Source organism: Streptomyces sp. NBC_01445, assembly GCF_035918235.1.
In the GTDB taxonomy this organism is placed as follows: domain Bacteria; phylum Actinomycetota; class Actinomycetes; order Streptomycetales; family Streptomycetaceae; genus Streptomyces.
The window spans coordinates 6,135,001-6,192,671 of record NZ_CP109485.1; the positions used below are offsets into that span (position 1 = coordinate 6,135,001).

Genomic DNA, 57,671 nt, shown 5'->3' on the forward strand with positions numbered 1-57,671 from the left:
CAGACTTGTAGTAGGTGAGTGATGGGGTGACGCAGGAAGGTAGTCCAGCCCGGGCGGTGGTTGTCCCGGGGTAAGGGTGTAGGCCGTGTGATAGGTAAATCCGTCACACATTAAGGCTGAGACCTGATGCCGAGCCGATTGTGGTGAAGTGGATGATCCTATGCTGTCGAGAAAAGCCTCTAGCGAGTTTCATGGCGGCCCGTACCCTAAACCGACTCAGGTGGTCAGGTAGAGAATACCGAGGCGTTCGGGTGAACTATGGTTAAGGAACTCGGCAAAATGCCCCCGTAACTTCGGGAGAAGGGGGCCATCACTGGTGAGGAGACTTGCTCTCCGAGCTGGGGGTGGCCGCAGAGACCAGCGAGAAGCGACTGTTTACTAAAAACACAGGTCCGTGCGAAGCCGTAAGGCGATGTATACGGACTGACGCCTGCCCGGTGCTGGAACGTTAAGGGGACCGGTTAGTGCACTTTCGGGTGTGCGAAGCTGAGAACTTAAGCGCCAGTAAACGGCGGTGGTAACTATAACCATCCTAAGGTAGCGAAATTCCTTGTCGGGTAAGTTCCGACCTGCACGAATGGCGTAACGACTTCTCGACTGTCTCAACCATAGGCCCGGTGAAATTGCACTACGAGTAAAGATGCTCGTTTCGCGCAGCAGGACGGAAAGACCCCGGGACCTTTACTACAGTTTGATATTGGTGTTCGGTTCGGCTTGTGTAGGATAGGTGGGAGACTTTGAAGCGGCCACGCCAGTGGTTGTGGAGTCGTCGTTGAAATACCACTCTGGTCGTGCTGGATGTCTAACCTGGGTCCGTGATCCGGATCAGGGACAGTGTCTGATGGGTAGTTTAACTGGGGCGGTTGCCTCCTAAAGAGTAACGGAGGCGCCCAAAGGTTCCCTCAGCCTGGTTGGTAATCAGGTGTTGAGTGTAAGTGCACAAGGGAGCTTGACTGTGAGACCGACGGGTCGAGCAGGGACGAAAGTCGGGACTAGTGATCCGGCGGTGGCTTGTGGAAGCGCCGTCGCTCAACGGATAAAAGGTACCCCGGGGATAACAGGCTGATCTTCCCCAAGAGTCCATATCGACGGGATGGTTTGGCACCTCGATGTCGGCTCGTCGCATCCTGGGGCTGGAGTCGGTCCCAAGGGTTGGGCTGTTCGCCCATTAAAGCGGTACGCGAGCTGGGTTTAGAACGTCGTGAGACAGTTCGGTCCCTATCCGCTGTGCGCGTAGGAATATTGAGAAGGGCTGTCCCTAGTACGAGAGGACCGGGACGGACGAACCTCTGGTGTGCCAGTTGTCCTGCCAAGGGCATGGCTGGTTGGCTACGTTCGGAAAGGATAACCGCTGAAAGCATCTAAGCGGGAAGCCTGCTTCGAGATGAGTATTCCCACCCCCTTGAGGGGTTAAGGCTCCCAGTAGACGACTGGGTTGATAGGCCAGATCTGGAAGCCCGGTAACGGGTGGAGGTGACTGGTACTAATAGGCCGAGGGCTTGTCCTCAGTTGCTCGCGTCCACTGTGTTGGTTCTGAAACCACGAACAACCCCACGTTTGTCACAGAGCGTGGTGCGGTTGACAGTTTCATAGTGTTTCGGTGGTCATAGCGTGAGGGAAACGCCCGGTTACATTCCGAACCCGGAAGCTAAGCCTCACAGCGCCGATGGTACTGCAGGGGGGACCCTGTGGGAGAGTAGGACGCCGCCGAACTATTTTTGAAGAAAACCCCCGTAACGGATGAGAATCCTGTTACGGGGGTTTTCTGCGTTGTGTGCGAGTCCCAGGCCGGCCCCTTTTCAGGGACCGGCCCTTTTTCTTGTATTCAGAGCCGGCCCGCTGCCTTCAAAGCGAGGTAGGCGTCCGCCAGTGCCGGTGCGAGGTCATTCGGGGTGGCGTCGACGACCGTGACTCCTCGGCGGATGAGCAATTCCGCCGTGCGGCGGCGTTCCGCTTGGGCCTGGGCCGCGGCGGCGGCGTCGTAGACCGCTTCGGTGTTTCCGCGGGAGCCGGCCATTTCCGCGATCGTCGGGTCCGCCACCGAAGCCACCAATACGGTGTGGCGATTCGTGAGGCGGGCGAGGACCGGGAGGAGGCCCTCCTCCACCGGAGCCGCGTCAAGGCTTGTGAGGAGGACGACGAGTGAGCGGCGGGGAGCTGTGTGCAGGACCGCTGCCGTCAGCCCGCGGGCGTCCGTTTCGACGAGTTCCGGCTCCAGTGGAGCCATGGCGTTGACCAGGGCGGGCAGGAGTTCGCCTGCCGCCCGGCCCTGGACCAGCGTGCGGATGCGGCGGTCGTAGGCGAGCAGGTCGACCCGGTCGCCGGCCCTGGACGCCAGTGCGCCGAGGAGGAGCGCGGCGTCCATCGAGGCGTCGAGGCGGGGTGAGTCGCCGACGCGGCCGGCGGAGGTGCGGCCCGTGTCGAGGACCAGAAGGATGTGGCGGTCGCGTTCCGGGCGCCAGGTGCGGACCGCGAGTGTGGACTGGCGGGCGGTGGCGCGCCAGTCGATGGAGCGGGTGTCGTCCCCGGGAACGTACTCGCGCAAGCTGTCGAATTCGGTGCCCTCGCCGCGCGTCAGGACGCTGGTGCGGCCGTCGAGTTCGCGCAGGCGGGCCAGTTTCGAGGGCAGATGCTTGCGGCTGTGGAACGAGGGGAGCACACGGACCGTCCAGGGGACGTCGTGGCCGCCCTGGCGGGTGAAGAGGCCCAGCGGGCCGTACGAGCGGATGGTGACCCGGTCGGCTTTTCGGTCGCCCCTGCGGGTGGGGAGCAGGCGGGTGGTGATGCGGCGGCGCTCGCCCGGGGGGATCGTCACGCGGTGGCGGGACGCCTCGACCTCGGTGCCTGGGAGCCAGCTGCTGGGTGGCCAGGCGTCGCGGAGCTGGGCGCGCAGGGGGCGGCGCGAGGGGTTGGTGACGGTGAGAGTGACGTCGGCCGGATCGCCCAGGCGTACTGCGGTGTCACCCGAACGGGTAAGGCTCAGGCGTCGTACCGGGGCGGCCAGGACGAAGTCGCAGGCGCAGGCCAGGGCCAGGGGGGTGTTCACGGCCAGGATGCCGGTCCAGCTGGGCTCCCAGATGCCTACGGGGAGGGAGCCCAGGGCGGCGAGCAGGGCGGTGCGTCCGGTGAGGGCCATGGGGTGCGGAGCCTTGCGTCAGCGGGGAACGGGGACGTGGGCCAGGATCGCGTTGATGACCGAGTCGGGCGTGACGCCCTCCATCTCGGCCTCGGGGCGGAGCTGGATCCGGTGGCGGAGCGTGGGCAGGGCGAGTGCCTTCACGTCGTCGGGGATGACGTAGTCGCGGCCCGTCAGCCAGGCCCAGGCGCGGGCCGTCGACAGGAGCGCCGTCGCGCCGCGCGGGGAGACGCCCAGGGTGAGGGACGGGGATTCGCGGGTGGCGCGGCAGATGTCGACGACGTAAGCCGTGATCTCGGGGGAGATCGAGGTCTTCGCCACGGCTGCCCGGGCGGCTTCCAGGTCGGCGGCGGTGGCTACGGGGCGTACGCCCGCGGAGCGCAGGTCGCGCGGGTTGAAGCCCTGGGCGTGTCGGGTCAGGACGTCGATCTCGTCCTGGCGGGAGGGGAGGGGGACCGTGAGCTTGAGGAGGAAACGGTCCAGCTGAGCCTCGGGGAGGGGGTACGTGCCCTCGTACTCGACGGGGTTCTGCGTCGCCGCGACCAGAAAGGGATCGGGGAGCGGGCGGGGGGTGCCGTCGACCGTGACCTGGCGTTCCTCCATGGCTTCGAGGAGGGAGGACTGGGTCTTGGGCGGGGTGCGGTTGATCTCGTCCGCGAGGAGGAGGTTGGTGAAGACGGGGCCGGGCTGGAACGAGAACTCGGCGGTGCGGGCGTCGTAGACGAGGGAGCCCGTGACGTCGCTCGGCATCAGGTCGGGGGTGAACTGGACGCGCTTCGTGTCGAGTTCGAGGGACGCGGCGAGGGCGCGTACGAGGAGGGTCTTGGCGACTCCGGGGACGCCTTCGAGGAGGACGTGGCCGCGGCAGAGGAGCGCCACGACGAGGCCCGTGACCGCGGGGTCCTGGCCGACGACGGCCTTGGCGATCTCCGCGCGCAGGGCCTCCAGAGACGCCCGTGAGCTGCGGGGATCTCCGGTGGGCCCGGCGTTGTCAGTGGTCGGGGCCATCATGAGTGGCGTACCTCTCTTTCGAGGGCGTCGAGTTGGTCGGCGAGGGCTATCAGGGCCGCGTCGTTGGCGGGCGGCGGGCCGAAGAGGAGGGGGCGCGGGTCCTGGCCGGGGGCGTGGAGTGCGGCGATCAGGGCGGGGAGCAGGGTCTCGGGCGTGTGGGCCTGGGACGGGGGGACGCCGATGAGGGGGGCGAGGCGGGTGCGGGTGGCGGTGCGCAGAGCGGAGGCGGCGCGGTCGCGGGCGTTGGCCTTGCGGTAGAGGCGGGCGCGGCCTTCGACGGCTTCGGAGGCGCGGATCGCCACGGGGAGGCGTTCGGGGACCAGCCGGCCGAGGCGGCGGCCGCGCCAGAACGCGGCGAGGGCGGCTGCGATGAAGAGTTGCAGGGTGCCCCAGAGCCAGCCCGAGGGGAGCAGGTCGAAGAAGCTGCGGCGCTCGGAGTCGGTGGCCGCGGCGTCGTCGGAGAGGGAGGGGAGGTACCAGACCAAGTGGGGGCGGGAACCGAGGAGTTGCAGGGCGAGCGAGGCGTTGCCGTGCTTGTCGAGACGTTCGTTGAGGAAGAGGTCGGGGGCGCCGATGAGGACGGTGTCGCCGCCCTTGGCCTCCGGCAGGCGCAGGAGGGTGGGGAGGCTTTCGCTGCGGTAGCAGGTGTCGGCGTCCGTGGGGTACGTGGCGTAGCGGCGGCCGCCGGTCTCGGCGTCGCCGGCGCGGCGGGCGTCGGACAGGGAGCAGCCGGGGCGCGCGAGTGCGTCGAGGCTGGGGGCGGGGTCCGCGGTGACGTCGGGGGCGAGCGTGTCGAGCGAGGGGGCGCCGGGGGCGATCAGGACGGTGCGGCCGCCGGAGTCGGTGGTGGCGGCGTGCAGTTGGGCCCGCTGGCGGTCGGTGAGCAGGTCAGGGGACGCGACGAGGAGGGTGGTGTCGGGGCCTGCCGCGTCGCGGGCCTCGGCGGTGGTGGTGACCACGCGCGTGGAGACGCCCCGGTCGGCCAGGAGTTGGGCGACGGCGCGGCTGCCGGCCGGGTCGGCGGAGCGCGGGTCGAGGCGGCCGTGGGCGGCGCCCGAGCGGACGAGCGCGATGACGACGGCGGCGATCACCAGGATCACGGCGGCGATGAGCAGGCCGCGCGTGCGGGTCCAGAGCTGGCGTGGGGTGCGGGCCGTGGAGGTGGCCGGGGGCTGCTCGCCGGGCTTCGCGGGTGGTGCGGAGTCTTGTGCGTTCGGCGGGGTGGCGGCGGGGGCCGTCGGGTGCTGGGTGGTCACTCGGCGGCTCCTCGGGGGGAACTGCCGGTGAGCGTGGGGCTGGTGCGGTCCAGCTCGGTGTCGAGCGTGGTGAGGCGCTCGTACGTCTGCGGGATGGCGGTGCGGCCGCCGTATGTGACGTCGTCGAAGTCGCGGGCGGCGGTGCGCAACCGGTCCGTGTGGGCGGGCAGGGTGCGGCCTGCTTCGGTGGCGGCCTCGTCGGCGGTGCGGCCGGGACGCGGGTCGAGGAGCGCACGCTCCTCCAGGGAGCGGACGATGGCGCGCATCCGTTCCTGCACGGCCTGGGTCCAGTGGCCCTGGGCGGCGTGTGCCTCGGCGGCCGCGCGGTGTTCGGCGGCGCTGCGGGGGCGGTCGTCGAAGAGGGCGGCGGTGGAGTGGGGGGAGCGGTGCGGGGTGCCCAGGCGCCACCACAGGGCGACGGCGAGGGCCACGACCGCGAGCACGATGACGAGCAGGCCGAATCCGCCGCCGGGCGTCGCCCCGGCGGCGGCGGAGAACAGCTTGTCGAGCCATTCCCAGAAGCGGTTGAGGCCCCGCTGGAGGAGGCTCGGGTCGTCCTGGTGGTATGCGGGCTCGGACAGTTCACGCCGGGCCGCTTCCCGCGCGGGGGCGCGCGGGATGGTCACCGGTGGTTCGTCGCCGCCGGTGCGCGAGCGCAGCGCGGCAGCCCAGAGCACTCCCCCCGCCGGGCTCACCGCATCAGCTCCCCGGGGTGGGGCCGGTGGTGTCGCCGTAGCTCTGGAGGCCTGCCGCGCGGCCGAGTTCGAGGTCGAGGGCCTCGCGGCGGATGCGCTGGTCGATGTAGAGGAGCACAGTGACGCCCGCCGTGATCGGGAAGGTGAGCATGGAGCCGATCACGGAGCCGACGCCGGTGACGATGAGGAACGTCCAGCCGAGGTCGCCGGTGCCGCCGTCGAGGAATCCGCTGACGCTTTCGCCGCTCATGGCGCCGGCGAGGAAGGTGAACGGGATGACGATGATCGACGAGACGAGTCCGGCGATGATCCCGGCGAGCAGCTGGATGCCGAAGACCCGCCACCAGGAGCCGCGGACCAGCTTGGCGGAGCGGCTCATGGACTTCAGGATGCCCTGCTTCTCCAGCATCAGGGCGGGCGAGGCGAGCGAGAAGCGGATCATCAGCCAGATCGCCAGGACGGCGCCGCCGAGGGCGCCGAGGGCGATGAGCGGGGCGCCGGCGTCCGAGGAGCCTATGACGGCGACGAGGATGCCCGGCAGCATGCAGACGAGCAGGACAGCGGCGGCGATGAGCGGCAGGAGGAGCGTCAGGCCGGCCAGCTTGAGGAGCTGGGGCTTGGCGTCCTTCCAGGCCTCCTTGGTCGTCACGGACTTGCCGAGTACGGCCCGGCTGGTCACGGTCGTGAGCAGGGCCGTGGCGACGATGGTGCCGAGCAGGTAGACGATCTGGACGACGCCCGAGCTGACCAGGGTGTCGCCGACGGCGCGCGTCAGTTCGCTCGCCGTGGCGCTCGGGTCGTCGAGGGCGTCCGTGTTCGTCGAGTTGTTCAGGACGAGACCCTGGAGGAGGACGGTCACGATCTCGATGAGCACGGCGACGGAGAGCGAGATCCCGAGGACGGTGCGCCAGTGCGCGCGCATCGTCGACACGGCGCCGTCCAGGATCTCGCCGACGCCGAGCGGGCGCAGCGGGATGACCCCGGGCTTTGCGGCCGCGGGCCTGCCCTGCCAGGAGCCCCATCCGGCGCCGTAGCCACCGCCCGGGCCGCCGTAGCCGCCACCACCGCCGGGGCCCGCGGGGCCTCCGGGCGGTCCGCCGCCCCAACTCTGGGCGGGAGGCGGCGGAGGGGGCGGGGCCTGGCCCTGGCCGGACGGGGCGGACCACTGCGCGGGCGGCGGCTGCTCCTTGGACCACTTCGGGTCGGGAGCCGCGTCCTTGCCGTCCTGGGCAGGCTGGTCGTCCTGGCCGTCGGAGGGGGCGGATCCGGGCGAGGCCCAGCCCGGAGTGTCGTTCATCGTCGCTCCTTCACGGTGCCCGGCCGCGGTCGCGGCGGCAGCTTGGCGCCCATCGTGCCACGGTGTGGCTCCGAGTTGACCGGGTGCCGTATGGGCTGCACACCTTCAATTGTCCGCCGGGTACGGGGCAGACTGGGCGGATGGCTGATCAGTACGCGCAAACCGGCGACGACAAGCGGCCCACCGACATACCCGTACTCCGATGGGAGGAGCCGGCCGAGGGGCCCGCGCTCGTCCTGCTCGACCAGACCAGGCTGCCCGTGGAGGAGGTCGAGCTGGTCTGCACCGACGCTCAGGGGCTCGTCCAGGCGATCAGGACGCTCGCCGTGCGGGGAGCGCCAGTCCTTGGCATCGCGGGGGCGTACGGCGTCGCCCTGGCCGCTGCACGGGGGTTCGACGTGGACGAGGCGGCGGTCGCGCTGGCCGGCGCGCGCCCCACAGCGGTTAATCTCGCGAAGGGGGTGCGCCGGGCCCATGCGGCGTATCGGGCCGGGCTCGGGGCCGAGGGGGACCGGGAGCGGGCCGCCCGGGACGCGCTCGCCGCCGCGCGGGCGCTGCACCGGGAGGACGCCGAGGCCAGCGCCGCCATGGCCCGGCACGGCCTCGCGCTGCTCGACGAGCTGATGCCGGGCGGACAGCACCGGATCCTCACGCACTGCAACACGGGGGCGCTGGTCTCCGGGGGCGAGGGCACCGCGTTCGCGGTGGCGCTCGCCGCGCACCGGGTGGGGCGGCTGACGCGGCTGTGGGTGGACGAGACGCGGCCGCTGCTCCAGGGTTCGCGGCTGACCGCGTACGAGGCGGCGCGGGCGGGGATGGCGTACACGCTGCTCACGGATAATGCGGCAGGGTCGCTGTTCGCGGCCGGTGAGGTGGACGCGGTGCTGGTCGGGGCCGACCGGATCGTGGCGGACGGTTCCGTCGCGAACAAGGTGGGGACCTATCCGCTCGCGGTTCTTGCCAAGTACCACCATGTGCCGTTCATCGTGGTGGCGCCGGCTACGACCGTGGACCCGGACACCCCCGACGGAGCGTCCGTCGAGGTGGAGCAGCGGGCCGGACATGAAGTGACGGAGGTCACGGCACCCCAGGTGCCGATGGCCGGGGTTGAGGCGGGAGGTGTGTTTCCGGTGGCTCCGCTGGGGACGCAGGCGTACAACCCCGCATTCGATGTGACGCCGCCCGAGTTGGTGACGGCGATCGTCACAGAGTGGGGAGTGGTTTCCCCTGTGACAGCTGAAGGACTGGGCGAGCTGTGTGCCAGGTCACGCCAGGTAACGATTAAGTAATGGGATGATGTGGCCTATGAAGGGACGAGTCCTTGTCGTCGACGACGACACCGCACTGGCCGAGATGCTCGGCATTGTGCTGCGTGGTGAAGGTTTTGAGCCGTCGTTCGTAGCTGACGGCGACAAGGCGCTGGCCGCATTCCGTGAGTCCAAGCCGGATCTGGTCCTTCTGGACCTGATGCTTCCCGGCCGGGACGGCATCGAGGTGTGCCGCCTGATCAGGGCGGAGTCCGGGGTGCCGATCGTGATGCTGACCGCGAAGAGCGACACGGTGGACGTCGTGGTGGGCCTCGAGTCGGGCGCCGACGACTACATCGTGAAGCCGTTCAAGCCGAAGGAGCTCGTGGCCCGTATCCGGGCGCGGCTGCGGAGGTCCGAGGAGCCCGCGCCCGAGCAGCTCGCCATCGGCGACCTGGTCATCGACGTGGCGGGGCACTCCGTGAAGCGGGAGGGGCAGTCGATCGCGCTGACACCTCTGGAGTTCGACCTTCTGGTGGCGCTCGCCCGCAAGCCGTGGCAGGTGTTCACGCGTGAGGTCCTCCTCGAGCAGGTGTGGGGCTATCGGCACGCGGCCGACACCCGCCTGGTGAACGTGCATGTGCAGCGGCTGCGCTCGAAGGTCGAGAAGGACCCCGAGCGTCCGGAGATCGTGGTGACCGTCCGTGGTGTCGGTTACAAGGCCGGACCGAGCTGACGTGTCCCGTGACAGTGCCGCTCCGGCACCCGGGGGGCCGGGAATCCGCTCGGGGCGGCCTGTGGGACCGAAGGCCGGGCGTGGCTCCGTGCTGCGCCGGGTCCTCGACGGCGGTCTGCTGCTCCAGGGCGGGATGAAGGGCAGCCCCGTGCTGCGCCTGTTCACGCGCTGGGTGCGGCGGCCGCTGCTGCCCGCCAGGCGCCTGTGGCGGCGCAACATCCAGCTCAAGATCGTCGTCACGACACTGCTGATGTCGCTCGGTGTCGTGCTGCTGCTCGGCATCGTCGTCATCGGCTCCGTGCGCAACGGCCTGCTCGACGCCAAGGTGAAGGCGTCGCAGAGCCAGGCCGAGGGCGGTTTCCGGGCCGCCAAGGACAAGGCCGACACGGCCGCGGCCGGGGCGCGCGACGGGGCGACGACGGACAGTCGCGCCCCCCTGACCCCGAACAACTGGATGAGCGAGCTGGTCACCCAGCTCTCCTCCGGCGGCCAGAGCGCCTTCGACGTCGTGACGCTCAGCCCGCCCGGGGCCGACAGCGGCGACAGCGTGCGCGGACCGCGGGCCTCCGGCGGCGTCCTCGACCCCAGCGTCCCCGACGACCTGCGCGAGCGGGTCGAGAAGATGACAGGCGCGTCCCAGGAGTACACGCGCATCGTCTACGAGGACGGCAAGGACTCGCAGCCCGGCCTCGTCATCGGCAAGCAGATGACAGACCCGAAGGGCCACGCCTACCAGCTGTACTACCTCTTCCCGCTCACCCAGGAAGAGAAGTCGCTCGGCCTGGTCAAGGGCACGCTCGCCACGGCCGGACTGTTCGTCGTGGTGCTGCTCGGCGCCATCGCCTGGCTCGTCGTACGGCAGGTCGTCACGCCCGTACGGATGGCAGCCGGCGTCGCCGAAAGGCTCTCCGCGGGACGTCTCCAGGAACGTATGAAGGTCACCGGCGAGGACGACATCGCGCGGCTCGGTGAGGCCTTCAACAAGATGGCGCAGAACCTGCATACGAAGATCCAGCAGCTGGAGGATCTGTCGCGGATGCAGCGGCGCTTCGTGTCCGACGTGTCGCACGAGCTGCGGACACCGCTCACGACGGTGCGCATGGCCGCCGACGTGATCCATGACGCGCGCGTGGACTTCGACCCGGTCACCGCGCGGTCGGCGGAACTGCTCGCCGATCAACTGGACCGGTTCGAGTCACTCCTGTCGGACCTCCTCGAGATCAGCCGCTTCGACGCGGGAGCGGCCGCCCTGGAGGCGGAGCCGATAGACCTGCGGGAAGTCGTACGGCGTGTGGTGGGCGGCGCCGAGCCGCTCGCCGAGCACAAGGGCACGCACGTGCGGATCGTCGGGGACCAGCAGCCCGTGGTCGCCGAGGCGGACGCCCGGCGCGTGGAGCGCGTCCTGCGCAATCTCGTCGTCAACGCCGTGGAGCACGGCGAAGGCAAGGATGTGGTGGTGCGGCTCGCCGCGGCCGGCGGCGCGGTCGCCGTCGCCGTACGCGACTACGGCGTGGGCCTGAAACCCGGCGAGGCCACCCGCGTCTTCAGCCGTTTCTGGCGCGCCGACCCGGCACGCGCGCGTACCACCGGCGGCACGGGCCTCGGCCTGTCCATCGCCCTCGAGGACGCCCGGCTGCACGGCGGCTGGCTCCAGGCGTGGGGCGAGCCCGGCGGCGGATCGCAGTTCCGGCTGACACTGCCGCGGACGGCGGACGAACCCCTGCGCGGGTCCCCGATACCGCTGGAGCCGGAGGACTCGCGGCGCAACCGCGGCCTGAGCGAGGCAGGGCTTCCGCTCGGCGGGGGCGCCGGCAAGCTGGCGACGGTCCCGGCGCAGGCAGCGGGCGCGCCCCGCATGCCGTCGCCCGTACCGGCGAAGGAACCGGCCGCGCCCCGGTACGCGGTCGACCCCGCGGCGCTGCCCGGGAACGGCTCGCGGGTCGTGGCCCGCGGCGATGCGGCCGCACCGGCGGCACGCAGACAGGACACCGGGGGTCCGGAGAGACCCTGGGACGAGCAGGCCGGACCGGCCGAGGGGACCGGCGGCAGCGGCGAGGGAAGTGGGGGCGGGCGTGCGCGGTGAGCGGGGGCGGCCACAGTTGGCCGGACGGCGGCGCAGGCTGCGTACAGGTGTGCTGCTCGGCTGCGGCGCACTGGTGCTCAGCGGCTGCGCGTCCATGCCGGACAACGGCGGACTCCAGGCCGTGGAGGCGTCACAGCGGCCCGACTCGCAGGTGCGCGTCTTCGCGATGCCGCCCCGCGAGAACGCCGGGCCCGTCAGTATCGTCGAGGGCTTCCTCGAAGCGCTGACCAGCGACGATCCGCAGTACACGATGGCGCGCAAGTACCTCACGGAGAAGGCCGCCAAGGGCTGGCACCCGGAGGAGCGCACCACCGTCCTCACGGACGGACCGAGCACGGGACAGGCGAGCAGGCCGAGCGCCGGTGACGAGGGCCGTACGTTCAGACTGAGTGGCCATCAGGTCGCTTTCGTGGACCAGCAGCAGGCCTACCGGCCCGAAGGCACCTCGTACAGCAAGACGCTGCACCTCGTGCAGGAGGACAGCCCCAAGGGCAAGCAGTGGCGCATCGACGGGCTGCCGCAGGGCGTCGTCCTCGGGCAGTCCGACTTCCAGCGCATCTACCAGTCCGTCAACAAGTACTACTACGCGCTGGACGAGTCCCCCCGCGGCGCGGAGAGCGGAGGGGGATCGGGCTCGGGTTCGACCAGCCGTCAGAAGAGGCTGGTCGCCGACCCCGTGTACGTACGTCAGTGGATAGACCCCCTCACGCAGACGGTGCGCGCCCTGCTTTCGGGGCCCACGCACTGGCTGAACCCGGTCGTGACCACGACGTTCCCCTCCGACACGCGGCTGCGTAAGGGCGTGAAGTCGCTCGCGCCCGACGACGAGAACAACCTGAAGGTCCCGCTGAACGCAAAGGCCGACCACGTCGGGCAGGCCCGCTGCAAGGAGATGGCAGCCCAACTCCTGTTCTCCCTACGGGATGTGACGTCGGCGAACGTGTCACAGATCGAGCTCGAACGGTCGAACGGGTCGCAGTTGTGCGTCCTGGGCGAGAGCGATGCCGAGGCCCTCGTGGAACCCCGCACCTCCGGGTCCGCCGACGACCAGTACTTCCTGGACGACAAGGGCAGGCTCGTGCAGATGTCGGGCGCATCCCGCACCACGAAGGACCCGGAGCGGGTGCCGGGGCCGCTCGGCGACGGCGAGCAGCGGATGCGCTCGGTCGCCGTCTCGCGCGACGAGACGCAGGCCGCGGCCGTGTCGAACAACGGGAGCGCCCTGTTCGTCGGGTCGTTCGTATCGGGTGCTTCGCTCGGCGACGCGGTCGTACGCAGCAACGCCAAATCCGAGAAGGACCGGCTCACGACGCCCAGTTGGGACGGGCTCGGCGACCTGTGGGTGGCCGACCGCGACCCGAAGAAGCCGCGGCTGCTGATGTTCGGCCGGGGCATGGCGGACGAGAACCACGAAGTCGACGTCTCCGGGCTCGACGGCGGGCGGATCGAGGCCGTGAAGGTGTCGGCCGACGGGGTGCGGATCGCGCTGCTCGTGGCCGAGGAGGGCAAGACCACGCTGCGGATCGGACGGGTCGAACGAGACTCCGGACCGGACGGCAAGCTGTCGGTCTCCGTCGACGAACTACGCGCCGCGGCACCTCAGATGGAGGAGGTCACGGCCATGTCGTGGGCCGGCGGAAGCCGACTCGTCGTGGTCGGACGCGAGTCCGGGGGTGTGCAGCAGCTGAGTTACGTCCAGTGCGACGGCTCGGCGCCGACGGGGCAGGCGCTGCCCGGCCTGACGGGCGTGAAGGAGATCGCGGCGTCCGAGGACGACCGCCTGCCACTCGTCGCCCACTCGGACGACGGGATCGTCCGGCTGCCGCCGGGTCTGCCGTGGCAGACGGTGCTCAAGGACGGGACAGCGCCGGTTTATCCGGGGTAGGGGCTGGGGGTGCGGCGGCCTTGAGGCGCGCCCTACTCTCCTCTCGCCGGACGGAGTTGAGTCCTCCGATTGCAACGGAGTGTGCACGTCCGGGTAGTTGTCCACAGGCACTTATCCACAGGGGTGGTAGCAGGGCGCCCCTGTTGGCACAGTGGTGGACATGCGGGGGTGGTTGCAGGACCTCGGAGATCTTGTTCTGCCGGCCGAGTGTGGAGGCTGCGGTCGGCCGCGTACGACGCTCTGCGCGCGGTGCGGGGACGCCCTGTGCGGCGGCGCGCCGCGCCGGGTGCGGCCGAACCCTGAGCCGCCCGGGCTGCCGGTGGTGCACGCGGCCGCTCCGTATCAGGACGCGGTGCGGGCCGTACTGCTCGCGCACAAGGAGCGGGGGGCGCTGGGGCTCGCGGAGCCCCTGGGCGCGGCCCTCGCGGGGGCGGTGCGGGCGGGACTTGGCGAAGCGGGGGATGGGGGAGGGGGCGGGGGTGGGGGCCCCGTAGACAGGCGTACACGGGCAGCTGGGCGCCCACAGGCAGATGCGCATACGCCGCGAGACATGCGTACACAGACGGGTGGCGTCCGCACCCCAGTAAGCGCGCGTACCCAAGCAGGCGTGCGCAATCAACCCGGCGCTCGCCCCCAATCGACCGCCCGCGATCAACCCGGTGCCCGCGCCCAACCAACCGCCCGCAATCAACCCGGCGCTCGCGCCCAACCAACCGCCCGCAATCAACCCGGCGCTCGCGCCCAACCAACCGCCCGCAATCAACCCGGCGCTCGCGCCCAACCAACCGCCCGCCCCGAACCAACCCCGCCACCCGCTCCCCCAACCCCCCTCCTCCTGATCCCCGTCCCCTCCGCTCGGAAGGCTGTTCGGGCGCGGGGGCATGATCCCTCGCGGCGGATTGCGTATGCCGCGGCGGCTGAGCTGCGTCGGGTGGGGGTTCCCGCGAGGGTGTGTGCCGCGTTGCGTCAGCGGCGGGTCGTTGCCGATCAGGCCGGGCTCAACTCGCGGAGGCGTCTGGCCAATCTCTCCGAGGCTCTGGAGGTGCCCGCGGGAGCGCGTGCGCTCCTCGCCGCGGGTGGCCGGATCGTGCTGGTCGACGACGTCATGACCACGGGTGCCTCATTGGCGGAGGCGGCCCGCGCAATACGTGCCGCAGTGGCCGGGACAGCAGAGGGCGAGAGCGACGGGATCACGCCGCGATGGGTGGAAACTGCACGGGAATTGCCCGCGCGCAACTCGATCAGTGCGGCAGTGGTTGCAGCCTCTCCGAGTTCTTTCGAAATAAACCGGAACTGAGCGTAAACCTGCATCGTTGCAGGTGGCGAGGGGGGCATTTCACCTGAATGGAGGTACGCGTCAGTAGAGGGTGACGGCATCCGTCCGGGCGAGATATGTTCGGTTGTGAGGAATGGCGGACGCCATCCTCAGCAATCAGGAATGCCAGTGTCGTGGGCGCCGCAGGTTTTTTCGGCAATCACCCGCGATGATGGGGTGTAGATCTTGTCCATGGGGGAGGAGGAGGTGGAAGTCGCCGAGTCAGAGACTCCGGAAGTGGCCGGAGTCTGGTGCAACAGGGAGATGCTCCGCCGATGGAGCGGGGCGATCCGGGAACGGAGTTCTGCGTGGACATCGTCGTCAAGGGCCGCAAGACCGAGGTGCCCGAGCGGTTCCGCAAGCACGTGGCCGAGAAGCTGAAGCTGGACAAGATCCAGAAGTTCGACGGCAAGGTGATCAGCCTCGACGTGGAGGTGTCCAAGGAGCCGAACCCCCGACAGGCCGACCGCTGCGACCGCGTAGAGATCACACTCCGCACGCGCGGCCCGGTCATCAGGGCGGAGGCGGCGGCCAGCGACCCGTATGCGGCGCTCGACCTGGCAACGGACAAGCTCGAGGCGCGCCTGCGCAAGGAACACAGCAAGCGGTCCACCCGCCGCGGGAGCGGCAGGCTCACGGCCGCGGAAGTCCCCGATGTCGTCGCCACGGCGACTCTGAACGGGGACGGCTCGGTGGTCAACAACGAGGAGCCCGGCGGAGTACCGACCACGAGGATCGGCTCCCTCGAGGTCCAGGGCGAAGGCCCGCTCATCGTTCGCGAGAAGACGCACGTCGCTGCGCCCATGTCACTCGACCAGGCGCTCTACGAGATGGAGCTGGTCGGGCACGACTTCTACCTCTTCGTCGACTCCGAGACCAAGGAGCCCAGCGTCGTCTACCGGCGCCACGCCTACGACTACGGCGTGATCCACCTCAACACCGACCCGATGGTCACCCGGGCGCAGTCGTCCGCAGCGGGCGGGGCGCTCGGCGGCTGAGGCCGGCGGAACCACGCCGCTGAGCCCGCGGGAGACAGCCGTGAAGGGTGCCCCTGGGAGCGCGTGCGCCCCCAGGGGCACCCTCGTGCGACCCCTCTGCGCACCGCTCGGTCACCGCACCGGCGCCAAGGCATGAAATCATGGCCGGGCCGGGTCAACCGGTGTGCCGCTGCCCCGGGTTGGCGTGGCACAGGAAGACGGGCCATGGCCTTCAGGGGGAGGAACGATGGCGGACAGCTTCGGACCGATGCGGGACGAGGGCGCCGGTACGGCCGGTGACGGTGTCCAGGGCATGGGCCCGGACGAGAGCGCGCCGCGCAAGGAGCCGATCAGGGTCCTCGTGGTGGACGACCACGCGCTGTTCCGGCGCGGGCTCGAGATCGTTCTCGCGGCCGAGGAGGACATCCAGGTCGTCGGCGAGGCGGGTGACGGCGCCGAGGCCGTGGACAAAGCGGCCGACCTGCTGCCCGACATCATCCTGATGGATGTGCGGATGCCCAAGCGTGGCGGGATCGAGGCATGCACCTCCATCAAGGAGGTCGCCCCCAGCGCCAAGATCATCATGCTGACCATCAGTGACGAGGAAGCGGATCTCTACGACGCGATCAAGGCGGGCGCGACGGGCTATCTGCTCAAGGAGATCTCCACGGACGAGGTGGCCACGGCCATTCGCGCCGTCGCCGACGGGCAGTCGCAGATCAGCCCCTCGATGGCCTCGAAGCTCCTCACCGAATTCAAGTCGATGATCCAGCGCACGGACGAGCGGCGTCTCGTTCCGGCGCCGCGGCTGACCGACCGCGAGCTGGAAGTCCTGAAGCTGGTCGCCACGGGCATGAACAACCGCGATATCGCGAAGGAACTGTTCATCTCCGAGAACACCGTGAAGAACCATGTGCGCAACATCCTGGAGAAGCTCCAGCTGCACTCCAGGATGGAGGCCGTGGTGTACGCGATGCGGGAGAAGATCCTCGAGATCCGGTGACGGCCTTCGGGTGACAGCGGTCAGGTGACAGCGGTCAGCCGAGGGCGGTGACCAGGGCCGGCTTGAGGTCCGGGGCGTCGACGCGCTCGATCCGGACCGCGTCGCAGCCCACCCACTCCGCCGCCTCCCGCAGCGCCTGCGCCACGGCCGGGACCGCCTTCGGGCCGTCCAGGGAGACCTGCCTGGCGACCAGCGTGCCCCCGTCGCGCGCGGGGTCGACGCGGCCCACCAGGTGCCCGCCCGCGAGGACCGGCATCGCGAAGTAGCCGTGCACCCGCTTCGGCTTGGGGACGTACGCCTCCAGGCGGTGCGTGAAGCCGAAGATCCGCTCCGTGCGGGGCCGCTCCCAGATCAGGGAGTCGAAGGGCGAGAGCAGCGTCGTACGGTGGCGGCCGCGGGGGGCGGTGTCGAGCGCATCCGGGTCCGCCCACGCCGGCTTTCCCCAGCCCTGCACAGTCACGGGAACCAGGCCCGCGTCCTCGACCACCGCGTCGAACTGCTCGTGCTTCAGGCGGTGGTAGTCCGCGATGTCGGAACGCGTGCCGATGCCGAGGGACTGTCCGGCGAGGCGGACCAGGCGGCGCAGGCACTCCCGGTCGTCCAGGTCGTCGTGGAGCAGCTCGGCCGGGACGGCGCGCTCTGCGAGGTCGTACACCCGCTTCCAGCTGCGGCGCTGCGTGCACACCACCTCGCCGTACATCAGGGCGCGCTCCACGGCGACCTTCGCCTCGGACCAGTCCCACCACTCGCCCTTGTTCTTCGCGCCGCCCAACTCCGTGGCCGTGAGCGGGCCTTCGGTGCGCAGCTGCTTGATGACCTGCTCGTACGCGCCGTCGGGCAGGTCGTGGTGCCAGTGCGGGCGGGTGCGGTAGGCGCGGCGGCGGAAGGCGAAGTGCGGCCACTCCTCGATGGGCAGGATGCACGCGGCGTGCGACCAGTACTCGAAGGCGTGCGGCGCGCCGGCCGTGCCCGGGGTCCAGTACGCGTCCTCGACCGTTCTGCGGCCGACCGCGCCCAGGCGCGCGTACGGGATGAGTTCGTGCGAGCGGGCCAGCACGGAGATGGTGTCGAGCTGGACCGCTCCGAGGTGACGGAGCACGCCGCGGACCCCGCCCTTGCGGTCCGGCGCGCCGAGGAACCCTTGGGCCCGCAGCGCGATGCGGCGGGCCTCGTCGGCGGAGAGTTCGGCGGCGGGGCGCGGCGTGGTCGTCATGCCCCGAACGATAGGGCGCGGCACTGACAGTCGGGCCTGGCCGGCGGGCGGGGGCCGGCGCCGGAGTGCGTCATGCCGGCGCCGGGAGATAGGGCAGCACTGCCGGGATGCCGAGGTCCGAGGGGAGGAGCGAGGCGACCCAGCAGTCGCGCAGTACGCCCTTGTTGGGCAGGCCCGCCCGCATGACGCCCTCCACGGTGAAGCCGGCCTTCTCGGCGACGGTGCGCGAGCCGACGTTGCCGACCTCGGCGCGCCACTCCAGTCGCGTACAGGCCAGGTCGGTGAAGGCCCAGCGGGCCAGGGCGAGGACCGTCTCGGTCATGTAGCCGTGGCCGCGGTAGTCCTTGCCGGTCCAGAAGCCGACCTCCCAGGCACCCGCGCGCGGGTGGTGCAGGCTCGCGGCGGCGATCACGGGGCCGTCGTCCTGGAGCCGTACGGCGAAGGTGTACTCCGTGTCGGCCCGCCAGCCGTCCGGGACCATGCGGGTGACGAAGTGTTCGGCGTCCACGCGCGCGTAGGGCGACGGGATCGTGGTCCAGCGCTGGATGTCGGGGTCCTGGGCCGCGAGATACACCTCGTCGGTGTCCTCGGCGGTGAACGTGCGCAGCCGCAGGCGGTCGGTGGTGAGTGCGACGGGTTCCATCGGCCGATTCTGCTCGGAGGCCGACAATGGCGCCAGCAGATATCGCGGGGTGAGCGCGCTGTTACCTTTCGCAGTCGGGGTGCACAGCTTCGTGCGGCACCTTGAGCGGTCCTCGTGCGTTGTCCTTGTGGCTGTGGTTACGGCAGACCTCCCGACGCGCCGGGGTCCTCGCATACGATGGCCGTTGCTCTATACCGTCACACCCGACCGTGCCAGGCCCGACCGGCAAGGAGACCAACCCCCGTGTCCGTCCTCTCGAAGATCATGCGTGCAGGCGAAGGCAAGATCCTGCGCAAGCTGCACCGCATCGCGGACCAGGTCAACTCCCTCGAAGAGGATTTCGTCAGCCTCTCCGACGCCGAGCTGCGGGCCCTCACCGACGAGTACAAGGAGCGGTTCGCCGACGGCGAGAGCCTCGACGACCTGCTCCCCGAGGCCTTCGCCACCGTCCGCGAGGCGGCCAGGCGCGTGCTCGGCCAGCGTCCCTACGATGTGCAGCTGATGGGCGGCGCCGCCCTCCACCTCGGCTACGTGGCCGAGATGAAGACCGGTGAGGGCAAGACCCTCGTCGGCACGCTCCCGACGTACTTGAACGCGCTGTCCGGCAAGGGCGTCCACCTGATCACGGTGAACGACTACCTGGCCGAGCGCGACTCCGAAATGATGGGCCGCGTCCACAAGTTCCTCGGCCTCAGCGTGGGCTGCATCCTGGCGAACATGACGCCGGCGCAGCGCCGCGAGCAGTACAACTGCGACATCACGTACGGCACGAACAACGAGTTCGGTTTCGACTACCTCCGCGACAACATGGCGTGGTCCCAGGACGAGCTCGTCCAGCGCGGCCACAACTTCGCGGTGGTCGACGAGGTCGACTCGATCCTCGTCGACGAGGCCCGTACGCCGCTGATCATCTCCGGCCCCGCCGACCAGGCCACCAAGTGGTACGGCGACTTCGCGAAGCTGGTCACGCGCCTGAAGAAGGGCGAGGCCGGTAATCCGCTGAAGGGCATCGAGGAGACCGGCGACTACGAGGTCGACGAGAAGAAGCGCACCGTCGCCATCCACGAGCCCGGCGTCGCCAAGGTCGAGGACTGGTTGGGCATCGACAACCTCTACGAGTCGGTGAACACGCCGCTCGTCGGTTACCTGAACAACGCCATCAAGGCGAAGGAACTGTTCAAGAAGGACAAGGACTACGTCGTCATCGACGGCGAAGTCATGATCGTCGACGAGCACACCGGCCGTATCCTCGCCGGCCGCCGCTACAACGAGGGCATGCACCAGGCGATCGAGGCGAAGGAAGGGGTGGACATCAAGGACGAGAACCAGACGCTCGCCACGATCACCCTGCAGAACTTCTTCCGTCTCTACGACAAGCTCTCCGGCATGACCGGTACGGCCATGACCGAGGCCGCCGAGTTCCACCAGATCTACAAGCTGGGCGTCGTCCCGATCCCGACGAACAAGCCGATGGTCCGCAAGGACCAGGCCGACCTGATCTACCGCACCGAGGTCGCGAAGTTCGACGCGGTCGTCGACGACATCGCCGAGAAGCACGAGCAGGGCCAGCCGATCCTCGTCGGTACGACGTCCGTCGAGAAGTCCGAGTACCTCTCGCAGCAGCTGTCCAAGCGCGGTGTGCAGCACGAGGTGCTGAACGCGAAGCAGCACGACCGTGAGGCGACGATCGTCGCCCAGGCCGGCCGCAAGGGCGCCGTCACCGTCGCCACGAACATGGCCGGCCGAGGCACCGACATCAAGCTTGGCGGCAACCCGGACGACCTCGCCGAGGCGGAGCTGCGCCAGCGCGGCCTCGACCCGGTCGAGCACGTCGAGGAGTGGGCGGCCGCGCTGCCGGGCGCTCTGGAGCGGGCCGAGCAGGCGGTGAAGGCCGAGTTCGAGGAGGTCAAGGACCTCGGCGGGCTCTACGTCCTCGGCACGGAGCGGCACGAGTCGCGCCGTATCGACAACCAGCTGCGCGGCCGCTCCGGCCGTCAGGGAGACCCGGGCGAGTCCCGCTTCTACCTGTCGCTCGGTGACGACCTGATGCGTCTGTTCAAGGCCCAGATGGTCGAGCGCGTCATGTCGATGGCGAACGTCCCGGACGACGTGCCGATCGAGAACAAGATGGTCACGCGTGCCATCGCGTCGGCCCAGTCGCAGGTCGAGCAGCAGAACTTCGAGACCCGGAAGAACGTCCTCAAGTACGACGAGGTCCTCAACCGGCAGCGTGAGGTCATCTACGGCGAGCGGCGCCGTGTCCTGGAGGGCGAGGACCTGCACGAGCAGATTCAGCACTTCATGGACGACACGATCGACGAGTACATCGGCGCGGAGACCGCCGAGGGCTTCGCCGAGGAGTGGGACCTGGACCGGCTGTGGGGCGCCTTCAAGCAGCTCTACCCGGTGAAGGTCACCGTGGACGAGCTGGAGGAGGCCGCGGGTGACCGCGCGGGTCTGACGGCCGAGTTCATCGGCGAGTCCGTCAAGGATGACATCCACGCGCAGTACGCGGCGCGTGAGGAGCAGCTCGGCTCCGAGATCATGCGTGAGCTGGAGCGCCGCGTGGTCCTGTCGGTCCTGGACCGCAAGTGGCGTGAGCACCTCTACGAGATGGACTACCTCCAGGAGGGCATCGGCCTGCGCGCCATGGCGCAGAAGGACCCGCTGGTCGAGTACCAGCGCGAGGGCTTCGACATGTTCACCGCCATGATGGAGGGCATCAAGGAGGAGTCCGTCGGCTATCTGTTCAACCTGGAGGTCCAGGTCGAGCAGCAGGTCGAGGAGGTCGAGGTGCAGGACGTGGCGCCGTCCCTGGACAAGCAGGACGCGGTGCCGGCCGGTGTCGGCCGTCCCGAGATCCGCGCCAAGGGTCTCGACGCCCCGCAGCGTCCGGACCGCCTGCACTTCCAGGCGCCGAACGCCGAGGGCGGCGTGGACGAGATGGACTACGTCACCGAGGACGGCCCGACGCGCTCCGAGGCCGACGGCCTCACGCGCGCGGAGCGCCGCAAGCAGCAGAAGGGCGGGCGTCGCCGCAAGAAGTAGTGCGCGGCGCGCTCTGACCGAGCGTGGGTGAAGGGGCCGGGCACGGGATGCCCGGCCCCTTCCGTCGGTGTCGGGGCGGGACAGCACGGGCGGCCGGAGCGCCGGCAGTCGGAACACCGGGGGCCCATGGGCATGCGGGGATGACGGGCGTGGCGACGCCGGACCGGGCCGAGGGCCGCGGGTGCGGTGACGGTGGCGGTGACGTTGCGGAGCACGCGGCGGCCAGGCGCCTCGCCGGGCGGGTTCTGCCACGGGTGCCGGAGCTGGCCTGGGAGCTGGTCGACCGGGAGTTCTGGGCGGCGACGCCTTTCGGCGATCTCCCTGACGACGTACGGGAAGTGGATCGCGCGCACCGCCCGCCTCGCGTTGCAGGGCTTCCTCGCCCGGGCCGCGGACGGCGGGCCCGCCTTTCCCGTCGACTGCGCGCCGTTCACGGAGCAGGCCGCGCAGCGGGCCGAGGAGGGCGTGCCGCTGGATGCCTCGTGCGGACGTATTCGGGATCTGCGCCCGGCCCAGCCACTGGGCGCAGATCCTCGACCTGGCCGGCATCGGAGACCCGCAGGCCACTGCCAACCCGTACATCGCTCTGCTCGTTCCGGGCATGGCAGCGGCCGAGCCGGACGTGAAGTCGGCCGACCACCTCACGCCGCAGGGCGTGAAGGTCCCCGGGGTGGCCCGCGACGGCGGTTGCCTCGCCTAGGTGTTCAAGGCCGGCGAGGGGCTGAAGAACGCCGACTTCGTGTACGGGACGCCGCGCAACGGAGCGCCCGAACTCGCCGCGCTGCCGGCCCGCCACGGCGAGCCGCTCGTCACCCGCTGCCGCGAGCCGGTGCCGCCCTGACGCCCCGCCACTGCGAGCCGCTCGTCACCCGCTGCCGCCCTGACGGCCCGCCACTGCGAGCCGCGCGTCACCCGCCACCCCGAGCCGGTGCTGATCGTGCAGGGCACCGCGGACACGACGGTGCCGGCCGTGATCTCAAAGGAGACCGCGGCGGCACTGGCACGGGCCGGGACCCGGGTGACGTACACGCCGTACGAGGGCGTCGACCACCCCTCGCCGCCGGTGACCGCGCTGGTCGAGGTCGAGGCCTGGCTCGGCGCGTGGCCGGCGCGCTGACAGCGGTGAGGCTCGCGCCTCGTTGTCGGGCGGGCGTCCGTCGTACGAGGCCTCGACCACCTCGCTGCCGGTGACCGGGCTGGTCGAGGTCGAACGCGTGGCCGACGCGCTGACAGCAGCGGGGCTCACGCCTCGCTGTCGCGGGGCGGGCGTCCGCTCATTTCGACGGCCGTGCAGAGCCAGCGGTGGTCGTCGCCCCGGTGCAGGCGGAAGGCGAGGGCGTGCAGCCGGGGGCCCGCGCTGATCCGGGCGAAGACTTCGAAGACGCCGGGTTCGGGCTCGTAGTGGCCGATGCCTCGGACGACGGGCCGGCGTCCCCGGTCGCTGAGGGGCTGGTCCTCGGCGAGCCGGATCAGGGCGTCGAAGAGGGATCCGGCGAAGTGGCGGGAGGCCCAGTGGACGGGGCGCTGGCCGCTGAGCATCAGCAGGAGGCGCTCGGTGAAGAGCTCGGCGGGGTGCGGCGGCAGCTGGGGCGGGACGCGCACCGGCCGCGCGCCGGGGCGCCTCGCGTCCTGCCTGCCGGGCGGTCGGCCGCCCGGGGGCCGGGTCGTCCTGGGGCGGCGGCGCGGCTGGTCCATCACCTTGCGCAGCGGCGGCTCATGGGCGGTGGGCTCGCGCATGTCTGGGTCCCCGTTCGGCGTCCGACCGGTGGATACCGATCGGTAACTTCGCTTGGGGATCTTGTACGTGTCCTGCGGCGCCGCTCGCAAGGCCACAGGGGCCCGGCGAGGGCGGTCGCAAGGTTCACCTATCCGGGTGATCGGACGGCAGACAAGGCATGCGCGGACAGGGCTCGGGAGGGTCACGCGGGGGTCCGGCGTGGACGTGCGCACAGGGGGCGACCGGCACCCCGAAGGGGGACTCCCGCACGTATCCTGAAGCCCCTCTCGCCGACGAAAGTGGCCAGCCATGCGCGTGTACGTCCCCCTGTCCCTGCCCCGTCTCGCCGAGGCGCACAAGGCGGGCGAACTGGGACCCGGACCGCTCACCGCGTACGCCGTGACACCCGCGCTGCGCGAGTGGTACGTCTCCGACGACATAGAGGAACTGGAGTACGCGGCCCTCAACCGCGCGGCGGCGGCGTCGCTGCGGCTGATCGCCGGGGAGCCGGACGCGCCCCGCAAGCGGGTCGTGGTCGCGCTCGACGTGCCGGACGGCGCCGCGGTGGCCGACCCGGACCGCGGGCTCGACGCGCGAGCGCTCGGCGAGGTGCGGATCGCGAACGCGGTCCCCCTGGCCAAGGCGGCGGCGGTGCACGTGGACTCGGCCGACGCAGGGAAGGACGTGACCGCGGCGGCAGCGGCGCTCGGGGCGGCGGACCAGGGCGACGACGACGCGCAGTTCGTCGTCGACGGCGCCGAGGACCACGAGCTCCTCTGGTTCGCCACGCAGGAGATCCCGAACCTGCTCGGCCTGAGCGGCTGACCTGCGCGAACGTACGATTGTCGGTCCCGGCGGGTACGTTCTTGGCATGGGGAAGCACGCAGCCGGAGCACACATCGTCTGGGACTGGAACGGGACGCTGTTCCACGACAACGACGCCGTCATCAGCGCGACGAACGCCGCCTTCGCGGAGATCGGACTCGAGCCGATCACCCTGGAGCGGTACAGAGAGCTGTACTGCGTGCCGATACCCCGCTTCTACCAGAGGCTGATGGGGCGGCTGCCCACTGAGGCCGAGTGGGAGCGCATGGACACCGCCTTCCAGCGGCACTACACGCTCCACCGCACGGCCTGCAGGCTCGCCGACGGGGCGGAGCTGCTCCTCGCCGACTGGAGTTCGGCCGGCCGCAGCCAGTCGATCCTCAGCATGTACGGACATGACGAACTCGTCCCGCTGGTACGGGAGTTCGGGATCGAGTCGCACTTCCTGCGGGTCGACGGGCGCACCGGCCCCTCAGGTGGCAGCAAGGCCGAGCACATGGTCCGCCACCTCGGAGCGCTGGCCGGCGCGGGGGTTGCGCCGGGGCGCACGGTGGTGATCGGGGACGCTGCCGACGACGCGGTGGCGGCGCTGCACGCGGGCGCGCGGGCCGTGCTCTACACCGGCGGATCGCACAGCAGGGCCAGTCTCGAAGGCGTGGGGGCGCCGGTCGTGGACACTCTCGCCGAGGCCGTGGGGGTGGCGGAACGCCTGGAGGAGTGAGCGAATGCGCGCTCACGCTCCGCTGCTGACTGCGTACGCTGCGGTGGGATCGTCGACGAACCAGAATGCACAGATCCGGCAGAGGGGGACGGGCGCGGCACCATGGGATTCGGCTTCGGGCAGAGGAGCGGGGGACAGCTCCCGGCCGACGTCACCGCATTCGTCGGCCGGGCGGGTGAACTCGCGCAGGCGCCGTCCTGTCACGCCCACCTCGGATCCTCGGACCCTCAGGTCACCGGCGCCTTGGCGCGCAGCACCGTGAGGAACTCCCGCATCCACCCCGAGTGGTCCGGCCAGGCGCGCGACGACACCAACGTCCCGTCGACCACCACTTCCGCGTCTCGGAAAGCAGCGCCCGCGGCCTGCATGTCGGGCTCAAGCGCCGGATACGCCGTGACGCGGCGCCCGCGCAGACCGTCGACCGCCGCCGTCAGCAGCGGACCGTGGCAGATCTGGGCCACGGGCTTGTCCGCGTCGAAAAAAGACTTCAGGATCTTGCGCAGCTCCGGGTCGTTGCGCAGATACTCGGGGGCGCGGCCGCCCGGGATCACGACAGCGACGTACTGTTCGGGCTCGACCTCGGCGAACGCGAGATCGGCGGGCCAGGTGTAGCCGGGCTTCTCCGTGTACGTGTCGAACCCCGGTTCGAAGTCATGGACGACGAACTGCAGCTTCTTGCGCTCCGGGGCGGCGATGTGGACGTCGTAGCCCTCCTCGCGCAGGCGCTGGTAGGGGTACAGGACTTCCAGTGACTCGGCGGCGTCGCCGGTCACCAGGAGGATCTTGGGTGCCATGGCTGTGCGCTCCCCTCGGAGCCTTCGGGCCGGGGTGTCTCCTCCTCAACGTGGACCCGGCCGGACCGTTAGGCAACCCCCCGACGCATCCATCCGCGTCGCTGTCCCTGTGCAGAGTGTCAAAGTTCGACCGCTGTATTTGTACACATACGGCTCATGACGACTCCCGGGGGAGGGGCGATAGCCTTGACCCGTGATCAGCGCGATATCTCGCGGGGGCATCGTCGCCCCCTGCCCGCGCCGGGAGCACACGGAGATCTACATCCGTGCCCGGCGCTCCGCTGACCGTTCCCTTCGGGGCGGAATATGGATGCCGTCCCGACTCCGGGCAGGAAATACGCCAAAAATGGCGGATAACAGCCCGCTCATCTCTCATCCCGGCATACCGTCGACATCGACCGGAGACCCCGCGTCGTGGCGTTGTGCCGCATCACTTTCTTCAACGTCACGCAACGGCGCGCGACAGGAGCCAGAGGACAATGCAGACCAAGCTGGACGAAGCCAAGGCCGAGCTGCTCGCACGGGCCGCCCGGGTAGCTGAGAACAGCCCGGCTGGGGGCCAACTCCCGGCCGGGACGAATGGCGAGGGGGCTCCGGACCAGGAGTCCGTGCTCGCGTTCCTCCAGCGCTACTACCTGCACACCGCCCCCGAGGACCTGGCCGACCGCGACCCGGTCGACGCCTTCGGTGCAGCCGTCTCCCACTACCGGCTCGCGGAGGTCCGCCCGCAGGGCACCGCGAACGTCAAGGTCCACACGCCGACGGTCGAGGAGAACGGCTGGACCTGCAGCCACTCCGTCGTCGAGGTCGTCACCGACGACATGCCGTTCCTGGTCGACTCGGTCACCAACGAGCTGTCCCGCCAGGGCCGCGGCATCCACGTCGTGATCCACCCGCAGGTCACCGTGCGCCGCGACCTGACCGGCAAGCTCCTGGAGGTCCTGCCCGCGGGCAGCGCCGCCGACGGCCACGACACGCTCACCGAGTCGTGGATCCACGTGGAGATCGACCGGGAGACCGACCGCGCCGACCTGAAGCAGATCACCTCCGACCTGCTGCGTGTCCTGTCCGACGTCCGTGAGGCCGTCGAGGACTGGGAGAAGATGCGGGACTCGGCGCTGCGTATCGCCGATGACCTGCCGAGCGAGCCCACCGCCGACGACCTGCGCGCCCAGGACGTCGAGGAGGCCCGCGAGCTGCTGCGCTGGCTGTCCACCGACCACTTCACCTTCCTCGGCTACCGCGAGTACGAGCTGCGCGAGGACGACTCGCTGTCGGCCGTGCCCGGCACCGGCCTCGGCATCCTGCGCTCCGACCCGCAGCACGGCGGCGACGACCACCACCCGGTGAGCCCGTCCTTCAGCCGGCTGCCCGCCGACGCGCGCGCCAAGGCCCGCGAGCACAAGATCCTCGTGCTGACCAAGGCCAACAGCCGCGCCACCGTGCACCGCCCGTCGTACCTGGACTACGTCGGCGTGAAGAAGTTCGACGCCGAGGGCAACGTCATCGGTGAGCGCCGCTTCCTCGGCCTCTTCTCGAGCGCCGCGTACACGGAGTCCGTCCGGCGCGTCCCGGTCGTGCGCCGCAAGGTGCAGGAAGTGCTGCGGGGCGCCGGGTTCTCGCCCAACAGCCACGACGGCCGCGACCTGCTCCAGATCCTGGAGACGTACCCGCGCGACGAGCTGTTCCAGACCCCGGCCGACGAGCTGCGCGCCATCGTCACCAGCGTCCTCTACCTCCAGGAGCGCCGCCGGCTGCGGCTCTACCTGCGCCAGGACGAGTACGGCCGCTACTACTCGGCCCTCGTCTACCTGCCGCGCGACCGCTACACCACCGGTGTCCGCCTGCGGATCATCGACATCCTCAAGGAAGAGCTCAACGGCACCAGCGTCGACTTCACGGCCTGGAACACCGAGTCGATCCTGTCCCGGCTGCACTTCGTCATCCGCGTCGAGCCGGGCACCGAGCTGCCCGTGCTGACCGAGGCCGACACCGAGCGCATCGAGGCGCGGCTGGTCGACGCCGCCCGCTCGTGGGCCGACGGCTTCGGCGAGGCGCTGAACGCGGAGTGCGGCGAGGAGCGCGCGGCCGAGCTGGGCCGCCGCTACTCCGGCGCCTTCCCCGAGGGCTACAAGGCCGACCACTCGCCGCGCGCGGCGGTCGCCGACCTGGTCCACCTCGAAGCGCTCAAGCGCGGCGAGAAGGACTTCGCGCTCTCGCTGTACGAGCCCGTGGGCGCGGCCCCCGGCGAGCGCCGCTTCAAGATCTACCGCACCGGCGCGCCGGTCTCCCTGTCGTCCGTCCTGCCGGTCCTCAACCGGCTCGGCGTCGAGGTCATCGACGAGCGCCCCTACGAGCTGCGCTGCTCGGACCGGACCACGGCGTGGATCTACGACTTCGGCCTTCGCCTGCCGAAGTCGCTCACCGGCAACGGTGACTTCCTCGGTGACGACGGCCGCGAGCGCTTCCAGGAGGCCTTCACGGCGACCTGGACCGGCGCCGCCGAGAACGACGGCTTCAACTCCCTCGTCCTGAGCGCCGGTCTGAACTGGCGGCAGGCGATGGTGCTGCGCGCGTATGCCAAGTACCTGCGCCAGGCCGGTGCGACGTTCAGCCAGGACTACATGGAGGACACCCTCCGTAACAACGTCCACACCACCCGCCTCCTGGTGAGCCTCTTCGAGGCGCGCATGTCGCCGGAGCGCCAGCGGGCCGGGACCGAGCTGATCGACGGGCTCCTGGAGGAGCTCGACGGCGCGCTCGACCAGGTCGCGAGCCTGGACGAGGACCGGATCCTGCGGTCCTTCCTGACCGTCATCAAGGCGACGCTGCGGACGAACTTCTTCCAGAAGCGCGACGACGGCACGCCGCACGCGTACGTCTCCATGAAGTTCGACCCGCAGGCCATCCCCGACCTGCCCGCGCCGCGCCCGGCCTACGAGATCTGGGTGTACTCGCCTCGGGTCGAGGGCGTGCACCTGCGCTTCGGCAAGGTCGCGCGCGGTGGTCTGCGCTGGTCCGACCGGCGTGAGGACTTCCGCACCGAGGTCCTCGGCCTGGTCAAGGCGCAGATGGTGAAGAACACCGTCATCGTGCCGGTCGGCGCGAAGGGCGGCTTCGTCGCGAAGAACCTGCCGGACCCGAGCGTCGACCGTGACGCGTGGCTGGCCGAGGGTGTCGCGTCGTACAAGACCTTCATCTCGGCGCTGCTCGACATCACCGACAACCTGGTGGCCGGCCAGGTCGTGCCCCCGGCGGACGTCGTGCGGCACGACGGGGACGACACGTACCTCGTGGTCGCGGCCGACAAGGGCACGGCGACGTTCTCCGACATCGCCAACGCGGTCGCCGAGTCGTACAACTTCTGGCTCGGTGACGCCTTCGCCTCCGGCGGCTCGGCGGGCTACGACCACAAGGGCATGGGTATCACCGCCCGCGGCGCCTGGGAGTCCGTGAAGCGGCACTTCCGGGAGCTGGGCACCGACACGCAGACCGAGGACTTCACGGTCGTCGGCGTCGGCGACATGTCCGGTGACGTGTTCGGCAACGGCATGCTGCTCTCCGAGCACATCCGCCTGGTCGCCGCGTTCGACCACCGGCACATCTTCATCGACCCGCGGCCCGACGCGGCCACCTCGTACGCCGAGCGCCGCCGCCTGTTCGACCTGCCGCGCTCCTCGTGGGCCGACTACAACAAGGAACTGATCTCCGCGGGCGGCGGGATCTTCCCGCGCTCCGCCAAGGCGATCCAGCTCAACGCGCACATCCGCGAGGCACTCGGCATCGAGTCGGGCGCCGCGAAGATGACGCCGGCCGACCTGATGAAGGCGATCCTGCACGCGCGGGTCGACCTGCTGTGGAACGGCGGCATCGGCACGTACGTGAAGTCGTCCGCCGAGTCGAACGCGGACGTCGGCGACAAGGCCAACGACGCGATCCGCGTGGACGGCCAGGACGTGCGGGCCAAGGTGATCGGCGAGGGCGGCAACCTCGGCGCGACCCAGCTGGGCCGTATCGAGTTCGCGCGCAGCGGCGGCAAGGTCAACACCGACGCCATCGACAACAGCGCGGGCGTGGACACCTCCGACCACGAGGTGAACATCAAGATCCTGCTCAACGCGCTCGTCACCGACGGCGACATGACCGTCAAGCAGCGCAACAAGCTGCTCGCCGAGATGACCGACGAGGTCGGCGCCCTGGTGCTGCGCAACAACTACGCGCAGAACACGGCCCTGGCCAACGCGGTCGCCCAGGCGCCCGACCTGCTCCACGCCCACCAGCGCTTCATGCGCCGCCTGGTCCGTGAAGGGAGCCTCGACCGGGCCCTGGAGTTCCTGCCGACGGACCGGCAGGTCAAGGAACTGCTGAACTCCGGGCGCGGCCTGAGCCAGCCCGAGTTGGCCGTCCTCCTCGCGTACACGAAGATCACGGCCGCGCACGAGCTGATCCAGACGTCGCTGCCGGACGACCCGTACCTGCGCAGGCTCCTGCACGCCTACTTCCCGCAGGCGCTGCGCGAGCGGTTCACCGACGCGGTCGACGGGCACGCGCTGCGCCGCGAGATCGTCACCACGGTGCTGGTCAACGACACGGTGAACAGCGGCGGTTCGACGTTCCTGCACCGGCTGCGCGAGGAGACCGGGGCGTCCCTGGAGGAGATCGTGCGGGCGCAGCTCGCCGCGCGCGAGATCTTCGGCCTCGGCGAGGTCTGGGACGCGGTCGAGTCGCTCGACAATGTCGTCGCCGCGGACGTCCAGACCCGGATCAGGCTGCACTCGCGCCGCCTGGTCGAGCGCGGCACGCGCTGGCTGCTCAACAACCGGCCGCAGCCGCTCCAGCTCGCCGAGACCATCGACTTCTTCCGCGAGGGCGTCGCCCAGGTGTGGTCGGCCATGCCGAAGATGCTGCGCGGCGCGGACGCCGAGTGGTACCAGTCGATCCTGGACGAGCTGACCGCAGCGGGTGTGCCGGAGGAGCTGGCCCAGCGCGTCGCCGGGTTCTCCTCGGCCTTCCCGACGCTCGACATCGTGGCGATCGCCGACCGCACCGGCAAGGACCCCCTGGCCGTCGCCGAGGTGTACTACGACCTCGCGGACCGGCTGTCCATCGCGCAGTTGATGGACCGGATCATCGAGCTGCCGCGGTCCGACCGCTGGCAGTCGATGGCCCGCGCCTCGATCCGCGAGGACCTGTACGCGGCGCACGCGGCCCTCACGGCCGATGTGCTGGCCGCCGGGAACGGCGTGTCGACTCCGGAGCAGCGCTTCGACGCGTGGCAGGAGAAGAACGCGCCGATCCTGGGCCGCGCGCGGACGACCCTGGAGGAGATCCAGAGCTCGGACGCCTTCGACCTGGCGAACCTGTCGGTCGCGATGCGCACGATGAGGACGCTGCTGCGCACGCACTCGTAGGGTCCGCTCGAAGCGACGGGGGCGCCCCGCACCGGAACTCCGGTGCGGGGCGCCCCCGTTTCACCTTCCGGACTCTTTCCGTTCTCTTGCCCGTCTCCGGCCGGCCTCTTGACCGGTTCTGGCCTGATGGACCGCGCGCCCAATCGGTTGCTCCTGGAGGTGCGTCGACCCCATGGGGTTTGCCATAAGCCATTATCTCGGGCATTACGTCTAAAGTGGACCCGATTGTCAGATCGGCGGCGCGCAGCGGAGAGGTCAGGAAGGGTCCATGACGGAAGCGATTCTGCTGGTCGGCGGGCTGGGCACCCGGCTGCGGCCGCTCACGGTCAACACACCCAAGCCCATGGTGCGCGCGGCCGGAGTCCCCTTCCTGGCCCATCAGATCGCCCGGCTCGCCGGCGCGGGCGTGCGCCACATCGTCCTCGCCACCTGCTATCTCGCCGAGGTCTTCGAGCCGTACTTCGGCGACGGATCGGCGTTCGGGGTCCACCTCGAGTACGCCGTCGAGTACGAGGCGCTGGGGACCGGCGGCGCGATCCGGAACGCGGCACGCCGCCTGATCTCCGCTCCCGAGGAACCCGTCCTCGTCTGCAACGGCGACATCCTCACCGGCCTCGACGCGCGCGCCCTCATCAACCGGCACCGCGAGCGCGAAGCCGACGTCACCCTCCACCTCGCCCGCGTCGACGACCCCCGCGCCTTCGGGCTCGTACCGACCGACGCCGACGGCTGCGTGCTCGCCTTCACCGAGAAGCCGCAGACGCCCGAGGAGATCGTCACGGACCAGATCAACGCGGGCTCCTACGTGTTCCGCAGGTCCGTCATCGACCACATCCCCGCCGGGCGGGCCGTTTCCGTCGAGCGCGAGACGTTCCCCGGCCTGCTCGCCGCGGGTGCCTATCTGCACGGAATGGTCGAGGACTCCTACTGGCTCGACCTCGGCCGGCCCGAAGCCTTCGTGCAGGCCTCCGCCGACCTCGTGCGCGGGGTCATCCACTCGCCCGCCGTGCCCGGTGTGCGCGGCGAGTCCCTCGTACTGCCCGGCGCCAAGGTCGCCGCCGACGCCTGGCTCGCCGAGGGCACCGTCGTCGGGGCGGGCGTCCAGGTAGGTTCAGGGGCCGTCGTCCACGGTTCCGTGCTGCATGACGGCGCGACCGTGGGCGCCGGTGCCTATGTCAGGAAGAGCCTGGTCGGCGCGGGTGCGCGGATCGGGCGGCGCTCCGTCCTGCACGGCAGCGTCATCGGTGACGGCGCCCAGGTCGGCGCCCACAACGAACTGCGGAACGGAACCCGGGTGTGGTGCGAGGCCGTACTGCCCGACCGGGCCGTCCGCTTCTCCTCGCTCGCCGGAGAAGGGCTGACCGAACAGTGAACACGAACTCTCCCGACATCGGGGCCACACCGGCCGCCGCCAGGCCACTGCCCGACGACTGGGCCCGGACCCCCCTCACCGTCGTCATGCCGACGTACAACGAGGCGGGCAACCTGCCCGGCATGGCCGACGCCCTCATGGCGCTCCCCCTTCCGGGCCTGCGCCTCCTCGTCGTCGACGACTCCAGCCCCGACGGCACCGGCGACATCGCCGAGCGGTACGCCGAGCGGCACGGGCACGACCGGATGAGCGTCCTGCACCGCGCCGGCAAGGAGGGACTCGGCCGGGCCTACGCGGCGGGCATGGCGCGGGCCGTCGCCGACGGCGCGCGCTACGTCCTCCAGATGGACGCCGACGGCAGCCACCCCACCGACAAGGTGCCCGCGCTCCTCGGCACCGCCCTCGCCACCGGCGCCGGAGTCACCATCGGCAGCCGCTACGTCCAGGGCGGCACGCTCTCCGAGGCGTGGGGCGTGCACCGCAGGCTCCTGTCCCGCTGGGCCAACACCTACGCGGGCACCATCCTCGGCACCCGCGTCCGCGACATCACCGGCGGCTTCAACCTGTGGCGCGAGGACGCGCTGCGCGCCATCGACCTGGCGTCCGTCGACAGCGCGGGCTACAGCTTCCAGGTCGAGATGAAGTACCGCGCGGTGCGCCGCGGCTTCGGCGTCATAGAGGTCCCCATCCACTTCGAGGACCGCACGGTCGGCGAGTCCAAGATGAACCTGATGGTGCAGCTCGAATCCGTCAGCATGCCGTGGAAGCTGCGGGCGAGGGCGCGCCGATGACGGTCCAGACCGCGGCGCGTGAGGCGCCCGTTGTCGTCCCTGTCCGGGCCAGGGTGCGCCGCCTGTCCATGGAGGTCGCCAAGTTCGGCGCCGTCGGCGGCAGCGGCGTCGCCGTCAACTTCCTCGTCTTCAACCTCCTGCTGCACGGCATCGGCCGGGCCCCGATGACCGCGACGGTCCTGGCCAGCTGTGTCGCCATGGGCACCAACTACCTGGGCTTCCGCTTCTTCGCCTACCGGGACCGCGACTCGCGCACCCGCCGCCAGATCGCGCTGTTCTTCGGCTTCAGCGTGCTCGGCGTCCTCATGGAGAGCGTCCTGTTCTACGCCGGATACCACGGCGCCTCGATGACGGGACCGCTCGCGTCGAACATCGCCAAGGCACTGTCCATCGTCCTGGCCTCGGCCTTCCGCTTCCTCGTCTACCGGACGTGGGTCTTCCAGCACGATGCGCGCCGCGAGTAACGCGGCCCTCAGGGCCGCGGCCCCGCTGGTCCTCCTGCTGGTCGTCGCTCTGCTCGTGGCCGTCGCGATCCGGCTGCCCTGGGCGGGCGACCTCGGCATCCACGCGGCCACCGTCGAACGCCTGCGCCACGATCTCCTCGACCCGGGCAACCCGCTGGTCGACGAAAAGACGCCGAGCCCGTACTACTCACCGTGGACGGTGTTCCTCGGCGTCGTCGCCGACGTCACCGGCCTCGGCACCTTCACCGTCCTGCGCATCGCCGCGCTGATCTCGCTGACGCTGCTCGTGACCGGCGTATGGCGGTTCACCGGCACGTTCACCGAAGCGTCCGCGAGCCGCTCCCGGCGCACGGCGGTCACCGCGCTCGTCCTCCTGTGCCTGCTCCTCCTGTGGGGCACGAGCCTGTTCAACTGGAGCGGCTTCCTCGGCCTCAACTCCCTTGCCCTGACCCTCTCCTACCCCAGCACCTTCGCGCTCGGGCTGTCCTTCCACCTCTGGGCGCTGCTGCGCGGGGCGCTCGCCCGCGGCTCGGGCCTGCCCGGGTTCCTCGGCCTTGGGCTGCTGTGGTCCGTGATCCTGCTGAGCCATCAGTTCACGGGCGTCGTCGCGTCGTTCGGCGCCCTCGCGATGGTGGCCGGGGCGCGGCCCTGGCCGGCACGCGCGGTGTGGGCGCGGCTCGCGGCCGGGCTCGCCCTCGGCGCGGTCGTGCTCGCCGCATGGCCGTACTACTCGTTCTTCGACCTCTTCCACGCGCAGGGCCTGGAGGAGATCCACCAGGCCCTCTACCGGAACCTGCCCGGCCGGTACTGGCTCCTGCTTGCCGGCGTGTTCGCGCTCGCTCTGCGGTGGCGCAGGGACCGGCGCGATCCGCTCGTGATCTTCTTCGCGCTCGGGGTGCTGATGTTCGCGGCGGGCTGGGTGAGCGGGCACTACTCGTGGGGCCGGGTCCTGCCGGCAGCCGTGATCCCGGCGCAGGTCGCGGCGGGCCTGGAGGTGTTCGGGGCAGAGCGCAGGGCGGGCCGCGGGGCCGTACGTACGGCGTTCGCTGCGGTACTCGCTGCGGCGCTCCTCGCGGGCGCGTGGACCCAGTCGGGCGTACTCGGCTACGTCGTCCCGCGAGACGTCCTGCCCAAGCCGCTCGCCGACCGCTACAAGCCACCGTGGCGCGGCTACCACTGGATGACGCCCTGGGTGAAGTACGGGGACGTGGTCCTCGCCACGGACTTCCCCGCGCGCCAGATCCCCGCGTACGGGCCCTACACCGTGGCCCCCGGCTACCCGGACTTCTTCCTGCCCGACGAGGCGGCCCGCACCAGCGCCGTCGGGACCTACTTCGCCCCCGGCACCGAGCGGGCCGCGCGCCTCGACGTCCTGCGCCGCTATGAGGTGCGGTGGATCGTGAGCCACCGCGACGACGCGGGCCTCGCCGCCACCGACCCCGCACTGCACAAGGTCACGACGGGCCCGGGCGGCCAGACCCTGTACGAGGTCGTCGGCGACCAGGGCTAACGCAGCGCGCTCCTCACCAGGCGTACGGCGTTCCGTACGCGCCCGTCCGAAGCAGTGGCCAGCCTGCGCGCCACCGGGTGCGTCACCCGGGCCGTGAGCCCGGCCGGCTCCCAGCGGATCTGGAGACGCCCGCCGCCCCGGCCCTCCGGCTCCAGCGTCACCCGGTGCGGGGCCGCCCCCGAGTGGTACCCGACACGCGCGGTGAGCGCGGGGAAGTCCAGCGGCGCGAGCAGCACCGAGGTGTTGCGCAGCCCGTGGTCCTGGAGCTGGAGCAACGGATGCCGCATGCCGTCGAAGCCGTGCACCGGGAGCGGGGCCGCCGCCAGGTCGAGCCGCACCCGGCCCTCGAAGACGCCGGGCCGCACCGGGTCGAGCCGCAGCCGCGTCGTCATACGGCGCCGCCCCGGCGCCACGACCAGCGAGGCGACGTGCGGGCCGACGGCGAGGCGCAGACCGGGATCGTACGTGCGCACCGACAGGTCGATGCCGGCGCCGGGGCCGCGCTCGATCCGCGTGATCTCGTGCCGGAAGTGGGCGCCGGGGAACGGACGCGAGTACAACTCCTGGTCGGACAGGTCGAGTTCGGCACGCGCCTCGTCCGACGGCGGGACCACTGCCCCCCAGTAGACGGCACCGGACGCGTCCGTGGCAGTCTCGCGCGGGGCCACCACATGGCCGAGCCCGCGCGCCGCGAGCCGGGCGTCGGAGAGGCGGCCGTCGCGCACCAGTTGCAGGACGACCCGCTCGGGGCGCGGCAGCCGGGCGTACGCGCCCGGGGACAGCGTCGCCAGATACGGGTTCACGATCTCGGCGAACCCGGCCAGCCAGGCGTAGTCCCGGTAGGGCAGATCGCCCGCGTACATCCGGAAGTCGTGCTTGAGGAACTTGTAGTCCTTGTCCTCGCGCACCCCCGTGTGGCCGCCCGCCGCGAGGAAATCGTCGATGAGTTCCTGCACGTGGACGCGGTCGCGGACGTTGGTCAGCTTGTGCCGCTGGTTGGAGATCGACGCGGCGTCCGCCTCGGCGAACGGCGCGATGTACCAGCGGTAGACCGGCTCGGGGATGACCGTGAAGGACTTCGCGAGGCAGTACGCCTGCGCCGAGAACAGCTGGTCCTCGTAGTGGATGCCCTCGGGGAAGCGCAGCTGGTTGCGGTCGAGGAACTCCCGCTTGTACATCTTGCTCGTCGACAAGTGCTCGAAGAACAGGCCGGGTTCGGCGTCGATCCCGTCGACCGTGCGGCGCTCCGAGACCAGGTGCGGCATCCACGTCGACGTGCGGCCCGTGTCGACGCGGATCCGCTCGACCGCGCCCATCGCGAAGTCGATCTCCCGCTCCCGGTGCGCCGCGAGCAGCAGCTCCACCGATTCCGGAGGGAGTTCGTCGTCGCTGTCGAGGAACATCAGATACGGGGCGCGGGCGATGTCGAGCGCGCGGTTGCGGGGCGCGCTGCACCCGCCGCTGTTCTCCGGCAGACGCAGGTAGCGCACCCGAGGGTCCGCGGCGGCGAGGCGGCGCGCCACCTCGGGGGTGGCGTCCGTCGAGTGGTCGTCGCTGATGACGACCTCGATGTTGCCGTGCGTCTGCTCCAGGACCGAGGCGACGGCGCGCGGCAGCCGCCCGGCGTCGTTGTAGACGATGACGGTGACCGTGACGTCGGGCGTGATCGTTCTCGTGGGCGTGGTCATCGGCGGGCCGCCTCCTCGGGGGTGGGCGCGGGGATGCGCTCGTCGACGGGGACCACCGGGGGCAGCGCCGCCTCGCTCTCGCCGAGGAAGACCCGGCGTACGACCCGCTCGGCGGCGTGACCGTCGTCGAACTCGCAGAACCGGCGCCGGAACGCGGCCCGCGCCTTCCCCGACGCCTCGTCGCGCCACGCGCCCGAGGCGAGGATGTCCGTCAGCTCGTCCTGCGTACGGGCGACGGGCCCGGGCGCCTCGGCGATCAGGTCGAAGTAGACCCCGCGGGTCTTCGCGTACATCTCCCAGTCGTCCGCGTAGATCACGATCGGGCGGTCCAGATTGGCGTAGTCGAACATGATCGACGAGTAGTCCGTGACCAGGGCGTCCGCGGCGAGGCAGAGCTCCTCGACCGGGTCGTACGTGGACACGTCGATGACCCGGCCGCTGCGGCGCAGGTCCGCGAGCGGCGAGCCCGCCCCGCCGTAGAAGTAGTGGCCGCGCACGAGGAGGACGGTGTCGTCGCCGAGCCGGTCGGCGAGCGTGGCGAGGTCCAGGCGCGGGGTCCAGGAGCCCTCGTAGTCGCGGTGCGTCGGCGCGTACAGGACGGCCCGCCGGCCCGGCGCGATGCCGAGGCGGTCGCGGACGGCGCGGATGTCGGCGGCCGTCGCGCTGTAGAAGACGTCGTTGCGCGGATAGCCGTACTCCAGCGGGACGTAGTGCGTGGGGTAGGCGCGCTCCCAGATCCGCGTGGAGTGGCTGTTCGACGTGACGCTGTAGTCCCACTTGTCGACGCGGGCCAGGAGCTGGCGGAAGTTGAGGCCCTTGGACGCGGTCGGGTACTCGATCTGGTCGAGGCCCATGCGCTTGAGGGGCGTGCCGTGGTGGGTCATGACGTGGACGGCTTCGGGGCGCTTGACCACGGCGTTCGCGAAGTTGACGTTGTTGACGAGGTACTTGGCACGGGCCAGGACCTCCCAGTAGCGGCGGGAGCCGGGCACGACGTGGTCGGTGCCGGGCGGCAGGAGCGGCGCGTCGGCCGCGCGGACCACCCACACCTGGTGGACGCGCGGCGCGAGTTCGGCGAGCTTCGCGGCGATCGCGCCCGGATTGCAGGCGACCCCGCGGTCCCAGTACGCGGAGAACACGGCCAGGTCCGGGTCCACGGGCCGGCGCAGCTCCCGCCGGTAGCGGTGGTCGCGGACCTTCGCGCCGATCCGCCGCTTGCGCTCCCGGGCCGCGGACTTCAGGGCGCGCCGCTTGTGGTTGACGCTCTGGAAGGCGCGGTACCGGGAGTACGCGTCCTCTTCGAGCAGGCGGCGCCGGATGCCTTCGAGCCCCGCGGGCCTGCGGTAGCCCTCCGGCCGCCACGCGACGGCCGCGCGCGAGGCCCGGCGGAAGAACTCGCGGCCCACCGGCTCCGGCATCCCGGCGCGGGCCACGATCCGCATGCACTCGGTCGCCATCACGTCGTAGAGGACCGCGCGGGGACCGGTCGGCGTGCCGAGGCCGGCCATCAGGCGCTGGAGGTCCTCGTACAGGCCGACGGTCGCGTAGTGCTGCTCCGGGGTGAGCGGCGGCAGGCTCGTGGGGCGCAGCCTGCGCTCGTCGAGGACCACGTGCTGGAGCGCGGTGACGCGGTCGGCGAGGACGAGGGCGGCGCGGGCCGCGAACCGCTCGTCGGTGGCGGCCAGTTGGTCGCGGTGGTCCTGCCAGAACGCGGCGCGCAGGGCACGGTTCCCGAGCAACGGGGTGACCCGCAGCAGGTCGGGGCAGTCCGCGAGGGGCAGATCGCGGCCGCCCGCCCTGGCGAGCAGACGGGCGTCGGGGCCCGGGAGGCCGGAGGTGCGCCAGTTCGAGTGCACATGGTCGGTGAGTACGACGTCCACGCGGTCGGCGCTGTCCGCGAGAGAAGCGACCCGGTCCAGCAGCGCCCGCAGCGCGCCCGGGGGCACGCGGTCCTTGGCGTGCACGAACAGCAGCCACTCGCCCGAGGCCCGCTCGCCGCCGGCGGCGCGGGCCTCCTCGTCGGAAGTGGCGCCGGGCAGGGCCAGAACGGTGACGCTGCCCGGCACGTCGGCGGTCGGCGCCGGATCGTCCACGGCGGCGACGACGAGTTCCGCCCCCTCGGGCAACTGGCCCGTCACGCTGTCCAGGCAGTCGGCGAGATGCCCCTGCACGTCCCGGCCGTACACGATGACGCTGAGTTCCTGCACGGTCTCCGTCCCTTCTCCTCCTGGCGCCCCATAGTGTCACCGATCGGATAAAAGGGATAAAGGGAGTGGGCCGCCCGCATCGGCCTCAGGCGGAAACGGCGACCTTGGGCTTCTTCGGTTCCGGCTTGCCGTCGTTCGGATTGGTGAACGCCTCGTACGCCTTGAGGACCTCGTCCGTCGGACCGTCCATGCGCAGCTCGCCGCGCTCCAGCCACAGCACCCGGTCGCAGGTGTCGCGGATCGACTTGTTGTTGTGACTGACGAGGAAGACCGTGCCGGCCTCCTTGCGCAGCTCGCGGATGCGGGACTCCGAGCGCTTCTGGAAGGACCGGTCGCCGGTGGCCAGGGCCTCGTCGATCAGCAGCACGTCGTGGTCCTTGGCGGCGGCGATGGAGAACCGGAGCCGGGCGGCCATGCCGGAGGAGTACGTCCGCATGGGCAGCGTGATGAAGTCGCCCTTCTCGTTGATGCCGGAGAAGCCGACGATGTCGTCGTAGCGCTCGCGCACCTCCTCGCGGCTCATGCCCATGGCGAGGCCGCCGAGATGGACGTTGCGCTCGCCCGTGAGGTCGTTCATCAGCGCCGCGTTCACGCCGAGCAGGGACGGCTGGCCATGCGTGAAGATCCGGCCGTTCTCCGTCGGCAGCAGCCCCGCCACCGCCTTGAGCAGCGTCGACTTGCCCGACCCGTTCGTGCCGATCAGGCCGATCGCCTCGCCCTTGTAGGCGGTGAACGACACCTTCTTCACCGCGTGCACCTTGCGCACGCCGGCCCGCGCCTCGGCCTTCTTCCGCCCGCCGATGATGCGGCCGAGCGCGGCGGTCGCGGTGCCGCGGCCCGCGCCCGTGCCGTTCACGCGGTACACGATGTCGACGTCGTCGACGATGACGGTGGGGATCCGCTCCCCGGAGGTGTCAGCCACGGCCGTACGTCTCCTCTGCCTTCCAGAAGTAGATGAACCCGCCGACGCCCGCGAGCAGCGCCCACCCGGCCGCGATCGCCCACACGTGGGGCGGCAGCTGGCCGCGGTGGAAACTGTCGATCAGGGCGAAGCGCATCAGGTCGATGTAGACGGCGGCCGGGTTCGCGGACAGCAGTACGTGCACGACGTGCGGCAGGTGCTGGTTCTTGAGCACCTTGTCGATGCTCCACATCACGCCGGACGTGTACATCCACGTACGCAGCAGGAACGGCATCAGCTGCGCTATGTCCGGCGTCCGCGCGCCCATCCTCGCCATCACGAGGGCCACGCCGGTGTTGAAGACGAACTGCAGCAGCAGGACCGGCAGGACCAGGAACCACGAGAGGGCCGGCGGAACGCCGAAGCAGAGCAGGATCACCACCAGCGCGCACATCGAGAACAGCAGCTGCTGGAGCTGCTGGAGCGCGAACGACACCGGCAGCGCCGCGCGCGGGAAGTGCAGCGCCCGTACGAGACCGAGGTTGCCGGAGATCGCGCGGGTGCCCGCCATGATCGAGCTCTGCGTGAACGTCCACACGAACACGCCGGTGACCAGGAACGGCACGTAGTCCGGCACGTTGTGCTTCGTGTCCATCAGCACGCCGAAGATGAAGTAGTAGACCGCCGCGTTCAGGAGCGGGGTCGCCACCTGCCACACCTGGCCGAGCTTCGCCTGGCTGTACTGCGCCGTGAGCTTGGCCGTCGCGAACGCGGTGATGAAGTGGCGCCGCTGCCAGAGCTGGCCCACATATTCCGCGAGGGTCGGGCGCGCGCCGCTGACCGAGAGGCCGTACCGCGCGGCCAGCTGCGCGGGATCTTCCACCGGGGCGGTGACCGCCGGCGGGGGAGGTGTGTCGACTGCCTGACTCACATCCGCTGCTTTCGCTCAAAGGGTCGGAGACGTCGGAACGGGCCCGTATCGTCGTGACGCGAGCGTAGGGCGTCGCGACGTCGGAACGCAACCGTTTCGTCGTAGCGCCGTAAGCTGTTCACCATGACGACCAACGCCGACTCCTCCCCCGAGCTCTCGGCTTCGCTCGAGCAGGGGGGACCCCCGTCGCCACCGCGTCGCCGGGCCCCCGCAGGGGCAGCCGTCCTCCGTGAGGATGTGACCGACGCCATCCGGGCAGCCGTCTTCGAAGAGCTCGCCGCCGTGGGCTATGCCCGTATGTCCATCGAGGGGATCGCGCGCCGCGCGGGCGTCGGCAAGACGGCCGTCTACCGCCGCTGGCGCTCCAAGCTGCACCTGGTCCTGGACCTGGTCTCCGCCATAGCGGTACAGGGCCTGCCGGCCCCGGACACGGGTTCCCTGGAGGGCGACCTGCGCCTCCTGTACGAGGTGACATCCCGCGCCCTGAGGCATCCGGTCGCCGGCCAGATCATCCCCGACCTCCAGGCCGAGGCCGCCCGCAACCCGGAAATCGCCGAGGCCATGCAGAAGGCACTGCGCGAGGGGCAGCACGGGGTGGCGAGCGGCATCGTGCGCAGCGCCGCCGCGCGCGGGGAGGTCAGGGCGGACCTCGACGAGGACCTCGCCCTCGACCTGATCTCGGGCCCGCTGTACTGGCGCGCGGTGGTGGTGCGCACGCCGTTGCCCAAGGGGTACCTGGGGAAACTGGCTTCGGCTACGGCGGCGGGGTTGAGGGCGCTGTAGTTGCCCGCTGACATCAGTCGCGGCGGCGCCCTGGCCACGGCAGATGCCTGGTTCGGATCACCTGTCCGGGTCACGTCCGGACGTGACCCGCGCGAGAGACGTTCGGTGGGGGTAGGTCGTTTCGCGCAAGGCGACCTTGGGATCCATGAGGAGATCAGCTATGTACGCAGTGATTCGGCGTTACGAAGGAGTGACTGACTCTGCCGAGGCAGGGCGCCGAGTGGACGAGGGATTCGTGCCTCTCCTCCGCCGGGCCCCCGGTTTCGTGGCCTACTACTGGGTGGACGCCGGGGACGGAGTGATGGTCTCCACCAGCGTCTTCGAAGACCGATCCGGGGCCGAAGGGTCGATCGACCGGGCGGCGGACTTCGTACGGGACAACCTCTCGTCGCTGCTCCCCAACCGTCCTCAGGTCACGGCCGGCCCGGTTGTGGCTGCTGGGTAGCAACCTGCGACGTCGCGGAACTCCGGCCAGAGCCTTGAAAATCCCGGGAAAACTGCATGTGTGTTTGGTTGTGAGAGGGGCAGCGCAGCCGCTCACGCATCCCTGCGGCGCAGCATGAACAGGGTCGTCCCGTGCTGTACGTGTCCCTGGTGGTCTGGGCGTTCGGGCTGCTCGTGGACGGCGTGTGGTGCGGGCTGCTCGGGCGGCGCGCGGTGGTGCTGCCGCTCGTGGCGCGGCTCGCGGACCTCGATGCCTCCTGGTCCGGCGCGCTCCTCGCGCCCCCGCCGAGTGCGCGGCTCACGGACCGGATCGAGCAGCTGACGGCGACGCGGGCGGGAGCGGTTGCCGCGCACGGGGCCGAACTGCGGCGTATCGAACGGGACTTGCACGACGGGGCGCAGGCCCGCCTCGTCTCCCTGTCGATGCGGATCGGGCTGGCCAAGCGGGCGTACGAACGTGATCCGGCGGCTGCCCGCAAGCTCATGGACGACGCCCAGGACCAGGCCGAGGAAGCGCTCGCCGAGCTGCGGCACGTGGTGCGCGGCATCCATCCGCCGATCCTCACCGACCGTGGTCTGGCCGGCGCCGTGCGGGCGCTCGCCGCCGGAAGCGGGCTCGACGTGACCGTGCGCGAGGACGGTGTGGGGGACGGGTCGCGCGCCCCGGCGGCCGTGGAGGCGGCGGCGTACTTCGTGGTCGCGGAGGCGCTGACGAACGCGGCGAAGCACAGCGGCGCCGACCGGGCGACCGTGGAACTGGCGCGTACGCAGGGCGGGTTGAGGGTTTCCGTGCGGGATGAGGGGCGGGGTGGCGCGCAGGGGTCGGGCGGCTCGGGGCTGCTCGGCATGCGGCGCCGGGTTGCCGCGCTCGACGGGACGACAGAGGTGTCGAGCCCCGTCGGGGGGCCGACCGTGATCGAGGTGGAGCTGCCGTGCGTGTGGTGATCGCTGAGGACAACGCGCTCCTGCGCGAGGGGCTCGTCCTGCTGCTGAGCTCGGCCGGGCACGAAGTCGTGGCCGTCGCCGGGAGCGGGCCCGAGGTGCTGCCCGCGCTGCTGGAGCACCGGCCGGAGGTGGCGGTGCTCGATGTGCGGATGCCGCCGGGGTTCCGGGACGAGGGGCTGCGGGCGGCCCTGGCGGCCCGAAAGTCCTTGCCGGGACTGCCTGTTCTGGTGCTGTCGCAGTACGTCGAGGAGTCGTACGCCGCCGAACTCCTGGGTGACGGCGCGAGCGGTGTCGGCTATCTGCTCAAGGACCGGGTCGGCCGGGTCGACGAGTTCCTCGACGCGCTCGACCGGGTGGCCGGGGGCGGTACGGCCCTCGACCCCGAGGTCGTCACGGAGCTGCTCAGCCGCCGCCGGGACGACCCGGTCGACGGGCTCACGCCGCGCGAGCGCCAGGTGCTGGAGCTGATGGCGGAGGGCCGGGGCAACACGACGATCGCGGAGACGCTGGTCGTGTCCGAGCGGGCCGTCAGCAAGCACATCGGCAATGTCTTCGCGAAGCTCGGGCTGCCCCCGAGCGACAGCGGGCACCGGCGGGTGCTCGCCGTCCTGGCCTACCTCAACAGGGCGTAGGAGGCGGAGGGAGCCGGCACCCGGTCTACGGCCGGTTCAGGCCGTGACCACGCTGAACGCCGGGCAGATCTCCGGCTTCATGGTCCCGCGCCGAACGGGACTCACCCCACGGCGGTCCCGTGCACCCGGACCCAGCCCTGCCACGCCGACTCGACCATGTCGCGTACGTCGCGCTTCGCCGTCCAGCCGAGCTCCGTCGCGATGCGGTCCGCGGAGGCGACGACGCGGGCCGGGTCGCCGGGGCGGCGCGGGGTGACGACGGGGTCGGTGCCGTGGCCCGTCGTCGCGTTGATCAGCTCGACCATCTCCAGGACCGAGACGCCTTCGCCGCGGCCGATGTTGAGGGTGAGGTCCGTGCCCGGGGCCTCGCCGCAGAGGCGGCGGGCGGCGGCCACGTGGGCCTCGGCGAGGTCGACGACGTGGATGTAGTCGCGTACACAGGTCCCGTCCGGTGTCGGGTAGTCCGCGCCGAAGATCCGCGGGGCCTCGCCGTCGGTGAGCCTCTCGAAGACCATCGGTACGAGGTTGAAGACGCCGGTGTCGGCCAGTTCGGGGGCGGCCGCACCCGCCACGTTGAAGTAGCGCAGGGAGGCCGTGGCGAGGCCGTGCGCCCGGCCCGTCGCGCGGACCAGCCACTCGCCGGCGAGCTTCGTCTCGCCGTACGGGCTCATCGGCAGGCACGGGGTGTCCTCGGTGACGAGGTCGACGTCGGGCATGCCGTACACCGCGGCGGACGAGGAGAAGACGAAGGACGGGACGCCGCCCGCCGTGACCGCCTCCAGGAGGACGCGCAGGCCCTCGACGTTCTCGCGGTAGTAGTGCAGCGGCAGTTCCACCGACTCGCCGACCTGCTTCTTCGCGGCGAGGTGGACGACGCCCGTGATGCCGTGCCCGGCGATGGTGCGCGCCACGGCGTCCGCGTCCAGGGTCGAGGCGACTACGAGGGGTACGCCGTCCGGGACGCGCTCGGCGACGCCGGTGGACAGATCGTCGTAGACCACGGTCCGCTCGCCCGCCTCCTGCATGGCGCGGACGACGTGCGCCCCGATGTAACCGGCACCGCCGGTGATCAGCCAGGTCATGTCGGTACAGGGTCCCCTCGGTCGAGTCGGCAAGAACGTTCGCGTGCGGTCGGCGCTCTAGTGAACCAGGCGGTTGAGGCGGCCGCGTGCCACCGCAAGGGCTCCGCGTACGCCCGGTGCGAGGCGTACGGCGAGGGCGCCGGAGTGGGTCGCGTACGGATGGGCGAGCAGCATGCCGTGGCGCAGGCTCGGCAGGGCGGTGCGGCGCAGGAGGCCGGGGCCGGTGACGGCGTGGGCGCTGGCGTCGCGGCTCGTGCCGTCCGCGAAGTTCACATGGAGGCGCAGGTCCCAGGTGCCGGCGGCGAGCGCGGACAGGTCGAGGGACGTCTCGGCCTCCCAGGTCCCGGCGTCGCGTCCGGGTACGAGGGTCACGGTGCGGCGCCTGGCGGGGCGGTGGCGCCGGCGGTCCATGACCTCGATGTCGACGGTGGCGGGGCCCGCCTCGGCGACGCGGCCGTACAGGTCGTGCAGGCGCAGCCGCAGCCGTGAGCCACGCGCGCGTGGCCGCAGTTCCGCCTCTATGGCGATGGGGAGGAGGCCCATGGGGCGTACGAGGAGGTGCTCCAGGGTCACCTGGGGGAGGTCGTCGGACCAGATCGGCGTGCCGTCCGCGGCGCGTGCGTAGGGCGGGCGCAGCCGGGCGGGGCGGGCCGCGACCTCCTTGAGGCGGGGCAGGTCGCGCGGGTGGTCGGAGGCGAGGATCACGCGGGCGACGACGCGGCCGGGGGCGGGCGCCGCGTCGATGTCGGCCGTGTCGAACGTGGCGAGGTAGGCGCGGGTGCGGTCCCACCACTCGGCGCGGTACCCGGGGCTGCGCAGGTCGAGCTCGCGGGCGTACATGCGCAGGCTGTGGTCGAGGAAGCGGGTGCGGGCCGCGCGCGCCAGGCGCTTGTGCGAGGCGGTCAGGAGGATGTCGACGGACTGGCGGTGCGCCTCGATGCGGCCGGTCCAGTTGTCGAGTCCGGCCCGGTCGAGGGAGAGCGACAGGCGGTCGGCGTCGCGGCGCACGTGCCAGATGTAGACCGTGTCGGGGACGAGCGCGATGCGCGGTCCGGCGGCGAGTACGCGCGCGGTGAACACGAAGTCCTCGTAGACGAAGCGGCCGTCGGGGAAGCGGATCCCGTGCTCGCGCAGGAAGTCCGTGCGGTAGAGCTTGTTGACGCAGAGGGTGTCGTGGACGAGGCGGGGGCGGCGCTCCGGGTGGGGGACCACGGCGGGCTCGGCGTACAGCTCCGGCTGCCACGGGATGTCGCGGCCCGAGGGGAGTTCGCGGCGCACGCACAGGCCGGCGGCGACCTCGGTGCCGTGGGCGAGCGCCGCGCCGAGCAGGGCGTCGACGGCGCCGGGCGGCAGCACGTCGTCGCTGTCCAGGAACATGACGTACGGGGCCGAGGCAGTGTCGATGCCGTCGTTGCGCGGGGTGCCGCAGCCGCCGCTGTTCGCGGCGCGGCGCACCACCTTCAGACGTGGCTCGTCGTCCGCCGTGCGCCGGAGCAACTCGCCGCTGCCGTCCGTCGAACAGTCGTCGACGGCGATCACCTCGCGGACCGCGGGGCCCTGGGAGAGGGCGGAGCGCACGGCGTCGGGGACCCGTGCCGCGTCGTTGTAGCCGATGACGACGACGGAAACCTGTGACTGCGGGGGCGACGGCTGCTGGGGCTCGGGCTGCACTGCTTCCACAGAAGGAAATCCTAGGCGTTTGCGGTAATTGTCCGGTAAGTAAAGCTCTTACGCCTCTGATCCCTTCCAGAGGGAACGGAACGAGAGGACGGCACCTCCGAGGAGCAGGCCGTTGCGCGCCAGCATCAGCAGCGAGCCCGTCCAGGTGGCGGCCTCGACGTCGCGGTACAGGACCGGGTACGCGAGCGCGCTCAGGCCGGCCGCTGCCACGACGAGTGCGGCGACGAGGCGCTGGGTGGTGTGGCGCGAGGTGAGGCAGACCGCGGCGAGCCCGAGCAGCCAGATCAGGTACTGCGGGCTGATCACGCGGCTGGTGACGGTGAAGAGCAGGACGGCGCAGAGGGCCGCGTCGAACGGCGTCGCGGGGCTCCAGCTCACCGCCCGCAGCCGCCAGAGCATCAGCAGCGCCGCCGCGACGGCGGTGAGTACCAGGGAGGCCGTGGCCACCGCGCCCACGTGTGGGCCGACGTACTCCATCGCCCCGAACTGGTAGCGGATGTGTCCGGACCAGCCCGCCCGCCGCGCGAACGACAGGACCGTGCCGCCCAGCGACTCGATCTGCACACCCCGCTCGCCCTGGTGGCGCAGGAACGAGAACGGCGAGCGGAACGCGACCGCGAGGGCCAGCAGGATCGCGACGCCGGAGGTGAGCGCCGCCGTCCACGCCTCCCGGCTGGTACGTCCCCGGGGCGTGCCGAGCAGGGTGAGCGCCGGCCACACCTTCACCAGCGCGCCGCACGCCGCGAGCACGCCGCCCGCGCGCGGGAACCGCCCCATGAGCAGCAGCGCGAACACGGCGAGCGCGGTGACCTCGATGTCGTAGCGGGCCAGCGGGATGTGGAGCAGGAGCGGCAGCCCGGCCACCCACAGCCAGGCGCCGCCCGCACTGCGTCTCGGCCGCGCGCCGGTCCGGGCGAGGGCGAGCGTGACCAGGGCGTCCGTGGCGAGCGTGAGTGCGACGAAGCCCTGGAAGTACGTGAGGCCTGGGATCAGGCCGGGCGCCAGGAGGACGGGGCCCGCGCCGGGCGGGTACTGCCACATCGCGTCACCGGCGGGGAAGGCGCCGTCGGCGAGGGGGGCGTACCAGCGGGCGTACAGCGTGTGCACCTCGTGCGCGATGCCTCCGACGCCGAGCGGGGCGCGCTCGTCCGTGACGAGCAGGACGAGCATCGCGGCGCGGGTGGCCAGCCAGGTCAGGGGGAGCGCCGCCCGTGCGAGGGGTCCTGGGCGGACCCAGGTCGCGTGGACGGGCGCTGAGGTGGTGGGCGGCTGAGTCTCGAGCGTCACCTGCGCGAGCGTACGATCGAATGCCCGCATATTCGGTGATAATCACCATAATGCGGCTTTCGTGTCGGGCGGAGTGGCGCCGCATCCGACGCCGGTGGCCCGACTATGCGTCCAGCGCCGCCCCGTCCAGCGCCCTCGTCAGGCGGTCCAGGCGGGCGCGCATGTCCTCGATCTCCACCAGGTCGAACCCCGTCGCGGCCGCGATCCGGCGCGGCACCAGCGCCGCGCGCTCCCGCAGCTCGGTGCCCGCGCCGGTCGGCCGGACGTTCACCGAGCGCTCGTCGCGCGCGCTGCGCTCCCGCTGGACCAGGCCGGCCGCCTCCAGCCGCTTGAGCAGCGGCGACAGTGTGCCCGAGTCGAGCCGCAGCCGCTCCCCGAGCCGCTTCACGGGCAGCTCGCCGTCCTCCCAGAGCACGAGCATGACCAGGTACTGGGGGTAGGTCAGGCCCAGGTCCTTGAGGAGCGTGCGGTAGACGCCGCCGAACGCGCGCGACGCGGCGTTCAGGGAGAAGCAGATCTGGCGGTCGAGCCGCAGGAATTCCTCGTCGCCGGGCGTCTCGGTCGTCTCGGTGGTCATGGCTCCAGGGTAGCCGGGATGCCTCGGTGCGCAACTTGGTTGTGCACAACTGAATTGCGTGCTCTACTTGTATCCGTCAGCGCAGCACGTACTCCACCGCGGACGTCACCGCGGCCCCACGCAGGAGGATGTTTTTCATGGAAGCGATCTACACCGCCGTAGCCACCGCCACGCATGGCCGTGACGGCCGCGCCGTCAGCTCCGACGGCCGCCTCGACCTCCAGCTGGCCATCCCCACGGAGATGGGCGGCAACGGCCAGGGCACCAACCCCGAGCAGCTCTTCGCTGCCGGGTACTCCGCCTGTTTCGCCAGCGCGCTCGGTCTCGTCGGCCGCGCCGCGAAGGTCGACGTCAGCGACGCCGCGGTGACCGCCGAGGTCGGCATCGGCAAGCAGGGTGAGGGCTTCGGGCTCGCGGTGACGCTGCGCGTGGAGCTGCCGGAGACGGTCGACGCCGAGACCGGCCGCAAGCTCGTCGAGCAGGCCCACCAGGTCTGCCCGTACTCGAACGCGACCCGCGGCAACATCGACGTCGAGCTCGTCGTCGAGTAGTTCGAGTAGTTCGAGTAGTTCAGTAGGACGAGTAGGGCGAGTAGTCGGCAGGAGTGCGCGGCCGGTCGGCGGGAGCGTACGGCGGCGACGCGTCGGCCCCAGCCTCGTTCGTCGAGAACGGGGCCGGGGCCGGGGCGGGGCCGCCAGGTCCGGTCGCTCCGGTCGGCAACTGCGCCTTCGCCCACTCGATCGGGTGATGCGAGGTCTTCGGCGGTCGGGCGTCGTGCCTCACGGTCGCCAGGCGTTATGTCCCGTATCTCCGCCACCATCCCGCGCCGCACGCGCGATCCATGACGGCAAGGCTGCGTCACAAATCGGATCATTTGGGACAGGATCGGCGCGTGCGCATCTCTTCGGACGGTCCGCGAGGCCGCACCCCCAGGGTCCTTCCCGCCGCCGCACCCGCCGTGACCGCGGTCCTGCTGCCGGGCCTGGTGATGGTGGGCCTCGGGCTCTGGGGGCTCGACCGCGGCACGATCTGGCGGGACGAGGCCGCGACGATGCTCGTCGCCACCCGCTCCCTGCCCCAGATCCACCATCTCCTCGGCAACATCGACGCCGTCCACGGCCTCTACTACGTACTGATCCACTTCGTACTCGGCGGGCAGACCGACGCCTACCTGATGCGACTGCCGTCCGTCTTCGGTGCGGCCGCGGCGGCCTGCCTCGTCGCCGCGCTCGGGGTCCGCCTGGTCCGGCCCCGCGTGGGCCTGTGGGCCGGACTCCTGTACGCCGCCTCGCCGTTCACCGGCTACTACGCGCAGGAGGGCCGCTCGTACGCGATCGTCGCGGCGGGCGCCGCCGCGGCGACGCTCATGCTCGTCCGCTGCGTACGGCATCCGTCGTGGCCCGCCTGGGCCGGGTACGCCGCGCTCGTGACGGTGACCGCGTGGCTCCACGAGTTCGCCGTGCTCGTCCTCGCCGCGCACGCCGTCACCCTCCTCGTCTCACGCGCCGCCCCCGTGCTGTGGCGGGGCTGGGCGTCCGCCGCCGCTGCCGCCGTCCTGCTGGTCCTGCCCCTCGCCGACGAGGCGCGGGGGCAGAGCTTCCAGGTGGCGTGGATCCGCAGGCCGGGCTGGGAGGACGCGGAGGCGTTGCTGCGGCTCGCCGCCGGGCACCCCGGTGCCGTCTTCAACACCACGCTTCTGCTCGCCGCCGCCGCGGTGCTCGCCCCCGCGGTCCGCCGGGGGGCGTGCGGACTCGTGGCGGTCGCGCTGCCGCTGGCAGTGGTGCCGCCCGCGCTGCTGTTGACCGTCTCGCAGTGGCAGCCGCTGTACGCGCCGCGCTACACGTTCTTCGCGTTCGCCGGGCTGCCCCTGCTGGTGGCGGCGGGCGCGGACGCGGTCCTGCGGCGCCTGCCGGGCCGGGTGCGGCCCTCCTGGTACGTCCAGGTGACCGCCGGGGCCGCCCTGGTCGCGGTGGCGTTCTGGGTGCAGTTCCCGGCGCAGCTGCGCGAGCGGTCGCCCGAGGGCCGCAGGGACGACTTCGGGGCCGTGGCGCGCATGGCCGAGCGGGACCTGCGGCCCGGCGACGCGCTGCTCTACCTGCCGAAGACCGGCCGGCGCCTGACGGAGACGTACCCGCGCGCGGTCGCGGGTGTGCGCGACGTGGCCCTGAAGTCGTCAGGCGCCCGTTCCGGAACCCTGTACGGCGTGGACGCGAGCCCCGCCGAACTGCGCGCCCGGATGGCGTGCCTGCCCCGCGTCTGGGTCCTCTTCGACGCGGAGGCGGGGCACCCCGGCTGGCACACCCGCAACACCGTCGAACTCACCAAACTCGCGCTCCTGGAGCGGGACTTCATGCCCCTCGCCGAGTCGAGACGCCGTAGCGGGCTGCTGCGCCTGTACGAGCGTGTGGGCGGCCCGGCGCCCACGTGCGCGGCCTCTGCGGGGCCGCCTGCCGGGGCGACCGCCGCGCCCACCGAGCCCACGCTGGAGTCACCGTGAACGCCATGCTCCTCGCCCTCCTCGACAACCGCCGCCCCGACCGGGCGCGGGCCGTGCCCGCCGCACGCGCCTCGCCCGCGTCCCGCATGTGCCGGTGGGCCGACCCCGCCGCCGTCCTCGCCGCGACGGCGCTGATCGCGGTCAGGGCGGCGGGACTCGGGCGCTGGATCGTCGACGACGCCGCCGTCACCTTCGCGTACGCGCGCAGCGTCGACGAGGGCCTCGGCCCGGTCCAACTCCCGGGCGCCGCACCCGTGGAGGGCTACTCCAACCCGTCCTGGCTCGCTCTGATGACCCTCGGCCGCAGACTCGGCCTCTTCGACCACGGCTCGTTCCTGGGCGTCAGCGACCTCGTGCTCTACCCGAAAGCACTCGCCCTGCTGTGCACGGCCGGCACGCTCGCGTGCATCGCGTGGACGGCCCGCGCCGTGCTCCCCGGCCGCGCGTGGGCGGTAACGCTCCTGGCGGGCACGGCCCTCGCCACGAACCTGTCCTACGTGGCCTGGTCCTTCTCGGGCCTGGAGAATCCGCTGTACGGGCTGAGCGCCGCCGCGACGGCCGCGCTCCTCGTCCGGGGCGTCACCCGCGGCGACCTCACCGCCCCCCGCACCGCTGTTGCCGCCGCCACGATCGCCCTGCTCGCCGCGCTGACCCGCCCCGACGGTGCCGTACTCGCGGGCGCCTACCCCCTCGTCCTGGCCCTCTTCGTGCGCCGGCGCGAGCTGCCCCGCTCGGTCCGCGCGCTGGCCCTGCACGCAGGTGTCGTCGCCGTGCCCTACGGGGCGTTCCTGCTGTGGCGGCACGCCGTCTTCGGTCTGTGGGTGCCGAACACCGCGGTCGCCAAGGCGCAGCAGACCCCGCGGCTCGCCCAACTCGCCCAGGCCGGTGACCTGTTGACGTACGCCGGCTGGGCCTTCGCACTGATCGGCGCGCTGTGCGCCGGTGCCGTCCTCGCGCGGCCCGGCAAGGGGCGGCGGGCCCTGGTGGCGCTGCTCGTGCCGCTGCTCCTGTCGCTGCTCGCGTACGGGGTGCTCGGCCGGGACTGGATGGCCCTGTACCGGTTCGCCACGCCGGTGTGGGTGCTCGCTGCGGCCGTCGCCGCACTGTCGGCCGTAGCGCTGTGGGAGGGGGAGGAGACACGCGGCCGGGCCGTCCTCGCCGCGGCACTGACCGGCGCGCTGGTCCTCGCACACGCCGGACAGGCAGACCGCGAGGCCTCGTTCAAGGCTCACCCGACGCTCTCCATGTGCTTCGTCGCGGAACGCTACGGCCAGGTGTTCAACACGTACGCCGAGCGCCTCGGCCTGCGCCACGCCACCGTCGCCCTGCCCGACCTCGGCGGCACGCTGCTCACCACGCGGCTGCGCGTACTGGACCTGGCCGGCCTGACGGACCGCCGCATCGCGGACGCGTACGCCTCCGGCGACACGAGCGCCCTGCGTGACCATGTCCTTCGCGCCGAGCGCCCCGAACTCCTGCACGTCCACGAGGCCTGGGTGGACAAGCCGGGCCTGACCCGCGCACGCCTGGCGGACGCCGGTTACGTCCTGCTGTACCGGCAACAGAACGGCGGTGACTTCGTCCGGGCCGACGCCGTCCCGGACCCAGCCCGGATCACCGCCGTACGCGCCTGGGCCAAACCCCGCGTCGACCGCCTGATCGCGAGCCAGGACCACACCAGCGGCTGCGGCGCCACCCTCATCCCGGGTCAGGCGGCTGCCCTGTGACGGTCGCGCTGCTTCGCGCGCCCGCCCGGACCGCCTGGGCCAAGCCCTGCCGCGACCACCGGTGCCTGCGACGCCACAACCCTCACCCCGGGCCAGGGAGCCGCCCTGTGACGGACACGGTTTCTCCCGCGCCTGGGCGGGCCAGCCACACCAGCGCCTGCCGCAGCCCCCTCACCCCCGCACAGGAGGCCGCCCTGTGACCGCCACCCTTCTCCCCGCTCCCGCCCGCCCCCGCAGCGCGGATGCGCGCGCGCCGCGGCTCGATTCGCTGACCGGGATGCGCTTCATCGCAGCCCTCGCCGTCTTCGTTCACCACACCACCGGACTCGCCCCGGGCAAGGGTCTCGCGCAGGCGCCCGTGCTCTTCCCGTACTCGACCATGGGTGTCAACGGCGTCGGGTTCTTCTTCGTGCTGTCCGGGTTTCTGCTGGCCTGGGGGCACCGCCCCGGCACGCGTCGCGGTCTCTTCTACTGGCGTCGCGCCGGCCGCATCTGGCCCGCCCATCTCGCCGCCACGATCCCGTGCATCTGGGTGTTCTACCTCTGGGGCGGCGTGCCCACGGACGCGTTCAGTTTTGTCACGTCGCTGCTGCTCGTGCAGACCTGGTTCCCCGGCGTCGTGCCCATGTTCCCGGGCAACAGCGTGGCCTGGACGCTCAGTGTCGAGGTGTTCTTCTACCTCCTGTTCCCGTGGGTGATCGGCCCGGCGCTGCGCCTGCGCACCCGCACCCTCGCGCTCCTCGCGGCGTCCGGCCTCACCGCCATGTGGGCCGTCAACTGGTGGGCCGCCGCGCACCTTTCGCCCTTCGCCCGCGAATGGGTCATGCGCCATCCGGTGACGCGCCTGCCCGAGTTCGCGGTCGGCCTCGTGTGCGCGATCGCCCTGCGCCGCGGCCACCGGATCGCCCTGCGCCCGGCCGCACTGCTCGCCGCCTTCGCCGCGTACACGGCCGTGTACTGCCACCGGACCGTCTGGTTCTCGCCGGACACAGTGGGCCAACTGGAGTGGACCGTGCGGCCGTTCGTCGCCGTGTTCTCGGCGCTCCTCATCGTCGCGTACGCCCAGCGTGAGCTGTCCGGGCGCCGCGGAGCGCTCTGTTCGCGCCCCATGGTGCTGCTCGGCGCGTGGTCGTACGCGTTCTATCTGCTGCACCAGACGCTGAACCGGTACGTGCAGGACACCTGGGGCCGGATGCGGCCCGACAACTCCGCCCTGTTCACGCTGTGCGGACTCGCCGTCGCGGTGGTCGCTCTGTCCTGGGCGCTGTTCACGTACGTCGAGGAACCGGCCAGAAAGTGGTGGTCCCGGCACACGCCGCGTCGTCTCGCACGGTGACCCCACGCGGACATGCGCGTTGAAAAGCCATCAAGTCACCCCGACCCCCTTGATGGAGGCCGCCATGCACCAGTCCGCGTACGAACAGATGGAGCTCTGTGTCCGGAGCTACCTGCCGCGCGGGCGGCGGCTGCGGGTGGTCGACCTCGGCGCGCGGGTCTCGGACGGACAGGTGCGCACCCACAAGTCGCTCTTGGAGGGGTACGACACCGAGTACGTCGGCGTCGACGTGCTGAAGGGGCGCAATGTGGACGCGGTGATGGCGAAGCCGTACCGTATCCCGGTTCGCTCCAACAGTGCCGACTTCCTCATTTCCGGCCAGGCCTTCGAGCACATCCCGTTCTTCTGGGCCTCGATGCTGGAGATCGCCCGGGTCCTCAAACCGGAGGGCACCGCGTTCATCACGGCCCCCTCGCGCGGCCATGTGCACGACGCGCAGGACTGCTGGCGCTACTACCCGGACGGGATGCGCGCCCTCGCCGCGTACACGCGTCTCGAACTGCGCGAGGTGTACACCGACTTCCCGCCGATGAAGGGAATCCGGCACGCCTACGGCAGCATCGACGCCAAGCACGCCTACTGGGGCGACACCGTCGGCGTCTTCCGCAAGCCGGCCAAGTACCCGCGTCTGACCATGGCGTTGGTGCGCTCGACGACGCGCTGGTGGGCCAATCGCGTCGGCGGAGTCGACGGGGTGCCGCTGCCGACGCCGCTCGCGGGACGGGAGAGGTGCGGCCGGCCGCTGGTCCTTCCCAAGCCGCCCGGCGCATCAAACGGTGAGAAAATCCTCCGTGTTGACGAAATGTGACATGAAGAACAATGCGGACGTAAGGTGCCGCGCATGGCATGGCGAAGCGCAGTGAACGGCGTCATCAAGCAACTCACCGGGTACCAGCTGACCCGCGTACCGGTGCCCGCTCCCCGGCAGGCCGCCCGCGCGCCCGAGCCTGCGGCCCCGGCGCCCAAGCCGACGCCGAAACCCAAGGGCCTGGTCCTCCCCGAGGACTACGACGACGAGGCGAAGGCCATCATCCGTGCGGTCAAGCCGTACACGATGACCTCGCCGGAGCGGCTCAACGCCTTCATCCTCGCCACCCGTCACATCGTCAGGCACAACATCCCCGGCGACATCGTCGAGTGCGGCGTGTGGCGCGGCGGTTCGATGCAGGCCTGCGCCAAGGCCCTCCTCTCGCAGGGCGACACGGAGCGCGGCCTCTACCTCTTCGACACGTACGAGGGCATGACGCCGCCCACCGAGGAGGACCTCAGGCGCGACGGCAAGTCCGCCGAGGAACTGCTCGCCGCCCAGGGCAAGGACCGCCCGATCTGGGCCGTCGCCACCCTCGACGACGTCAAGTCCGGTTTCCAGGGCGTTCCTTACCCCGCCGACCGGCTCCACTTCGTCCAGGGCAGGGTCGAGGACACCGTCCCCCAGCAGGCCCCGGAGCAGATCTCGATCCTGCGCCTCGACACCGACTGGTACGCCTCCACCAAGCACGAACTCGACCATCTCTACGACCGGTTGGTGCCCGGCGGCGTCCTCCTCATCGACGACTACGGCTACTGGCAGGGCTCGCGGCAGGCCGTCGACGAGTTCCTGGAGAAGACCGGCGAGCGGCTGCTGCTCCTGCGTATGGACGAGGGGCGCATCGCCGTCAAGCCCTGACCCGGCCCTCACCCCCGACCCGACCGATCCCGCGCAGCGCGGCCGCCCGCCGGCCCGCTGCGCGGGATCGCGTGCGTGATCACCCGAATGGCTCAGGTGTGGTGACCCGGATCGACAGAGCGGGTTGTTAACAAGTAGGTCCCTCGCGGGTCGCGCAGCCGTGCCCGTCAGTTCTCCGGAAGGAATGTGCGCAGCGCATGACACCACGACTGACCGTCGTCGTCCCCATCTACAACGTCGAGGCGTACCTCGATGCCTGCCTGGAGTCGCTGGCCGCGCAGACCATGTCCGACCTCGAAGTCGTGATGGTCGACGACGGCTCCACCGACGGGAGTCCGGTGCTCGCCCGCGCCATGGCCGGGCGTGACCGGCGCTTCCGTTACGTCAGGCAGGGGAACGCGGGCCTCGGAGCGGCGCGCAACGCAGGTGCGGCCTTGGCCAGGGGCACGCATCTCGCCTTCGTGGACAGTGACGACGTGGTGCCGCACGACGCGTACGAGCGCATGCTCGACACCCTGGCGGAGTCGGGCTCCGACTTCGCCACCGGCAACGTGCACCGGCTGCGCGTCGACGGGACGACCGAGCAGTCGGCCATGTTCCGCAAGGTGATGGGCACCGACCGCTCCGCCACCCATGTCACCCGGCACTGGGGCCTGCTCGGGGACCGCATCGCCTGCAACAAGGTGTTCCGCAGGGACTTCTGGGACCGCCACGCACTGGCCTTCCCCGTGGGCGTGCTCTTCGAGGACATCCCGGTCATCGTGCCCGCGCACTTCCTCGCCCGCAGCGTCGACGTCCTGTCCGGGCCCGTCTATCTGTGGCGTGACCGGCCCGGCTCCATCACCAACCGGCGGGCGAGGCCGTGCGCCGTCGTCGACCGCACCGCCGCCGTCCGTTCGGCCAGCGGCTTCCTCGGGGACAAGGCGCGCGAGACGGCCGGCACCCCGGAGGCCGCGGGCTGGCTGGAGGGCAAGCGGCGTTACGACGCGACGGTGCTCGCCGGGGACCTGTGGCTGTTCATGGAGGCGCTGCCGCTCGGCGACGCCGCGTACCACGAGGCCTTCCTCGACTACGCCAGCTCCTTCGCGGACACCGTCGACCCGGCCGTCCTCGCCGGTCTTCCGCTGGCCCTGCGCGTCAAGTGGCAGCTCATCCGGGAGCGCCGCCTGACCGAGCTGCTCGCGTTCATGACGTACGAGAAGAGCAACGGCACGACGTTCCTCGCGCGTGGGCCGCGTAGGCGCCGGGCGCAGTTCCCTCCCGTCACCGGGCCCCTGCCGCGCGGCGTGACCGCGCTCCGCAAGGCGGATCTTCCGCTGAAGTCGCACGTCACCGAGGCGTCCTGGGACGAGGACGGACGGCTGCGGCTCAAGGGCTTCGCCTATGTACGGAACCTGCCGGCGGGCCGGGTCGAGGCGCGCGCCAAGTTCGCGTGGCTGCGGGCGGGCAAGCGGCGCGCGGTGCCCCTGAAGGTCCGTACCGTCCGCTCCCGCGACGCGACGTACCGCTCCAAGCAGGGGCTGCACAGCTACGACCGGTCCGGGTTCGAGACGGTCATCGACCCGGCGCGGCTCGTCACCAAGCGGCCGAGCACCGTCTGGAACGTCGAGATGGCCGCGTTCGGAGGCGGCCTGCTGCGCACCGGGCCCGTGCGGATGGGCGGGCTCGCCGAGCTGCCCGTGCGCTACCTGGACGACTTCCTGCGGATCACTCCCCGGCTCAGCAAGGGCCGGCTCCGGCTGCGGGCCGAGCGCGTGAAGGCCCGGCTCGTGCGCCACGAGGAGTCCGGCGGCACCCTCAGGCTGGAGGGGGAGCTCGCCCCGGGAGCGCCCGCCGACCTCAAGGCGCTGCGCGTCGAGAACTGGCACACCAAGGAGGCGTACGACCTCCCCGTCGAGCGCTCGGGTCGCGCTTTCACCGCCGAGCTGCGCCTCGACCTGATCGCGGATACCGGGACCGACGACACCGGCGCGCCCCGCAAGACCGACCCGTGGGGCGTCGGCCTCGTGCGCGGGGACGACAAGTGGTCGGCTCTCGCGGTCCGCCCCGACACTCCGGCAGGCCGCCACCCGCTCGGCGCCGGACGCGAACTCCTCGTCCTCGCGAACGCCGCCGGGAACGTCGAGCTGCGCAATCAG

45 protein-coding genes, 2 rRNA genes and 3 pseudogenes (2 of these 50 only partly in view) are annotated in these 57,671 nt (G+C 71.2%); 32 read left to right on the plus strand and 18 right to left on the minus strand.

The features are described from left to right. A 23S ribosomal RNA gene (locus tag OG574_RS27985) occupies positions 1-1,507 on the plus strand (it extends 1,616 nt beyond the left edge of the window). Between the two features lie 89 nt (positions 1,508-1,596). Beyond that, positions 1,597-1,713 (plus strand): 5S ribosomal RNA (rrf, locus tag OG574_RS27990). Between the two features lie 112 nt (positions 1,714-1,825). Here the strand turns inward: rrf and OG574_RS27995 are convergent. From OG574_RS27995 to OG574_RS28015, 5 genes are read right to left on the minus strand one after another with little or no spacing between them, the layout of a single operon-like run. Beyond that, the gene (locus OG574_RS27995) at positions 1,826-3,136 is read right to left on the minus strand and encodes a DUF58 domain-containing protein (protein ID WP_326775448.1); all 1,311 of its coding nucleotides are present in this window, start codon (positions 3,134-3,136) and stop codon (positions 1,826-1,828) included. Positions 3,137-3,154: 18 nt separating this feature from the next. After that, on the minus strand, positions 3,155-4,147 hold the full coding sequence (locus OG574_RS28000) for an AAA family ATPase (RefSeq protein WP_326775449.1): 993 nt from the start codon (positions 4,145-4,147) through the stop codon (positions 3,155-3,157). After that, positions 4,144-5,403, minus strand: a complete 1,260-nt coding sequence (locus OG574_RS28005) for a DUF4350 domain-containing protein (RefSeq protein WP_326775450.1) — start codon at positions 5,401-5,403, stop codon at positions 4,144-4,146. The genes OG574_RS28000 and OG574_RS28005 overlap by 4 nt, the downstream gene beginning before the upstream one ends. Then, positions 5,400-6,098: a DUF4129 domain-containing protein gene (locus OG574_RS28010; protein ID WP_326775451.1), complete on the minus strand. Its 699-nt coding sequence runs from the start codon at positions 6,096-6,098 to the stop codon at positions 5,400-5,402. The genes OG574_RS28005 and OG574_RS28010 overlap by 4 nt, the downstream gene beginning before the upstream one ends. A gap of 4 nt (positions 6,099-6,102) precedes the next feature. Further along, the gene (locus OG574_RS28015) at positions 6,103-7,395 is read right to left on the minus strand and encodes a hypothetical protein (protein WP_326775452.1); all 1,293 of its coding nucleotides are present in this window, start codon (positions 7,393-7,395) and stop codon (positions 6,103-6,105) included. A gap of 140 nt (positions 7,396-7,535) precedes the next feature. On the opposite strand from OG574_RS28015, the gene mtnA reads away from it, so the two are divergent. From mtnA to OG574_RS28055, 8 genes and pseudogenes are all read left to right on the plus strand, one after another. Beyond that, positions 7,536-8,684 (plus strand): S-methyl-5-thioribose-1-phosphate isomerase, encoded by a 1,149-nt coding sequence (gene mtnA, locus OG574_RS28020; protein ID WP_326775453.1) that lies wholly within the window; start codon positions 7,536-7,538, stop codon positions 8,682-8,684. Between the two features lie 4 nt (positions 8,685-8,688). Continuing rightward, positions 8,689-9,378: a two-component system response regulator MtrA gene (mtrA, locus tag OG574_RS28025; RefSeq protein WP_189491636.1), complete on the plus strand. Its 690-nt coding sequence runs from the start codon at positions 8,689-8,691 to the stop codon at positions 9,376-9,378. A gap of 1 nt (position 9,379) precedes the next feature. Continuing rightward, a complete protein-coding gene (mtrB, locus tag OG574_RS28030) occupies positions 9,380-11,461 on the plus strand; it encodes an MtrAB system histidine kinase MtrB (protein ID WP_326775454.1) in 2,082 nt (693 codons plus the stop codon). Positions 11,462-11,555: 94 nt separating this feature from the next. Then, the gene (locus OG574_RS28035) at positions 11,556-13,346 is read left to right on the plus strand and encodes an LpqB family beta-propeller domain-containing protein (RefSeq protein ID WP_326778648.1); all 1,791 of its coding nucleotides are present in this window, start codon (positions 11,556-11,558) and stop codon (positions 13,344-13,346) included. Between the two features lie 160 nt (positions 13,347-13,506). After that, positions 13,507-13,812 (plus strand): annotated as a pseudogene (locus tag OG574_RS28040) (ComF family protein); the annotation flags it as partial. A gap of 360 nt (positions 13,813-14,172) precedes the next feature. After that, positions 14,173-14,643 (plus strand): annotated as a pseudogene (locus OG574_RS28045) (ComF family protein); the annotation flags it as partial. 326 nt (positions 14,644-14,969) lie between these two features. Beyond that, on the plus strand, positions 14,970-15,659 hold the full coding sequence (hpf, locus tag OG574_RS28050) for a ribosome hibernation-promoting factor, HPF/YfiA family (protein ID WP_384264532.1): 690 nt from the start codon (positions 14,970-14,972) through the stop codon (positions 15,657-15,659). A gap of 226 nt (positions 15,660-15,885) precedes the next feature. Next, positions 15,886-16,641: a response regulator gene (locus tag OG574_RS28055; protein WP_100598900.1), complete on the plus strand. Its 756-nt coding sequence runs from the start codon at positions 15,886-15,888 to the stop codon at positions 16,639-16,641. Between the two features lie 34 nt (positions 16,642-16,675). On the opposite strand, the gene OG574_RS28060 is transcribed toward OG574_RS28055, so the two are convergent. Further along, the gene (locus OG574_RS28060) at positions 16,676-17,854 is read right to left on the minus strand and encodes a winged helix-turn-helix domain-containing protein (protein WP_326775456.1); all 1,179 of its coding nucleotides are present in this window, start codon (positions 17,852-17,854) and stop codon (positions 16,676-16,678) included. Between the two features lie 70 nt (positions 17,855-17,924). Then, on the minus strand, positions 17,925-18,497 hold the full coding sequence (locus tag OG574_RS28065; RefSeq protein WP_326775457.1) for a GNAT family N-acetyltransferase: 573 nt from the start codon (positions 18,495-18,497) through the stop codon (positions 17,925-17,927). Between the two features lie 243 nt (positions 18,498-18,740). Here OG574_RS28065 and secA point away from each other — a divergent pair, with 243 nt between their 5' ends. From secA to OG574_RS28085, 4 genes are all read left to right on the plus strand, one after another. Further along, positions 18,741-21,545 (plus strand): preprotein translocase subunit SecA, encoded by a 2,805-nt coding sequence (secA, locus tag OG574_RS28070; RefSeq protein WP_326775458.1) that lies wholly within the window; start codon positions 18,741-18,743, stop codon positions 21,543-21,545. A gap of 475 nt (positions 21,546-22,020) precedes the next feature. Continuing rightward, entirely contained in the window at positions 22,021-22,245 is a 225-nt protein-coding gene (locus OG574_RS28075) for a hypothetical protein (RefSeq protein WP_326775459.1), read from the plus strand. Then, the gene (locus OG574_RS28080; RefSeq protein ID WP_326775460.1) at positions 22,246-22,386 is read left to right on the plus strand and encodes a hypothetical protein; all 141 of its coding nucleotides are present in this window, start codon (positions 22,246-22,248) and stop codon (positions 22,384-22,386) included. 87 nt (positions 22,387-22,473) lie between these two features. Then, on the plus strand, positions 22,474-22,662 hold the full coding sequence (locus OG574_RS28085; RefSeq protein WP_326775461.1) for an alpha/beta hydrolase family protein: 189 nt from the start codon (positions 22,474-22,476) through the stop codon (positions 22,660-22,662). A gap of 125 nt (positions 22,663-22,787) precedes the next feature. Here the strand turns inward: OG574_RS28085 and OG574_RS28090 are convergent, their stop codons facing one another. Beyond that, positions 22,788-23,282: an Rv3235 family protein gene (locus OG574_RS28090; protein WP_326775462.1), complete on the minus strand. Its 495-nt coding sequence runs from the start codon at positions 23,280-23,282 to the stop codon at positions 22,788-22,790. A 289-nt stretch (positions 23,283-23,571) separates the two neighbouring features. On the opposite strand from OG574_RS28090, the gene OG574_RS28095 reads away from it, so the two are divergent. Then, on the plus strand, positions 23,572-24,087 hold the full coding sequence (locus OG574_RS28095) for a DUF6912 family protein (RefSeq protein WP_326775463.1): 516 nt from the start codon (positions 23,572-23,574) through the stop codon (positions 24,085-24,087). A gap of 46 nt (positions 24,088-24,133) precedes the next feature. Then, positions 24,134-24,808 (plus strand): HAD family hydrolase, encoded by a 675-nt coding sequence (locus OG574_RS28100; protein ID WP_326775464.1) that lies wholly within the window; start codon positions 24,134-24,136, stop codon positions 24,806-24,808. A 227-nt stretch (positions 24,809-25,035) separates the two neighbouring features. Here OG574_RS28100 and OG574_RS28105 read toward each other — a convergent pair whose 3' ends face one another. Next, positions 25,036-25,602: a DJ-1/PfpI family protein gene (locus OG574_RS28105; protein ID WP_100598907.1), complete on the minus strand. Its 567-nt coding sequence runs from the start codon at positions 25,600-25,602 to the stop codon at positions 25,036-25,038. A 479-nt stretch (positions 25,603-26,081) separates the two neighbouring features. Between OG574_RS28105 and OG574_RS28110 the strand changes: the two genes are divergently transcribed. The 5 genes from OG574_RS28110 (at position 26,082) to OG574_RS28130 (ending at position 35,150) form a co-directional block, all read left to right on the plus strand. Further along, on the plus strand, positions 26,082-31,013 hold the full coding sequence (locus tag OG574_RS28110; RefSeq protein WP_326775465.1) for an NAD-glutamate dehydrogenase: 4,932 nt from the start codon (positions 26,082-26,084) through the stop codon (positions 31,011-31,013). Positions 31,014-31,281: 268 nt separating this feature from the next. Beyond that, positions 31,282-32,385, plus strand: coding sequence for an NDP-sugar synthase (locus OG574_RS28115; RefSeq protein ID WP_326775466.1), 1,104 nt, complete (start codon positions 31,282-31,284; stop codon positions 32,383-32,385). Positions 32,386-32,471: 86 nt separating this feature from the next. Beyond that, positions 32,472-33,176, plus strand: a complete 705-nt coding sequence (locus OG574_RS28120) for a polyprenol monophosphomannose synthase (protein WP_326778649.1) — start codon at positions 32,472-32,474, stop codon at positions 33,174-33,176. Then, a complete protein-coding gene (locus OG574_RS28125; RefSeq protein ID WP_326775467.1) occupies positions 33,173-33,640 on the plus strand; it encodes a GtrA family protein in 468 nt (155 codons plus the stop codon). Before OG574_RS28120 ends, OG574_RS28125 begins: the two co-directional genes overlap by 4 nt. Further along, positions 33,624-35,150, plus strand: a complete 1,527-nt coding sequence (locus OG574_RS28130) for a hypothetical protein (RefSeq protein WP_326775468.1) — start codon at positions 33,624-33,626, stop codon at positions 35,148-35,150. Before OG574_RS28125 ends, OG574_RS28130 begins: the two co-directional genes overlap by 17 nt. Here OG574_RS28130 and OG574_RS28135 read toward each other — a convergent pair. The 4 genes from OG574_RS28135 to OG574_RS28150 all read right to left on the minus strand — a co-directional run bounded on the left by OG574_RS28135 (position 35,147) and on the right by OG574_RS28150 (position 40,877). Next, positions 35,147-36,838: a glycosyltransferase family 2 protein gene (locus tag OG574_RS28135; protein ID WP_326775469.1), complete on the minus strand. Its 1,692-nt coding sequence runs from the start codon at positions 36,836-36,838 to the stop codon at positions 35,147-35,149. The two genes, OG574_RS28130 and OG574_RS28135, sit on opposite strands and share 4 nt — an antisense overlap. Next, complete coding sequence (locus OG574_RS28140; RefSeq protein WP_326775470.1) at positions 36,835-39,045, minus strand: bifunctional glycosyltransferase/CDP-glycerol:glycerophosphate glycerophosphotransferase; 2,211 nt, start codon at positions 39,043-39,045, stop codon at positions 36,835-36,837. The genes OG574_RS28135 and OG574_RS28140 overlap by 4 nt, the downstream gene beginning before the upstream one ends. 85 nt (positions 39,046-39,130) lie before the next feature. Continuing rightward, complete coding sequence (locus OG574_RS28145; RefSeq protein ID WP_326775471.1) at positions 39,131-39,967, minus strand: ABC transporter ATP-binding protein; 837 nt, start codon at positions 39,965-39,967, stop codon at positions 39,131-39,133. After that, entirely contained in the window at positions 39,960-40,877 is a 918-nt protein-coding gene (locus OG574_RS28150; RefSeq protein ID WP_326775472.1) for an ABC transporter permease, read from the minus strand. The genes OG574_RS28145 and OG574_RS28150 overlap by 8 nt, the downstream gene beginning before the upstream one ends. Positions 40,878-41,000: 123 nt before the next feature. Here OG574_RS28150 and OG574_RS28155 point away from each other — a divergent pair, with 123 nt between their 5' ends. From OG574_RS28155 to OG574_RS28170, 4 genes and pseudogenes are all read left to right on the plus strand, one after another. Next, a complete protein-coding gene (locus OG574_RS28155; RefSeq protein WP_326775473.1) occupies positions 41,001-41,660 on the plus strand; it encodes a TetR/AcrR family transcriptional regulator in 660 nt (219 codons plus the stop codon). Between the two features lie 235 nt (positions 41,661-41,895). After that, the gene (locus OG574_RS28160) at positions 41,896-42,105 is read left to right on the plus strand and encodes a hypothetical protein (protein WP_326775474.1); all 210 of its coding nucleotides are present in this window, start codon (positions 41,896-41,898) and stop codon (positions 42,103-42,105) included. A 137-nt stretch (positions 42,106-42,242) separates the two neighbouring features. Next, positions 42,243-43,049: pseudogene (locus tag OG574_RS28165) on the plus strand (sensor histidine kinase); the annotation flags it as partial. After that, positions 43,037-43,681, plus strand: coding sequence for a response regulator transcription factor (locus OG574_RS28170; RefSeq protein WP_326775475.1), 645 nt, complete (start codon positions 43,037-43,039; stop codon positions 43,679-43,681). The pseudogene OG574_RS28165 and the gene OG574_RS28170, both read left to right, overlap by 13 nt. A 101-nt stretch (positions 43,682-43,782) precedes the next feature. On the opposite strand, the gene galE is transcribed toward OG574_RS28170, so the two are convergent. The 4 genes from galE to OG574_RS28190 form a co-directional block, all read right to left on the minus strand. Beyond that, positions 43,783-44,763 (minus strand): UDP-glucose 4-epimerase GalE, encoded by a 981-nt coding sequence (gene galE / locus OG574_RS28175; RefSeq protein ID WP_326775476.1) that lies wholly within the window; start codon positions 44,761-44,763, stop codon positions 43,783-43,785. Between the two features lie 57 nt (positions 44,764-44,820). Continuing rightward, positions 44,821-46,443 carry a glycosyltransferase family 2 protein gene (locus OG574_RS28180; protein ID WP_326775477.1) on the minus strand — a complete coding sequence of 541 codons (1,623 nt, stop codon included), beginning with the start codon at positions 46,441-46,443 and terminating at the stop codon, positions 44,821-44,823. Positions 46,444-46,491: 48 nt separating this feature from the next. After that, entirely contained in the window at positions 46,492-47,730 is a 1,239-nt protein-coding gene (locus OG574_RS28185) for a glycosyltransferase family 87 protein (RefSeq protein ID WP_326775478.1), read from the minus strand. Positions 47,731-47,833: 103 nt separating this feature from the next. Beyond that, positions 47,834-48,307 (minus strand): MarR family winged helix-turn-helix transcriptional regulator, encoded by a 474-nt coding sequence (locus OG574_RS28190; RefSeq protein ID WP_326775479.1) that lies wholly within the window; start codon positions 48,305-48,307, stop codon positions 47,834-47,836. A gap of 137 nt (positions 48,308-48,444) precedes the next feature. Here OG574_RS28190 and OG574_RS28195 point away from each other — a divergent pair, with 137 nt between their 5' ends. Beyond that, complete coding sequence (locus tag OG574_RS28195) at positions 48,445-48,858, plus strand: organic hydroperoxide resistance protein (RefSeq protein WP_100598921.1); 414 nt, start codon at positions 48,445-48,447, stop codon at positions 48,856-48,858. 19 nt (positions 48,859-48,877) lie between these two features. On the opposite strand, the gene OG574_RS28200 is transcribed toward OG574_RS28195, so the two are convergent. Further along, complete coding sequence (locus OG574_RS28200) at positions 48,878-49,090, minus strand: hypothetical protein (RefSeq protein WP_326775480.1); 213 nt, start codon at positions 49,088-49,090, stop codon at positions 48,878-48,880. 109 nt (positions 49,091-49,199) lie between these two features. On the opposite strand from OG574_RS28200, the gene OG574_RS28205 reads away from it, so the two are divergent. From OG574_RS28205 to OG574_RS28230, 6 genes are all read left to right on the plus strand, one after another. Next, positions 49,200-50,804 (plus strand): glycosyltransferase family 39 protein, encoded by a 1,605-nt coding sequence (locus OG574_RS28205; RefSeq protein WP_326775481.1) that lies wholly within the window; start codon positions 49,200-49,202, stop codon positions 50,802-50,804. Continuing rightward, positions 50,801-52,531, plus strand: a complete 1,731-nt coding sequence (locus OG574_RS28210) for a hypothetical protein (protein WP_326775482.1) — start codon at positions 50,801-50,803, stop codon at positions 52,529-52,531. The genes OG574_RS28205 and OG574_RS28210 overlap by 4 nt, the downstream gene beginning before the upstream one ends. A 196-nt stretch (positions 52,532-52,727) precedes the next feature. Then, entirely contained in the window at positions 52,728-53,867 is a 1,140-nt protein-coding gene (locus OG574_RS28215) for an acyltransferase family protein (protein ID WP_326775483.1), read from the plus strand. A 64-nt stretch (positions 53,868-53,931) separates the two neighbouring features. Continuing rightward, on the plus strand, positions 53,932-54,675 hold the full coding sequence (locus OG574_RS28220; RefSeq protein WP_326775484.1) for a methyltransferase domain-containing protein: 744 nt from the start codon (positions 53,932-53,934) through the stop codon (positions 54,673-54,675). 33 nt (positions 54,676-54,708) lie between these two features. After that, a complete protein-coding gene (locus OG574_RS28225; protein WP_326775485.1) occupies positions 54,709-55,533 on the plus strand; it encodes a TylF/MycF/NovP-related O-methyltransferase in 825 nt (274 codons plus the stop codon). 197 nt (positions 55,534-55,730) lie between these two features. Continuing rightward, positions 55,731-57,671 carry the 5' portion of a bifunctional glycosyltransferase/CDP-glycerol:glycerophosphate glycerophosphotransferase gene (locus OG574_RS28230; protein ID WP_326775486.1) on the plus strand. Its footprint extends 1,569 nt past the window's final position, so 1,941 of the gene's 3,510 nt are visible here — the first part of the coding sequence; the start codon lies at positions 55,731-55,733; its stop codon lies off the right edge, out of view.

Excerpts from the sequence above, each read along its gene's own strand:
- OG574_RS28195 (WP_100598921.1), top strand. The coding sequence starts at position 48,445 with ATGGAAGCGATCTACACCGCCGTAGCCACCGCCACGCATGGCCGTGAC.
- OG574_RS28125 (WP_326775467.1), top strand. The coding sequence starts at position 33,173 with ATGACGGTCCAGACCGCGGCGCGTGAGGCGCCCGTTGTCGTCCCTGTC.
- OG574_RS28035 (WP_326778648.1), top strand. The coding sequence starts at position 11,556 with ATGCCGGACAACGGCGGACTCCAGGCCGTGGAGGCGTCACAGCGGCCC.
- mtrA (WP_189491636.1), top strand. The coding sequence starts at position 8,689 with ATGATGTGGCCTATGAAGGGACGAGTCCTTGTCGTCGACGACGACACC.
- OG574_RS27995 (WP_326775448.1), bottom strand. The coding sequence starts at position 3,136 with ATGGCCCTCACCGGACGCACCGCCCTGCTCGCCGCCCTGGGCTCCCTC.
- OG574_RS28055 (WP_100598900.1), top strand. The coding sequence starts at position 15,886 with ATGGCGGACAGCTTCGGACCGATGCGGGACGAGGGCGCCGGTACGGCC.
- OG574_RS28060 (WP_326775456.1), bottom strand. The coding sequence starts at position 17,854 with ATGACGACCACGCCGCGCCCCGCCGCCGAACTCTCCGCCGACGAGGCC.
- OG574_RS28090 (WP_326775462.1), bottom strand. The coding sequence starts at position 23,282 with ATGCGCGAGCCCACCGCCCATGAGCCGCCGCTGCGCAAGGTGATGGAC.
- OG574_RS28155 (WP_326775473.1), top strand. The coding sequence starts at position 41,001 with ATGACGACCAACGCCGACTCCTCCCCCGAGCTCTCGGCTTCGCTCGAG.
- OG574_RS28095 (WP_326775463.1), top strand. The coding sequence starts at position 23,572 with ATGCGCGTGTACGTCCCCCTGTCCCTGCCCCGTCTCGCCGAGGCGCAC.
- OG574_RS28115 (WP_326775466.1), top strand. The coding sequence starts at position 31,282 with ATGACGGAAGCGATTCTGCTGGTCGGCGGGCTGGGCACCCGGCTGCGG.
- OG574_RS28105 (WP_100598907.1), bottom strand. The coding sequence starts at position 25,602 with ATGGCACCCAAGATCCTCCTGGTGACCGGCGACGCCGCCGAGTCACTG.
- OG574_RS28130 (WP_326775468.1), top strand. The coding sequence starts at position 33,624 with ATGCGCGCCGCGAGTAACGCGGCCCTCAGGGCCGCGGCCCCGCTGGTC.
- galE (WP_326775476.1), bottom strand. The coding sequence starts at position 44,763 with ATGACCTGGCTGATCACCGGCGGTGCCGGTTACATCGGGGCGCACGTC.
- OG574_RS28015 (WP_326775452.1), bottom strand. The coding sequence starts at position 7,395 with ATGAACGACACTCCGGGCTGGGCCTCGCCCGGATCCGCCCCCTCCGAC.
- OG574_RS28190 (WP_326775479.1), bottom strand. The coding sequence starts at position 48,307 with ATGACCACCGAGACGACCGAGACGCCCGGCGACGAGGAATTCCTGCGG.
- OG574_RS28000 (WP_326775449.1), bottom strand. The coding sequence starts at position 4,147 with ATGATGGCCCCGACCACTGACAACGCCGGGCCCACCGGAGATCCCCGC.
- OG574_RS28065 (WP_326775457.1), bottom strand. The coding sequence starts at position 18,497 with ATGGAACCCGTCGCACTCACCACCGACCGCCTGCGGCTGCGCACGTTC.
- OG574_RS28075 (WP_326775459.1), top strand. The coding sequence starts at position 22,021 with ATGCCTCGTGCGGACGTATTCGGGATCTGCGCCCGGCCCAGCCACTGG.
- OG574_RS28110 (WP_326775465.1), top strand. The coding sequence starts at position 26,082 with ATGCAGACCAAGCTGGACGAAGCCAAGGCCGAGCTGCTCGCACGGGCC.
- OG574_RS28120 (WP_326778649.1), top strand. The coding sequence starts at position 32,472 with ATGCCGACGTACAACGAGGCGGGCAACCTGCCCGGCATGGCCGACGCC.
- OG574_RS28100 (WP_326775464.1), top strand. The coding sequence starts at position 24,134 with ATGGGGAAGCACGCAGCCGGAGCACACATCGTCTGGGACTGGAACGGG.
- OG574_RS28225 (WP_326775485.1), top strand. The coding sequence starts at position 54,709 with ATGGCATGGCGAAGCGCAGTGAACGGCGTCATCAAGCAACTCACCGGG.
- OG574_RS28220 (WP_326775484.1), top strand. The coding sequence starts at position 53,932 with ATGCACCAGTCCGCGTACGAACAGATGGAGCTCTGTGTCCGGAGCTAC.
- mtnA (WP_326775453.1), top strand. The coding sequence starts at position 7,536 with ATGGCTGATCAGTACGCGCAAACCGGCGACGACAAGCGGCCCACCGAC.
- OG574_RS28135 (WP_326775469.1), bottom strand. The coding sequence starts at position 36,838 with ATGACCACGCCCACGAGAACGATCACGCCCGACGTCACGGTCACCGTC.